Source organism: Rhizobium sp. NLR22b, assembly GCF_019685295.1.
Lineage (GTDB): Bacteria > Pseudomonadota > Alphaproteobacteria > Rhizobiales > Rhizobiaceae > Rhizobium.
Genome location: NZ_JABDWM010000026.1, coordinates 1 through 55091, shown reverse-complemented (window position 1 = coordinate 55091; position 55091 = coordinate 1). Strand labels below are relative to the sequence as shown.

Genomic DNA, 55091 nt, shown 5'->3' with positions numbered 1-55091 from the left:
GGGCTCTCCTTTGCGTCAACTGCGACGGAGAGAGCCTAAGCTATGCCGATCCGGCTACTGCTTTGTCACGAAAAACGTTGGCATAAACCTGCTCGTTCGGCATAGTTCGACGGTCGGCATAAACCGCATTATGCCGCGCGCGGCATAAGGCGGTCATGATCAGCGTGGCCATGAAGGCGGCACGATCAGCACCACGATCCGATCCGGCGAAGAGCCATGACTTTCTTCCGAGAGCAAAGCCTCTGAGCGCGCGTTCGGCGGCATTATTCGTCAGGCAAATCCGGCCGTCTTCGAGGAAGGCCGTGAAGCCGTTCCAGCGCTTCAACATGTAGTCGATCGGCTCAGAGACAGGAGAACTGCGCGACAGCCTTGCCCGCTCGGTTTGGAGCCAGTCGTGCAGTTCGTCGACGAGCGGCTGGCTGTCTTTGCGGCGGCGCTCCAGGCGCTGCTCGGGGCTAAGACCGTTGATCTCCCGTTCGATATCGAACAGGGCATCGATCCGTTTGACGGCCTCCAATGCCATCGGTGAGATCGGTGCGGCTTTGCTGCCCCGTTTGGCGTTCGTGGCAATGTCGGCCAGCACGAAGAACTTGCGGCGCGAATGTGCCCAGCAGAGTGCTTGGCGCAGAGGCGCGGGATCGCGATCTGCTTTGAACAGCGGGTTATAGCCGCCATAGGCATCCGCCTGCAGAATGCCGGTGAAGGTCTTCAGATGTCGCTCTGGATGCTCCTGCCGCCGATCCCGAGAGGAATAGTAGAGGGCGGCAGGCGGTGACTGTCCGCCGAACGGCCGATCGTCCCGAACGTAGGTCCAGATGCGGCCGGTATCGGTCTTTCCCTTCGCCAGGATCGGCACGGTCGTGTCGTCGCCATGCAGCCGCTCGGCCGCCAGGACATGGGCCTCGATCAACGAATGGATTGGCTTCAGGGCTGCGGCACACGCGCCGACCTGATCGGCAAGCGTCGACAGGCTGAGATCGATCCCCTCTCGGGCATAGCGCTCGCTCTGGCGATTGAGCGGCTGATGCTGGGCGTACTTCTCGAACAGGATCATCGCCAGAAGGTTCGGGCCGGCAAAGCCGCGGGGTGTCACATGGAAGGGTGCTGGCGGTTGCGTGATCTTCTCGCACTCGCGGCAGGTGAACTTCTCCCGCACAGTCTGGATAACCTTCCACTGACGCGGGATGACCTCCAGGGTCTCGGTGATATCCTCGCCGAGCTTCGACAGCTTGGCCGATCCACAGCATGGGCAACTGGATGGGGCGGCAATAACGACGCGCTCGCGCGGCAGGTGTTCAAGAAAGGGCTTGCGTGACGGACGCTTGCGCTCGAAGGCCCTGACGGTCGAGCTTTTGGCAACCATCTCTGCCGCGAGTTCGTCTTCGCCGGCATCAGCTTCGAGTTCTTCGAGTTGCAGTTCCATCTGTTCGAGAAGCCGCGTCTTGCGCTCAGAGCCGCTGCCGTAAAGCTCTCGGCGGACCTTCTCGATCTCCAGCTTCAGCCGCGCGATCAGCGCCTCGGAATGTGACACGAGCGCTTTTGCGCTGGCAGCTTCCGCCTTGGCTGTCGCCGCTTCCACCTCGGCAGCAACACGCAGCGCTCGCTCTTCCGCCAGCAGTGCGAGCGCACTGGCAAGGTCATCTGGAAGCTGGTCGACAGGGCTGTTCATGGCGAGATGGAATCATATTCGCCCCCGCTATTCCAGTGTTTTTGCTCATCCAACCGAGGTTGGTCGCCAGGTCTTTTGCGGCATCCGCCAGTCGATACCTTCCAGCAAATAACCGAGCTGCCCAGGCGTGATCACGACCGTCCCATCGGCCGCCGACGGCCATATGAAGCGTCCACGTTCCAACTTCTTCGTGAACAGGCAGGCTCCCTGGCCATCATGCCAGATGACCTTGATCAGGCCGCCGCCACGCCCGCGGAACACGAACAGGTGCCCACACATCGGATCGCGCTTCAGTGTCTCTTGCACCATCAGCGACAGACCGGGAAAGCCCTTGCGCATGTCCGTATGGCCAGTCGCCAACCAGACCTTCACACCAGCAGGAACCGGGATCATCGCCGACCCAGCACACAATCGAGAATGCGGCCAAGTGCCTCCGTGTCGATGTCGCTGTCCACACGGACACGACGACCGCGGCCCAGATCAATCGTCACATCGCTGCGCTTCCGGCGGGGATGCGATGAGGCCGGCGCTTCTGAGGCAGCGGGCTGGGCCGCCGGCGCGGTCTCCGAAACGATCACGGGCACCAAGGTGCTCGACACCTGCGTCGACGGCTCCTCGATCCGGCAGAGTTCCTTGCGCCACCGAAAGAGCTGGCTCACGTGGATGCCGGCCGCACGGGCAATCTCGGAAAGAACCGCACCAGGCTCAAGGCAGGCTGCAACCAGCCGCTCTTTGTCCTCGCGAGACCAGCGCCGACGGCGCTCGACAGACGTGATCACTTCAATCGGATGCTTGGTCATAGGACTACTCCTAGTGTTTGCACTAGGACTTCCGATGTTCGCATCAACCTCGCAAGACGGCCCTCACCGTGGGCTTACAGATATTCTAGAACTATAGCAGGATTAAGCCGTCTCAATTTCTGAGCATTGCAGCAGTGAGATTTTCTCCGGCGCGGCCCCAGGTGGCCGGCGTGGGATCCTCAAATCGTGTCGCCAGCGAGGCCGGTTTCGTGAAAGCCTTTTGAGTTTGCTCAGCGACTTGAGCGTAGGTCCTCGTCCGGCCCTTATTCATCTCTGGCCCAGCCCTTGCTGTCGGCAGTCTTCGCGAGGAGGAATGCATAACAGCTGCTGATCTCGTCGAGCTTTCTCACTAACTCGCCGTCCGATCCACCGAGCAAGGTTTGATAGCCCTCGCCTCTTGTTGACCTCTGCCAATCATTCCGCGCGGTCGCATTGCCGAGGGGAGAAACCTTTGGTTTAGGGCTGCCAAACGATACGGCTGCGCGCCTCAATCCGTCTAGGAAGCTTGCGTCATCGAGTCCGCTATAAGGTTTTCCTTCGGAATTCGTCGCATTGAGGAAGATCTGCTCGTCACCGACTACGCTATATCCGCCGCCCAAGCCATTTTTCGTTGCGTCCGCTGCTTCGAAGAATCTCTGCGCCACGGTGGCGCTAAGGCTGCCCTGCGGAAACCGCACGATAACAAGGACTGTCTTACCTGTCGTGTCGTCGAGGCGAGAGGTAAGAACGCGACATTGGCGCAAGACGTAGCCTAGCGGGCCGGCAAACCTATCCGTCACGGCGTCATCGAGATCACCCTCGGTCTGAAGCGATGCATTGTTTTGAGGAGATACCCGCCCGGCGTAACCTTTGTCCTCAAGGTCGCAGCGTCGATCCCGTTGGCTGTTATGATCTTTGGCACAATGTCTTTTGAGACTTCGGCTGAAAACGTCGCTCGATCAACATAGCTGGCCTGGCCAAGCCGCGGCAAATGGAAACCTACGGAGGGCGTTGCCCGATAGGGCACAAGCACCTTTCGCTCTGCAACGCTGTATTCTGGGATGCTGAAGGGATGGCGGCAGCCTCTTTGATTTGGCAACATAATTATAATGCTGGTAGGTGATGCCGACGTCGGCTTTTGGATTGCCCGCAGCAGCCGCAGATATGCGCGGCACTCGACAAAATTCTTCAGGCTCGTTGACTAGGATCATTCGTCGAGATGACAGTTTGAAATGTCACAAACTTTTCGCAGGCCCCGAAAAACCTGTTAATCCACGTTCGTTCACCTCTTGTACAATCCTTGAGACGGCACCCTGTTCTAGATCAAGGTGGTTCATCAACGCGGACTCCACCAGGGTCGTTGCCGTGCCTAGTTCAGACATTGCGTCAATTACCTTCTCGAGGCTTTCAACAAACGCGGGCCGAAGTTCCGACGCAGTTAGTTCCATTCGTAAAGGGTGAGTGCAAAAACAGAACCGGTGGACGATTTTGCAAGCCTCGCAATTCGATGCTTCTTGCGCGATTTTAGTGAATATCGCTTCTGCCCTTAAGGCAAGTTCGTCAGAGGACAATTTATCCGCCACGGTCCAGCTCTCTGGGACCTGCGGCCGCATTCGATTCAGTGCCGAGATCAGGGTTTCACGTCCGACAACATAAACATCTAACAGAGCTCTTTCCGACATCGGCCTGGTGAAAAAGCCTCTTTGAGGGATGTATTGAATCTTCCCTTCAGCTGCGAGCCGCTGAAGCGCTTCGCGAACCGGTGTTCGACCAAGATCGAGCTTAGACGCTAGATCCTGTTCCCTGAGATGTTGCTCCGGCACACGACCGTTACTGTGGAGAATTCTTCGAATAGCATCGTAGGCAATATCGGCCTTTGCAGGTTCTGGTTCAGTAGAAAAATTCGAGCCACCCCCACGACCTTGGGGCGCGTTCTTGCAACACCGCATTTGATAGTTTTCCTCTGTCGATATCCTTCAAGGACCCTACAGGAGCTTTGCTTTGAGATCGGACGGTCGCTTGGAATTGAAGGTCGAATTAGTCGACCCTTCCAATACCGGCACCGCGTTTCACGCCCGAACCAGATTCGGGATCAACCACCTGTATTATAGCCGCGGCCGTAATTGGCAGCTATCGCATTCTGCCGCTAAGTTCAATGCCATAGGCACAAGGCTGCGTCGGGATGGCGCGCTGGTCCAATGTCTAACGCCCGTCGTATTACGCGCAAGCGGCCGCCTTTAAGCGAACCGGGTCTCCAAGGCCTGGAAGTGCCATCAATGTACTGACAGTTTTCAAAATCAACATGTGCATGATAGCTCTTCGGTGGACGTGATCGGTTACTCCTATCAATCAGCTGATTATAGGCTTCGGCGGATTTGATGTAGACGCGGTTCGCGAGAGCCTCGACTTGTCCATCAGTAGCGATGGCTTCGCCGTTGTCAGAATCGCCTCCAGCGCAATCAAAGACACGTTCAGATTTTGAAAGAGACCATGTGATCTGATGCATTTGTTCCGGTTCGTGTTTGGTGGCGAGATGTGCTTTGGTTAGGTCCAGGCCTATGCTTGCCTCGTGTTCGGCAGGTGGTTGTTGCAATGTCGACAATATTTCAAGGCTCAGCTCCATGCCGGTCACTACAGGACGGTTAACCCGATAATATCTTCCGCTATCTGCGACTTCGCGAAGCGCATCCAGATGCTCGTTCCGTGCGGCCGGCTGCCAGCGTATACCACGCCGTTGAGCAAGCACGCGTTCGCCATCGAGCAAGACGAGCCCCATTTCCGGGCTATCACACCTGGGTTCGTTTGGATGCATTTTGTCACGTCGGTTCATCTAAGCCTCCCGTCGCTGACCGGGGTAGTCCCATGCCGCGTGTTGAGCACGTCTAGACGGCACTCCGCCATAGATCAATATTTAACAATAATATATTTTCTGATATATTTAGCCAATCGCCATGGCTTACATTTATACTCTGTTGGTCGAGTACACAACTCGGTACGATATCGTATTACGCAAGAGAGTTCAAGATTTGCTTGAGTCCGCAAATGTTCGAGCTGACAATCTCCCGTTGGCGATGGCCAAACCTCGAAGTGGTAATGTACGGCTATGACTCCCTCAAGCAGCACGAAAAGTTCCCCTTCTATCTGACAACCCCGACATGTTGGTCGGATTGAGTATTTCGTCACCACCGGGCTGATCGCCAATGAGTTGAATTTATTGGAAGAATCTCAGTCTCGACGGAGACACTTCCTTCGCTCTTGTATTGAAAGTCGAACACCAGATTGCTGACAGGATAACGCGTGGGACGAACACCGGTTACGCCGAAGTCAGTTTACTCGGACCACCATTATATTCGGCCGGCAGAGAAAGCGTTCTCGGAAGGTCGGAAACGATGACATCCTGGCTCCCCTTGCGGTAGATCCGACTAGCTTTCGCTGGACGAGCGATGGTCTGACTTGACAACTCTTGAGAAGAGCTCGGATTTTGACTCGTCAAGGATACGAAGGACCGCGGCCGCCCTAGGAGTTTTAGACAAGATTTGAGACATGCGTCGCACTGAAGTCGCTACACAGCGGCCTTAAGGAGGATGCCTGCAGCAGCTCACCGAGTACAGGAGGCGCTTAATGGGAAGCCCTTCAAGCTCCTACAGCTTATAGGGCCATCCAGGCTTCAGACTTAGCCGAGCTGGACGCTTCCGCCTAATTGGCTGGCGCGAAGGCTAGCGCCTGAAGTCATTCGTCGCACCCTTGCTGTAGAGACAGCTTGCCGACTGCGATTGGTGGAAACCCAGGCACGCGATCATCGTGGCACGGTGATCGATGAGCGAATCTAACCGCATTTATTCTTCCACCAATCGCAACACTGGGGGCGCGTCATATGCGCGGAACGTCTTAAGGTCGACTTGAACCATCGGGCCACGCGGCGTGTGTATCGTGAGGGTACTGATATCGACATCAATGCCGGATTTGTGTACGTCGCGGATGGCGTCATTCATTTTTTGAAGCGCTGCGCCTAGTCTTTCCTTAGCATGCTTCTGCCTTGTGAGGTAAGATGTCATGGTGCCCTGCTTGTTTGCTGCTTGAGTTCCGCTTATGCGGTCAATTTGATTCGCGCTATGAATCGATAGTGTTTCGAGCACGATCGAACGGGCTCCTCTTTAGTTTAGACACCGTGGCTGGTCGCTAAGTAACTGCTGTAGCAGGTCGGACCTTTGCAAATTTCGCATTCTTCCCTCCATGGCGAGACGAAAATATGCTTCCCGATCGTTGCGCGAGCTCCATTTCGCTTCAGCACCAGCGCAACCCATTTGGCCATAGAGAGTTGTTCGCTCTCGCCGTGGCGTGCAGTTTGCTGCGCCACATAGAACGCCAAGCTGAAGTTTTTATTTCGCCCATTGGGCGCGATTTCAGGATGGCAATCTACAACAGGGAGAAATATTGGCATCGTGTCGTTATCATTAGTCCATTAAATATATAGACTACGTCGCAAAAGGATGTCGCCGACATGAAAATTCTGGGTCTTGCGGGAAATGTAAAACGACCATCGCGAACTGCCTCCCTTGTGGAAGCACTTGTGTCGGCAGCCACATCGAAGCTGGGTCTCGATGGGCAAACCATAGAACTGGTTGACGCTGCCCCCATTCTCTTCAAGGCGCTTCGATCGGACCAGTTGGATGCCGAGGGGCGGGCGATTATCGACGCCGTCGAGGCGGCTGATGTCCTTGTTGTCGGGTCGCCGGTCTACCGGGCATCGTATACCGGCGCTCTCAAGCATCTCTTCGACCTTGTTGACTACCGCGCACTGACCGGAAAGCGGGTCATTCTGGCTGCCACAGGTGGCACACCGCTGCACGGTTTGATGACCGAACATCAGTTGCGCCCGCTATTCGGCTTCTTCAACGCCCTGACACTGCCGACGTCGATCTACGCTACCGAAACCGATTTCACGGATTATGAGATCGCCAGTCCTGTGGTTCAAGAGCGTATCGAGCGCGCCGTTTCAGAACTCGCTCAGGTGCTGCCGCTCTCTGATCACACCGCTGCCGCGCGCGCTCATGCAAACCGCCCGGCGCTCGCCTCCGCGTCAGCCTAGCCATTTCAAGAGGGAGAGTATCATGTCCTATGCCAGCAGAGAGCCGGTCAAATTCGCCTACTGGGTTCCCAATGTTTCGGGTGGCCTCGTCATTTCCAATATTGAGCAGCGGACGAGCTGGACGATCGAATATAACAGAAAGCTGGCGCAGATCGCCGAGGCTAGTGGCTTCGATTATGCGCTGAGCCAAATTCGTTTCACCGCCGGTTATGGCGCCGAATTCCAGCATGAATCCGTCTCCTTTAGCCATGCGCTGCTGGAATCGACGACAACGCTGAAGGTGATTGCCGCCATTCTGCCGGGACCATGGAATCCTACACTGGCGGCCAAGCAGATCGCCACCATCAATCACCTCACCAATGGTCGTGTCGCCGTCAATATCGTCAGTGGCTGGTTCCGAGGCGAGTTCCACGCAATTGGCGAGCACTGGCTTGACCATGACGAGCGCTACCGCCGCTCGGAGGAATTCATCCGCGCACTGCGCGGTATTTGGACCGAAGACAATTTCACGTTCCACGGCGATTTCTATCGCTTCAACAATTATTCGCTTAAGCCCAAGCCGATCGATCCACAGCCGGAAATCTTCCAGGGCGGCTCCTCTCGCGCTGCACGCGACATGGCATCGCGTGTTTCCGACTGGTACTTCACCAATGGCAACACGCCGGAGGAAATCGGCAAGCAGGTGGCTGACATCCAGGGCAAGGCGAAGGCTAACGGTCATTCCGTCCTCGTTGGTGTCAACGCTTTCGCCATCGTCCGCGAGACCGAGGTAGAGGCAAGGGCCGTGCTCGCCGAGATTATTGAGAAGGCCAATCCAGAGGCGGTCAATGCCTTCGGGCACGAAGTCAAGAACGCCGGGAAATCATCACCTGAAGGCGAGGGCAACTGGGCGAAATCCTCTTTCGAGGACCTGATCCAGTACAACGACGGCTTCCGCTCCAACCTGATAGGGACACCACGCCAGGTCGCCGAGCGGGTCATCGACCTGAAGCGCGCCGGCGCGGACCTCATCCTTCTCGGTTTCCTGCATTTCCAGGAAGAGGTCGAGTATTTCGGCAAGCACGTCATCCCGTTGATCCGCGAGTTGGAAGAAGCCGAAACGGCGACGGCCGTCGCCGCCGAGTAATCGCAACACGTTGTCGGCCGGCCCGCAAAGCCGGCCGCATCAACGATGACAGGCCAAGAACCCGGTGGTTCGTGGTGGGATAGCGTGCGCCTATGAACTCGTGGGCTCGTGGCGCGCCGTCGAAAGCAGGGGCGTGCACACTATGACATTTGCCTTCGGAGGCTTGGGAGCGGCGCCGTTTCCGCCGGACGTTCAGGAGCACTTGGCCGGCTTGGACAGAGGAACAGGCGCGGCCTGGGCGTCGCCCATTGAAGCCGGCGCAACGGACGGCATCATTCTGGAGCTGGCCCGCATCGATCTATCCTTCGGTGGCGTCGTCGCCCTGAAGGATATCGATCTGTCCGTTTGGCGTGGCGAAATCCTCGCCGTTATAGGGCCCAACGGTGCTGGCAAGAGCTCGATCATCAATGTGATCAGCGGCGTATACCGACCCGATCGCGGTTTTGTGTGGCTCTCCGGGCGCCGCCATGCCCAGGTCCCGACGCAGAAACTTGCCCGTCTCGGCATTGCTCGCACGTTCCAAAACCTGGCATTGTTCAAGGGTTTGAGCGTTCTCGACAATGTCGTGGTTGGACGAGCGCAAAAGACGCGGTCTAGCTTCGTCGAACAGATCGTCGGCCTCGGTCGAGCCCGCACGGAACAGAGGGATGCCCGCAGTCGGGCTTTCGAGGTGCTCGAGTTCCTCCACCTTTCGCATATTGGCGATCGTCTGGTCGGTACACTGCCTTATGGTCTGCAAAAACGGGTGGAATTGGCGCGCGCTCTGGTGGCCGAGCCCGACATCCTGCTGCTCGATGAGCCGATGGCCGGAATGACGGCGACGGAAAAGAACGAGATGGCCGATTTCGTGCGCGCCGCACGTGACAGGTTCGGTACCACCGTCGTGCTGATCGAGCACGATATCGGCGTTGTCATGGGGTTGTCCGACCGCGTTGTCGTGCTCGACTACGGCCGCAAGATCGCCGATGGAACACCCAACGAAATCCAGCGCGACCAGCGCGTGATTGATGCCTATCTCGGTGTCGCTCCCGAAAATGAAGAGGGGGCGGGCATCTGATGGCTGACTTCGACTGGCTGTTCTTCATGGAGATTCTCGTCGGCGGCCTTTTGTCCGGCGTCATGTATTCGCTGGTCGCGATCGGTTTCGTCCTGATCTACAAGACATCCGGCGTCCTCAATTTTGCGCAAGGGGCGATGCTCCTGTTCGCGGCGCTGACCTTCGTCAGCCTGACGGAACGCGGCATTTCCTTCCCGCTCGCATTCGCGATCACCTTCGCGATCATGGTCGTTATCGGGATAGCTGTCGAGCGTACCGTGTTGAGGCCGCTGACCAACAAACCGCCGATCACGCTCTTCATGGCGACGCTCGGCCTCTCCTATATTGTCGAGGGCGCTGCCCAACTGATCTGGGGCACGCAGGTGCACGGCCTTGATCTCGGTATCGAGGATGTGCCGTTCGATGTCGGTGGTGTCTACATCAGTCAATTCGACATCTTCGCAGCCGTCGTTGCCGCCTCCATGGTGCTGCTGCTCTCTGTCTTCTTCCGTTACACCCGCATCGGGCTCGGTTTTCGCGCCGTGGCCGACGATCAGTTCGCGGCGCTCGCCGTCGGGTTGAGACTGCCTTGGATCTGGGCGACGGTCTGGGCCACCGCAGGTCTGGTGGCGCTGGTCGCCGGTCTTTTGTGGGGAGCCCGCGTCGGGGTGCAATTCTCACTGTCGCTGATTGTCCTGAAGGCCTTGCCGGTTCTCGTCCTCGGTGGGTTCGACTCGATCCTCGGCGCGATCCTCGGCGGGTTGCTGATTGGCGCGTCCGAGAAGCTGGCTGAGGTCTATATCGGCGGATATTTCGGCGGCGGCATTGAGGGTTGGTTTGCCTATGTGATCGCGCTCGCCTTCCTCCTCGTTCGCCCTTCCGGCCTGTTCGGCCAGAAGCTCTTGGAAAAGGTCTGACCGATGTCCACGATCACTTGCGATCTGCCGGCCTACCGGTTCCCCGCCCGCTGGGCGACGCCGTTGGCTTGGCTTGCCATTGCCTATGTCATTGTGCCGCTTCTCGGGTCAGACTACCTGTTCGAGGCTATCCTGCTGCCGTTCATGGCCCTCAGCCTCGCCGGCTTGGGGCTCAATATCCTGACGGGCTATGCCGGGCAGGTGTCGTTGGGGAGTGCTGCCTTCATGGCTGTCGGCGCGTTCGCGGCGTTCAATTTCAATCTTCGCGTCGACGGTCTGCCTTTGATCGTCAGTATGGTACTTGCTGGTTTCGCTGCGGCCGGCGTCGGCTTGGTGTTCGGCGTTCCCAGCCTGCGCCTCAAGGGCTTTTACCTCGCGGTATCGACGCTTGCAGCGCAGTTTTTCGTGCAGTGGGCACTGACCAAATTTAGCTGGTTTTCGAATGAGTCCGCATCCGGCGTTATCGATGCGCCTCAGCTTTCGGCTTTCGGTCTTGTTTTCGATGGGCCCGTCGGACGATACTATTTCGCGCTGACGGTGGTCGCCGTTCTCACTTTGCTGGCCCATCGGTTGGTGAATTCGCAGACCGGCCGCAATTTCATTGCCGTGCGCGACAACGAGACAGCGGCGCGGATCATCGGCGTGCCGGTGCTGAAAACCAAGCTTCTGGCCTTCGCAATCTCCTCCTTCATCATCGGCATCGCCGGAGTCCTGTGGGCGTTCGCCTATTTGCGCACGGTCGAGCCCGCCGGTTTCAATCTTGACCGGTCGTTCCAGGTCTTGTTCATCGTCATCATCGGGGGGCTTGCATCGATCCGCGGTGCTTTTTTCGGAGCGGCGCTGATCGTTGTGTTTCCCCTAGTCCTGTCCCGGCTTGGCTCCTTCCTGCTCGGAAACATCTTCAATTCAGGCGTGTTGGATATGAGTCAGCGCATCGTGCTCGGCGCGCTCATCATCCTCTTTCTGGTCCTCGAACCGGATGGGCTTGTCGCCCTTTGGGATCGGGTCCGAAAACGAATCCGTGCCGCCATCGTGCAGTCCTGATCGAAACGGAGCCATCAAGGCTCTCGAAATGCCACCAGCCCTCATCAGATCAACCCGGACCGGCGCCTTGCCCCGGTCGATACCCGGAGTATGTCCAAAAATGACGATCCTTGCCAAATTCAAGATTGCGGCTCTTGCCGCCGGCCTCGCCTTCACGGTGGCCCTGCCGATGGCCCATGCGGACGAACAATATTTCCCGCTTCAGAGCTATCGCGTCGGCCCCTATGCTGCCGGCGGCACCGGCTTCTTCGGTGGCTTCATCGATTATCTGAACCTGATCAACACGCGCGACGGCGGCGTGGGTGGCGTCAAGCTAACATGGTCGGAAGCTGAGACGCAGTACGAGGTCGAGCGTGGCGTCGAGGCCTATGAGCGCCTGAAGAGCAACCCGAACGTCGCTGCCTGGAACCCGCTTTCCGTGGGCATTGCCTATGCGATGATCGATCGCATCACCGCCGACAAGGTCCCGTTGATCACCATCAACCATGGCCGCACGGATTCGACCGACGGCCGCGTTTTCCCTTATGTCTTCCCGCTGCTGCTCAACCCGTACAGCGAAACTTCCGGCATCGTGAACTACATCGCCGGCAAGGAAGGCGGTATCGAAAACCTCAAGGGTAAGAAGCTCGTCGTTCTCTATCATGGCTCGCCTTATGGCAAGGAAACGATCCCGATCTACGAACTGTTGGCGAAGAAATACGCCTTTGAACTACAGCAGATCGAGGTTCCGCATCCGGGGAACGAGCAGCAGTCGCAATGGCTCACGATCCGCCGCGCCAAGCCAGACTTCGTCATCCTACGCGGTTGGGGCGTGATGAACCCGGTCGCGCTGAAAACCGCAGCCAAGGTTGGCTTCCCGGCAGATCATATTATCGGAAACGTCTGGTCCAATTCAGAAGAAGACGTCATCCCCGCTGGTGATGCCGCCAAGGGCTATACGGCAATCACCACGCAGGCATCTGGCACAAAATACCCGGTCGTTCAGGAGATCGTCAAAGCGCTCTACGACTCCGGCAAGGGCAACCTCGAAGACAAGAAGCGTATCGGGTCAGTTTATCATAACCTCGGTATCGTCAACGGCATCCTCAATGTCGAGGCAATCCGTATCGCGCAGGAGAAGTTCGGCAAGCGGACGCTCACGGGCGACGAGGTCCGCTGGGGTTTTGAACACCTACAACTCAACCCGGCGCGTGTCGAGGCGCTCGGCGCCAAGAGCCTGTTCCACTCGATCAACGTTACCTGGGATAATCATGAGGGCAACGGCTACGTGACTTTCCAACAGTGGGACGGGAAGAAGTGGAACGTTGTCTCTGACTGGATTGCACCGGACTGGGCACTGTTGCGGGCGATCATCGAGAAGTCCTCGGAAGCCTACGCGACCGAGAAGGGCATCAAGCTTCGTACCGCGGCAGACGCCGAAACGGCGACCAACTAATCCCTTCAAGCCGCGCCTGATAACGGGCGAGGCTTGAAGAACCGGGCGCGAGGATGGTGCCTCCCTCTCCAACCTCGCGCCTTCTCTCAATCCGACCTTTTAAGGCAAGAGGACACTGTCATGGCTCTGGAAACCACTCTGCTTGCGGTCGATGATCTGAAGGCAACGTACAATCACGCCATCACCGCACTCGACGGCGTCGGTTTCCATCTGGCGCGTGGTGAAATTCTGGCGCTCCTTGGCGCCAACGGCGCGGGAAAGACGACGACGCTCAAGGCGTTGTCCAATCTGCTTCCAGCCGAACGTGGGCAAGTCGTTTCCGGCAGCATCCGCTTCGACGGGCTCGATGTCCTGCGCACAAGCCCTGCTGCACTGGTGCGTGCCGGTCTCGTGCAGGTGCTTGAGGGCCGCCATTGCTTCCGCAGCCTGACGGTCGAGGAAAACCTCGTCTCCGGCGGGCTTGGCCGCAGCGGCACGCGCGCTGAGATCGCCGAGGATATCGAGAAGATCTACGCGCATTTCCCCAGGTTGAAGGAAAAGCGTCGTGCACTTTCCGGCCTGACCTCGGGTGGCGAGCAGCAGATGACGGCGATCGGCCGGGCGCTCATGTCGCGGCCGCGCCTCCTGGTTCTCGACGAACCATCCATGGGACTGGCGCCGCTCATCGTCCAGGACATTTTCCAGAAGCTCCGCCACCTCAATCGCGAAGAAGGTCTTTCTATCCTTGTGGCGGAGCAGAATTCCGCCGTCGCTCTGAAATATGCGGATCGCGCCATCATTCTCGAAAACGGCGCCACGGTGCTGACCGGTGACGCACAGGATCTGCGCGGGCGCGACGACATCAAGTCTTTCTACCTCGGCCAGAGAGCCGTGGCTCCCTCCATCCCCGCCGTTGTCGGCTAACACGATCCAAGAGGAGAAACACCGTGACCCATCCTACCATAAATACCGAAAATGCCGCAAAGGCCGTGCCACCTGTTCCACGCCCGTCGCAGCCCGCCCACATTATCAAGACTGACGCCGAAGCGATTGCCGTCGCCAAGACACTCGCGGCAGAGTTCGTCAAGGAATCGGCAGCACGCGATCGCGACCGCATCTGGCCGGTCAAGGAACTGGACGCGTTTTCGCAAAGCGGGCTTTGGTCTATCAACGTGCCGAAGGCCTTCGGCGGTCCCGAGGTCTCTTATGCGACGCTTGCGAAGGTCATCGAGATCATCTCGGCGGCCGATTCATCCATCGGACAAATCGCGCAAAACCACCTGGGTGTGGTCGCCGCCATCCGCACGGTGTCAGACGAAGACCAACAGAAGCTGCTCTTCGCGGAAGTGTTGAAAGGAACGCGCTTCGGCAATGCCTTCTCCGAATTTGGATCCAAGCGTGCGGTCGACTTCGAAACAAAATTCGTTGATGCCGGAGATCATGTCGTGGTCAACGGCCAGAAATTCTACTCGTCAGGAGCGCTGCTCGCGCATCTGGTGCCAATCGTGGCACTGGATAACGAGGGCAGGGCCTGGTACGCAATTGCCGAGCGCGGTGCCCCGGGTCTGACTGTCATCGACGACTGGTCCTCCTTTGGCCAGCGTACCACGCTGTCGGGCACGGTACTGCTTAACAACGTCAAAGTGTCGAAGACGCATCTCGTGCCTGGCTACAAAGGGTATGAAGTGCCGACTGCGGACGGAGCGATCTTCCAGATTATCCAAGTGGCTGTCGATACCGGCATCGCGCAGGCCGCGATTGACGAGACCGTCAGTTTTGTGCGCACCAAGAGCCGCGCCTGGGTGGATTCCGGCGTCGACAACGCTTGGGACGATCCGTACACAATCCAGGCGATCGGGGACTTGACGCTAAGGCTTCATGCGGCGCAGGCGCTGCTTGAAAAGGCAGGTTATGCCATTGACCGAGCGATCCTCGACCCGAACGCGGGAACCGTTGCGGAAGCCCAGATCGTTACCGCCGAAGCCAAGATCCTCTCCACTGAGATCGCGATCGCGGCCGCCAACAAGTTGTTCGAACTGGCAGGAACGCGCTCGACCCTTGCAGAGCACGGGCTTGATCGCCACTGGCGCAACGCCCGCACCCATACTCTGCACGACCCCGTCCGCTGGAAGTACGCCATTTTGGGTAAGTATTTCCTGAACGGCGAGAAGCCACCGCTCCACGCCTGGAGCTGAGTTTTTCGATCTGCAAAGCACCCTGAGATCAGGTGCTCTGCAGATTTGTCTCCAGCGTATACGAGGGAGGAAGTTGTGGCCTTCGTCAACGACTGTCGCGGACATTGTTGTCACTGCTCGGCCGCCGATCGTCATAGCCCCCAGTCGTTTTCATATTCTGCCGGCCAACTACGAAGGCGTGCCGTGCGGCCGAGATAAACGTTTTCGCATCCGTCATTCAAATCGTTCATATCAAAACAATGGATTTCACTAATTCGCTCTTGGAAAAGATAAGGGGCACAGGCGGCGCCCGTTGCCTAATAAGGAGTATATGCGATGAATATCAAAGGCAGTGACAACGGCGATTTTATTTGGGGATCCGATAAAAACGACACTATCGATGGCGGCAAGAAGAATGACTGGATTGATGCCGGCAAAGGCGATGATCGGCTCAACGCCGGTGACGGCCATGACAGGATCATGGCCGGTCCCGGCCATGACATTGCCTGGGGCGGGGATGGCTCAGACGCAATCCATGCTGGTGATGATGACGACCTCCTGTATAGCGACGCCTCCTCCGCCTTCAATCCCTTCGAAGAGCGCCGCGTAATACCTCATAGCGGCGAGAGCGACGACTGGCTCCACGGCGATAAGGGAAGGGATACCCTGGTGGCCGGTGACGGCGCAGATGTTTTGACTGGCGGCGAAGACGGTGACGCCTTCGTGTTTCGGTTCCACGATCCTATGGTTGGAACAACGCACTGGTATACGACTGTGACGGATTTCGACCCGAAGCAAGACCGTTTTGTCATGGACGCCGGTGACTTCGGCAAAGGGGATCTGTTTGGCGCAAATTTCATCAACCACTCGAAGGGTTTCCCAGGCGAATTTGTGGATACTTTCTACAACGGCGCGGCCGAAGGCGCGCACGGCGAGCACGTCGTGGTAATCACTGATCGAGGCTTTGCGTCTGCCGCTGCCGCCGCGACTGCTATTGATCACGAAGCCCGCGGTGACATCATTGCCTACCATGATGAAAAAACTCTCGGTCAGGATGGCAAAACTCACGGTGCGACACTAGCCTATGTCGATTCTGCGAACCACGCGCATGCCTTCGCTCATGTCGACAATCTGCACGACATGTCGGATCTTACCTCGCTTACGGCGGAAAATTTCGGCTTCATTTAATTCGAAGATCCGAGGAGCGTTCCACCCTTGGGGCGCTTCTCTTTTCCAACTTGGCGCAGGGAACTGAAAATAGAAACGACGTGATTTTATTGATCGACTGCACCAGTAAAGGTACGCCATTGAAACAAGTTCTCGTCGCCGATCACGACGCCGCCATGCGCCACCTGCATCCTGGGGCGGTTGCGCAAGCTGACTTTCTTCTCGCTGGCTGAGGCCAATGCCGCTATTGGCACTTGATCGCATCAACGATCACCTCATGCGTCGATTGGGTGTTACCCGGCGGCAAGTATTTGAACGTGTCGAACGTGCTGCGCTCGCTAGCCTCCCGGGTTGAAACTACGGATTCGCCGAATGGCGTCTGGTCCGTGTCTCGACCGATTATCACGTCGAGTTCAAAAGCTTCTTTTATTCCGTCCCACATGCCCTCATTCGCCAGCAGGTCGATCTTAGAGCAACGGCGCGCACCATCGAGATCTTTTACCGCGGCAAGCGCATCGCCGTCCATCAGCGCCGCTATGGCGGCTGTCGTCATGGAGCCGACCCAGATCACATGCCCAGTTCCCACCGGCGATACGCTGAGTGGACACCAGATCGCTTTCGGCGCTGGGCCGCATCCATCGGTCAAAGCATGCCGCGAGGATTTCTCCGTTGCATACCACCGCGTTCCCCGGCTGTTCGCCACGCTCGCGCTTGCAAGGGGTGACGGGCGATACGGCAGAATCCCCAAATCTATCGCCAAGACCGACCTGCTGATCCTCGATGACTGGGGACCGGAAAAACTCAACGATGATCAGCGCCGCGATCTTCTCGAGATCATCGAAGACCGCTACGAGCATCGCTCGACGATCGTCACAAGCCAGGTGCCCCTGGATCGCTGGTGGGAAATTATTTCAAACCCAACGCCGCCGATGCGATACTGGATCGCCTCGTTCACAACGCCGAGGCATCGATCTCATTGGCGAAAGTATGCGCAAACAGCGTTCACCGATGGCGCTTGAAACACAGCAAAGCTTGACCTGACACAAAACCCGATCCAAACATCAAACAGACCCAGGATCAGCCCGAAAAATGGCCGGCTTCAAATCGGAATCGGTGGCCGGTTTCATCGGAATACGCACCCAATGCAACATCTGAAGATCGACCTGATCGGCTTGCTTAATGCCAACGAAGCGCATCGTCGGTCGTCTTGCAGCTTCTGCGATCGCCGCAGCATCGATGATGTCATTCTTGTTCGATTTTACATAGACTTCACTGCGCCGGGATGATGCGGACGGAATGCCCCATCGTCTGCAACTTGGCGCAAGCCATTGGGAACCCGGACGGGATTCCATTCCGACAAGCGTTCTGTTCGCTCGTTCGAAGAACTGCAGTAGCGTCTCGCGCCGGAACTATCCAGGCCGACCACGTGGAAGAGGTTCTTTCCGATATCGATGCCGAAGACGGCGCATTGGCGCAGTTGGTTGCGATCCATAATTTCAGCCCTCCTTTGCCCACCTCCGTTATGCTCTCGGGAGACAGGACGGACCATCCCATTAGCTCTAAGCCCTGCTCGTAAGCGGGAGGTGGTGAAGGGCATGTGCCGCGATTGGTCGACTCCCGGCCGGCGCCAATACAACTCAGGCGCTGGCGCGCTAATGACGTGATCAGGTTAAACCATCCGGCATCCAGCGCTCGGCTATTGCGAATGTGCGGATTGGATGTTTGCATTTGCGGCTGCAACCGTCGAGGCCTCCCTGGGTGACGCGACTTTGGGAGCCGCAAAACCACCGCGGATTGCTACATTCAACCGCACGTGATCCTTGGCCAGTTGTTGGATCGCCGCAGCGAGGCTCGCCTGAGCGCTGGACATCTGCCTTTGCGCTTCGAGAACATCGAGGAGAGAAGAGGCGCCATCCGTGTACGAGGCCATCGAAAGCTTCAGTGCTTCTTCGATCGTTTCTACTTGCCTGCGACGTGAGTTCTCTGTGTGAACGTCGCGTCGGACGGCTGTCAAAGCGTCCTCGACTTCCTGCACAGCTGTCAGGACGGTTAATTTCCAGCTTATGTAGGCTGCTGCGGCGTCGGATTTAGAAGTCTCCACGTTTGCCTGCAAACGGCCGCCGTCCAGAATTGGGAGGTCAAGGCTCGGCCCGAAGGACCATTTCAAGATACCCCCGTGACGGCCGCGCTGCTTGATATAGGAAGGGGTGATCGAGCCGGAGAGCGTTATCGCGGGGTAAAGCTGTGCTTCCGTCACGCCGATCTGTGCAGTCGCGGCGGCTAGATCCCGTTCAGCCTGGCGAATATCGAATCGATTGCAAAAAAGATCGGCGGGAATGCCGGCATTGATCTTTCCGCGATAGACCGGCTGCCCTTCACTTTTCTGCAGTTGCTTGATCACTGTTTCCGACGGCAAAGCGAGGAGGGCCGCAATGTGATGCGCCGACACGCGAAAATTCAGTAGTTGCACGCTGGAGACATTCTGTGTGCTCGTGACATCTCCCCCTTTGCCGATCTCGCCGCTTGTCGTGTGTGATGCCTTGGGAAGGCCCCCGGCGCCAGCGATGGTGACGTCCGCGGCGGCGGCATTAATCTTTTCGAGCGCCTGCTGAACACTGAGGTTCTCATCCAGGCCGGAGGCAACGTACTGGTCGAGCGTACGATCTGAAAACGAATCCCACCACGCCGACACCGCAACATCGCCGGCGCTCTGTTTTGCACCCTCGGAAAACTTCTCCGGTAAAGGCGTTTCCGGCGGTGCATGGTCGGGCCCGAGCATGCAAGATGACAAAAGTAGCGGCAACACCGCAGCGGCCAGACGGAACGAATGCAATCAATCAGCCTCTATTCCAGCGAAATTCAAGTCAAACCCGTTTCTCCTGCCCGAGGGATGATGCCAGCGCGCAATTACCGACGCAGCAGATCGAGAATTCCGGCGTGACACTACAAAATCCCGTGCAGCCAAAACAACAAGTCAACACCCGCTGGCGCGAGCTGGCGTCAAATCCCTTTAGGCCTGTCGTTCGGATCAAACTGAATGATAGTGATCCAATTAGCAGTGAGTGCCGGTCGGTTCTCGTTCTCGATCTCGACCGTCACCTCGTAAGTGGTCACCAGCATGCTTGCGCCGCGAAATTGACATTCAGAGAGAACGAAGCGACCGCGCACACGGCTGCCGGTCTTAACCGGTGACATGAAACGTACCCGGTCTAAGCCGTAGTTAAGACCCATGGTCTGCTCACGGATCCTTGGCATGCCGCTAAAGTTCATCGCCGACAGAAGCGAGAGTGTCAAGAAGCCATGAGCGATAGTGCCACCAAACGGGCTTTCGACTGCCGCGCGTTCCGGGTGCACGTGGATGAATTGATGATCGCGTGTCGCGTCGGCAAAGAGATCGATTGTAGTTTGATCAACGGTGATCCATTCGGATTTGCCGAGCTCCTGGCCAATTCGCGACGGCACGTCGGCGAGCGAAAGTTCGTGCATACAACCTCACTTATTTGATGTCTGATCTAGTCGTGGATTTTGCCGGAGGCGAGTTGCGATCTAGCCAATCGTTACAATCATTCGACTGTGACTGATTTAGCGAGATTCCGCGGCTGGTCCACATCTGCCCCCATAACGACCGCCGTATGATACGCAAGAAGCTGCAGCGGCAGAGAAAAGATCATCGGCGCGATAATCTCCTCAACATCGGGTAATACGATAGTGTGCATGGTGGGAAGCTTTGACATCGAAGCTCCCGTTTCGTCGGTGATCAGAATGATGCGGCCGCCGCGGGCGGCCACTTCCTGCATGTTGGAGACAGTCTTATCGAAGAATCGGTCATGTGGCGCGATAACGATGACTGGCATATTTTCATCGATCAGTGCGATCGGACCGTGTTTTAATTCTCCTGCTGCATAACCTTCTGCATGGATATAGGAGACCTCCTTGAGCTTCAGCGCACCTTCCATAGCCAATGGGAAACTCGTGCCGCGACCGAGATAGAGCACGTCGCGGTAATTCGACAATTCCCGTGACAAGAGCTCGATCTTCGGCTTGATGTCGTTCAGCACCTGTCGCATAACGCCCGGCAACGTCGCCAAACTTTGGACGAGCACTTGTTCCTCGTCGTCCGTGATTGCGCCCCGCGCCTTGCCCGCGCCGATGGCTAGCGCAGCGAGAACAGCAAGCTGGCATGTGAATGCCTTGGTAGAAGCAACGCCGATCTCTGGCCCGGCGAGGATCGGAAAGATGGCATCTGCCTCGCGGGCAATTGTTGATTCTGGGGTATTGACGACAGCACCAATTCTCAGACCTTGTGCTTTGCAATAACGCAGCGATGCAAGCGTGTCAGCCGTCTCACCAGATTGAGAGATGAAGAGCGCTGCCGATCGCGGCGACAACGGGATTTCGCGGTAACGGAATTCAGAGGCGACATCAATTTCCACCATTAACCGTGCGTAGCGCTCGAACCAATATTTGCCAATCAGTCCGGCAAGATATGCCGTGCCGCAGGCGGAGATCGCGAGGCTCTCAACTCTGGCGAAATCGATGTCGGTTGAAGTGACTGTGACATGACTATCGTTGACATTGATGTAGTGCCCAAGAGCACCGGCGATGACCTCGGATTGCTCGTAGATTTCCTTCTCCATAAAGTGCCGGTGATTGCCCTTGCAGACCAGGTCGGCGGTAGCAACCGATCTGTGCCGCGGGCGCGTAACGACTTTGCCTTCGATATCGAAAACTTGGACACTCGCTTTGCCTATAACAGCCCAGTCGCCATCTTGCAGATAAGTGATGTCATTGGTGAACGGAGCAAGAGCGATCGCGTCGGAGCCTAGAAACATCTCACCGTCGCCATGGCCTATCACTAATGGTGGCCCATTGCGCGCCACCATAATGCTTGCGGGATCCTCCTCAAACAGAATGGCAAGCGCGAAGGCGCCCTTGACGCACTTCAGCATGGCTTGCATTGCCTCGAGACATCCCATGCCATCCCGACGGAACTTTGTCAGGAGATGCGCAATCACCTCGGTGTCCGTGTCGGTCTGGAACTTGGCCCCTACCTTCGCCAATCCGTCCTTTAGCTCGGAGAAATTTTCAATGATGCCGTTATGAACAACGGCTACGCCATCGGCAAAGTGCGGGTGTGCGTTGCATTCTGTCGGTGCGCCATGGGTCGCCCATCGTGTGTGGGCGATGCCAACAGTGCCGCTCAGGGGTTCTTTTTTCAATCTCGTTTTAAGGTTCCCGAGCTTGCCTTTTGCGCGGCGTCGGCGCAATTCTCCCTCGAATATCGTAGCAATGCCTGATGAATCATATCCGCGGTATTCCAGCCGCTCCAAGGCTGCTACCAGCCGCTCCGACACGGGCTTATGTCCCACTATGCCAACAATCCCACACATGCTCGTCACCCGTGTCCAAGAGCCCCCGACCGGTAGTCAGGAAGGCGGACGCCGCTCGGCGCGTGTCCTCCAGCGCGTGCTAATAAATCTAAACAGATTAGTAAAATTGATTGTTGCGATAGCTATCATCCACAATATGAATGCGGCGCACTCAGTAGGATCGATTGACGCTGTACGCAGCCAATGATGCCTTCTCCACAGTGTCGACTGATAAGCTACGCCCGGGTGTTGGGCGCCTACCTCTGAAGATGTTCCTGGCAACAGCGATTGGTACTTGCCGGCGACATAACGCCAGCGGATGTCTATTCGAAACGAGCAATTGTCATTCATCGAGCGCACGGACTGCATGCACGCGGCCGTTCGTACCTCATAAATCGGAAGAGAACCAGCATCTCCTTGAAAACACCAGTCGATCTAGATTCTACAGGTTGGTTTCGGGCACCGATGGGAAGGAGGCTTTGGCATGGGACGAACGAAGGCTATCTTCGGGCGGTCTCCCAGGAAAAGGTCACATGGCCGCGTGTGTCGGCAGTAGATGGTGCCTCGAGTTTTCGACTGGACAGCCGGATCCTGACGCTGGAACCCGGCGGTTCGGTGCGATGTGCAGCCGGTCGTATCAAACGCGATCAGTAATCACATAGCACGACTGCCCGACCGCATTTGCAAAGAGAACTGCGTCAGAGTGCCGATGGTCGCACGGGCCATGGCGACCCAAAATCTTCGTTCGCACAAGCAACGAGACTACCTCTTACCACCAGATTTTCGCCCGACGCCTACTTTTATGATGGCGGCAGGCGTCCACCGACTCTGACCCGAGCAGGATTTCCCATGGCCGTGCATCCTGCAGGGACATCTCGCGTGACCACGCTACCAGCGCCAATGACAGCGTGATCGCCGATCGTCACGCCCGGGAGAATGATCGCTCCACCGCCAATCCAGGCGTTTCTGCCGATGCTGACAGGTCGTCCCAACTGCAGTCCGGCCTGGCGCTGCTCGGGATCATGTGGATGGTCCGCGGTATAAATCTGCACAGCAGGCCCAATTGCGGTTCCGTCACCGATAGTCACCGTTGCCACGTCAAGAATGACGCAGTTGAAATTGATGTAAACCCAAGCTCCGATCCGAATGTTGAACCCGTAGTCGCAGTGAAACGGAGGGCGAATAGCCGCTCCAAGCCCCACCGTTCCCAATCGTTCCGACAGAAGCGCATGCCACCGCTCGGCGGGGTCGCCCAGCGTGTCATTGTACCGTTTCAGCCAAGCCCCGGTGAGGAGCAGCTCGGCTTGGATCTCAGGATCCGCTGCGTTATACATCTCGCCTGCGAGCATCTTTTCTTTTTGGCTGCGTGTCATCGTCTCTTCTCAGATCTTGTTCGAGGAGTGGTCGGTCATTGCGCTCAAATTCACCTGGTTGCCGGCAGAGCGCACAGAGGAGTTAACAGCAATCTTTCGCCTTTTCGCGGCTGATTCGAAAGTCATCTGCTCAAGCGCGGCAAATCCTGCAGATAGGCAGACCGGGAGCGACCTTCGCATTCACCGGCTGGGGGAGGGCACAATAAGATGTGTCTATTTAGCTTGGCAGATTCCGAACACAGCGGCAAGCGCATAGGCAGACCAGGGCTGACTAAGAGACCTTCATTAGGACTTTTACTCAAATCACTGCCCAGCTTCCCGAAGGGTTTATTTTATCCCAGCTCTATGGGCCGTCCGCCGTGCTCGATGCCGGCGGGAATGCAAATCGTCAGCGTCTTGGCGGGGCGCGGCATGACGAAGGGTGGTTCACCGACGGAGGCCGCTATCGCGGCCGCCGTCAATAGAATCCTTGGAACCGGAAAGATTACCGCTGGCCAGTGCCTATGAACTGCTCATTAGCTGTAGTTTCTTTCACCCACCGATTGCTTCTTAGCGTGCAGAATTGGGTCGCCAGGGTGACAAGCGCGCGACAGCGGGCGGAGGTGGATATTCCACTTTCCGCCTCACCTTCGCGCAAGACCGGACGAGAACTGTTGGATGTGGAAAATTCACCCCTTACTGGCAGGCGGTCAGGCCCCCCGGATTTCGAATGGCAGTAAAACCGACGCCATCGATCGTGTTGTCGTCGCGGGCAATGAAGCAGTAATTGTCATCGGCGGGGGGAGCGGCGACGATGCAGGAGTTGGCCCCACCCGGTATGACAAAGGTGTCGGCTCCGACGATCGCAAAGACGGAGGCCGTTCCGTTCGGATGGGGCACCGGCTGCTTGGTGAAGAGGATCGCGTCGTTCGGCGGTGCGACCGCAATGGGCTGATAGTTCCGGCAATCGGACGAAAAAACGAGTTGTGCGGCGGCAGGCAGCGCTGTTGCGAGGATAGAGACGATGGAAATGGCAAGCCCGGCAGCAATTCTATTGCGACGCGCTGTTTGGCCAGCGAATTTCGACGTGATACGTAACATTGCTATATTCCTTTCGTTTCAAGGGTTGGCTTGTTCAAGCGTCAGTGATGATCCGGATCTCTGGGTCTATGGTCCTCCTGTCGCCGAAAAGGTTCCGTCGGCTTTGTAAGTCACGGTGTAGGTCGCGTAACCGGTCGTGAAATCGCAGCATGCCGAGTTGCTCTCGTCATAAGTCACGGTGCTTCCGACCGGCTGGTAGCCCATCTTCACGAAAAAGATTTGCTTAGGTATGCAGTTCATGACGGCGTTAGGGACAGGAGCGACGAAGCTCGAGAGTATGATCGCTTGATTGTCGTTCAGTGCAACGACGCCACAATAGAGTTCGGGACGCGGCAACGGCGTGTAGGAAGGCACGTTTATGCCAAACCCTCCGATCGCAACTCCGGCTTGATTGGCTGGCGCGGAAAGTCCAAGCGGATCGAGCGTCAAGGTCGTGCAATTGTCCGGCGAACCGTCGACCGTGGTGAGCGTAACCGGTCGGAACGCCGAGCTGCTGCCGACCACGGATAGCGTGGCGGCATTGAGCGAGAGAAGCGCGATAAGCTGCGAGGGCGACGCCGCCTGTTTGGTGCTGAGGGCACCTGCATAGACCTGACTGTCCAAACCGAAATTGATCTGCGCTCCCGAACTTGCGTAATTGCCGATGCTTTGGCAGCCGAGACTGCCGCTGAGGATGGGACCATGGCTCGGCAGCAACGGAAATGCCGCCTGCTTCTGGAAAACATAGAAATATTGCGTCGTCTGCGAGAAGTTCCGAACGATGATCTGGTAGGACGAACTGGTCATGGCGCGTGACAATCCCCTCTGAGATCAAGCCTGTCCGTCGCCCGGCGGGCGGCGGCAACGCGCGGATGGTGCGCATGCAGGTGAAGAGGGGACGGTTCTTCACCTGCATGGCTGCCAAGGTTTACTGGAGCTGCGTCGTCCAGGTGCCGTCAGATTTCAGGCTGACGTTGCAGACGGAATAGCCGCCGGTGAAGTCGGAAAGCGCCGCGTTCACGCTCGACTGCGTGAAGTTCATCACGACACCTGGCGTGTAGGCGCCGGTCTGGACATAATATTTCAGGATCGGCTGGCAATCGGTATTGCTGGCCGGGTTTGCCTGCACGAAGTTGGAGAGCACGATGCCGCCATTGACGGCAACCGCTGAGCCGACATTGAAGTAGGGCGGCGAGTTGAAAACCGGCGTGGTGATGCGGAATGCGCCAGGCTGTACACCTTCCCCGTAGATTGGCGAGGATAGTCCGAGCGGATTGACCGTTGCAGTCGTCCAGTCGTTCGGTTTACCGCTGCCACCCGAACTCGGAGCAAGATCAATGGCGCGGCTGGCTGACGAGTAGCCAGATGATGCGCCAATTTGCGGCGGTGTATTTGCCTGCTGGGTGCCGGCATAGTATTGCAGGTTGACCTGGAAGGTCAGGATCGCGCCGGTGTTGTCGTAGTTGCCGAGCGATTGCGAGAAAAGGCTGTTCGAATAGACTTGCCCGCCGCCGGTATAAATTGCCGGTTGCTGGAAGAAGTAGAAGTTTTGCGTCTGGGATTCGTAGTTTTTCACGTTGATGGTCAACATTGTTGACATGTCGGCAACCCTTCTGCGTTGATTGTGAAAACAAGGGTCTTCGCGTCGGCGAGGGCAGGGTGGGCTAGCCTTCCTGCCGGTCCCGTCAATGAAACCCTAATTAGAAAGATCGTTGATGCTGCTCATTTAAGCAACCTAGAGCTGTTGAGCGCAAGTTAAAAAACCGTTCAGAATTGTGCTTAGCGTAAGGCGTGTTCCGGAGGGATGGATTCGAGCAGCCCAATAAGATTGGACTGAGCCGCCGCAGATCGGCCGCGTAGCGCCATTACCCACAGCAATTCCGTGGCGGAGATCGCGCTGTTCCTATGCCCGTCCATGGTCCCTCGCCCCAAGAGCAGCCAATCGAGGGAAACATCCAGCAGGCGCGCGAGAGCGCAGGCGCTTTCCAGGGACGTATGGCCGCCATTTTGCCAGCGCGAGACGGCCGCGACTGATACATTCAGTTCGGCTGCAAGAGCGTGTACTTTCCGGAACTTGCCCCGAGATATCGCTTCTCGAATGCGTTTGCCGCGGGCTGGATCGTAGGTCACGAACGATTCTTCCTTGGTTGCGTTGAAGTGGCAGCCACAGCGAGCTTGAGATCGATCAAGCTTCGGAAATGCCTGTGAAAATGAAAGGTAAGTCGAAGCGCCGGTCAATCTGGTGAAATATCCAGATTGCTCGAGGTCGGCCCCTGTTGTGAAACATCGACGATCAGGAGGAACGGATATGTTGCGGATATTCACCAAAGACATGCTCGAGACCGATCGACGTGCATTCGATGCAATGTTTCGGGCTCGCGCCGTCGTTTTTCGCGATCGGCTGGGATGGCAGGTCGATGTCCGGGATCAATGGGAGAGGGACCGATATGATGAGGTCGAAGATCCCGTATATCTCGTCACTCAACGACCTTCGGGCACACTGACAGGTTCGCTACGCCTGCTGCCGACCACTGGCGCGACGATGCTCAAAAGCGAGTTTCGGCATTTCTTCGATCAGCCTATCGACGTCGACAGCCCGACGACCTGGGAATGTACTCGCTTTTGCGTTCACCCATCTGCCGGACACATCGCGCAATCGCGCGCAGTCGCCACCGAACTGCTCTCAGGGCTTTGCGATCTTGCCCTCGGCGCCGGTATCGAAAACATCGTCGGCGTCTATGATGGGGCGATGGTCGGGGTGTATCGCAGGCTCGGCTGGAGGCCGACGCCGCTTGCCCGATCACTGCCCGAGATCGGCAAACTGTATGTCGGCCTGTGGGACGTGACTGCAGATAACTGTCGGACACTTCGCACCAACCTAGCCCGACTTCTCAATGGAACCTCTTCCTGTCCTGGCAGAGCCCTTGTCGATGGTGGCATGCGGTAAGGCCAGTCGCCGTCCCGCCGCCCACAGTGTCGTCAGTTCCTTAACCTGTTCTTCACATCGCGCCATGGTTGCCATAAAATGTTCTTTTCTCGCTAACCGCGAAATGTTACGATTACCCCAGTCAGGAAAACACACAACCGCGAGTCCATCTCATGCTGAGCAGTTCTCGTTTTTTCTACAGTTTGGACCGGATCTCCGCATCGCCGACGTTGGAAGATCTGGAAACGACGCTGGACGAAGTCCGCCGCATCTATGCGATATCGCACATGGTTCTGCATGTGACCCGCTCCTCGGGCGCAGCGGCCAACAATCCATTGCTGATGCTGACCTACCCGCCCGAGTGGGTGAAGCAATATCTTGCCCGGGATTACTTCAGCATCGATCCCGTCGTGCGGCTCGGACAGCGCGGCTTTCTGCCCGTGGAATGGTCCGCGTCAAAATGGGATTCAGGGCGGGCTCACGGCTTCTTTAAGGAGGCGATGGCCTTCGGTATCGGGCAGCAAGGCGTGACACTGCCGGTGCGTGGGCCTCACGGGGAGCGATCGCTGTTTACGATCACCTCCAATCAGCCCGCCTCCTACTGGCGTCGGTTCCGCATGGACAGCATGCGCGACCTCCAGTTTCTCGCCCACCATCTCCACGACAGGGCCATGATTCTGTCGGGCCTGAGAAAAACTGCGGATTTTCCGCAATTGTCGCGCCGCGAACTGCAATGTCTCGATATGACGGCCAGCGGCCTAATGGCAAAGCAGATCTGCGCCCGCTTGTCCATTTCGGTAAGTGCTGTGCAGCTCTATCTTGCGTCGGCACGCCGAAAGCTGACCGTCGCCACGACCAGTGAAGCTGTCGCCAAAGCCACGGCGCTCGAATTGATATCAGCGTGGTGATCGCTTTCTCCGATGACCACGAAGGCCGCAAAGTCACCGAAGGTTCATCAATGCCAACAAGCAGCGGTGCCGAGCCCACTTCGTCAGACGTGTGTGCTCGCTGATGCCGGAAAGAGCAGGCGACGGGCTGCATCCCTCTCATCCCACAGCCTTTGCCCCGAGACGGCGGAGTAGCATGGTGTGCGCGGAGGAAAACTTCAGATGCGAGAGTATCCGAGGAATTAGAGCGAGACTATTTGACAGGATTGCGGTGCCTGCTTCAAGCATGTGCCGCTGGCCATACAAGGGTTAGTCGTGACGATCTTCACTTCATTGCACCTGCTTGAACGCAAGGACAGCATTCATGCCGCCCATGGCGAAGGCGTTGCTCATGGCCACGCCCACCCTGCGCTCCCGGGGCACATTTGGCGTGACGTCCAGATCACAATCGGGGTCTGGTTCGCGATAGTTGGCCGTGGGCGGCACGACACCTTCTTGGATCGCCATCACGCAGGCTATCATCTCGAGCGCACTTGCTGCCCCGAGGCAGTGCGCGTGAGTGGATTTGGTGGAAGAGATGGACATCGATCGAGCATGGTCACCAAAGACGCGCTTAATCGCCGTCGTTTCGATCTGATCGTTGGCCTTGGTGCCGGTGCCATGGGCGTTGAGGTAGTCTACATCCTCGGCATTTAAACCCGCATCAACAAGGCAGGCGCGCATCGCCGCCTCCGGCCCATGCACAGCTGGTGCAGCTATGTGGTAGGCATCGGCGGAAAGGCCGATGCCGGCGACCTCGGCAAGCATCGTTGCACCGCGGGCGGCGGCATGCTCATAGCTTTCCAGCACGGCCATGCCCGCACCTTCGCCCAAAACTAGTCCTTTCCTGTCGCCCGAGAATGGCCGGCAAGTATCTGGAGCGAGTACGCGCATTGCTTCCCATGCCTTAAGCACGATCCACACGAGTGGCGCGTCGCTGCCTCCAGCTAGCATAACGTCCGCCCTACCGAGCTTGATCTGATCTACCGCTGAAGCGATCGCATGGTTGGCCGAGGCGCAGGCAGAGGTGGCACCGAAGACTGGCCCCCGCAGCCCGAGGTTCATGCTTACCTGACAGGCAGCCGCGCTAGGCATTGCCTTTACCCCAGTGAATAGCTCAGTGCGAGTCGCGCCGCCCAATAGGAGGGTGCGGTAGGCCTTCTCGGTAGCGTCCCAGCCGCCAAAGCCAACGCCCACTGTCGCGCCGAAACGGTGGGCATTTCCTTCATTGCACGAAAGGCCGGCCTGTAGCATGGCTTGTTTAGCTGCAAGCACGGCTAGCAGGCTGAAGCGGTCCATGGAGATGAGCTGTTTGCGATCAATGTCGTGTTGAGGCAGCACCTTGATCTCGGTCCCGATCATCCCCTTCAGCTCATGAATCTCTGAGTTTGAGATCGGGCCGATGGCGGAGCGGCCTTCGCGCATCTCCGTCCAGATAGAGGAAGCATCGGTGCCCAGTCCGCACAGTCCGCCTAATCCGGTTATAACGACGCGCCTGTCCATTCAGACCTCCTTGGTGAGCAAGCCACGGACGGCTTCCACCACGTCGCCGATATTGTTGAGGTTCGACCAGGCATCGGCCGTATTCATCTCGATCTTAATGCCGTAGAGCTGCTCCAGATCCCAAAGGACATCGGCCAAACCCAGCGAGTCGATGCCAAGTGAAGTCAACTCAGTGTCAGTCGTTATTTCGCCGAGGGCTACGGTCGTTCTTTCGCCGTTTTCAGCTTTGACGAGCTTATTGATCGCACTGATAATTTCCAGTGTGAGTTGATCAGCCATTTGTATTCCTCTCCATCATGCCTAATTTCGACAAGCCGACGGCCTTGCGAGAAGGCTCGATCTAATTGCTGCCAACATCGGAAGATGTTCCGGCTCGTCTGCGAAGTGACGACAGAAACCAATAAACCGGAATCTCGCCGCGCGGCTGCCCTGCTATGGATCATATGGCATCATTGGTAAAATTGATTGTGTGGATCAAAAGCATCCACACTATGGATTGTGGCTCGACATATTGCCGCGGCTAACTTCTCGCACCGGCGCCGTTGCAAATCCTCAAGAACAAGATTTGTTGCGGGATCGAAAGTAGAGCTTCGGCTACTATCCCGGGTCGGCGCGTTGCTCAATTTCGCGCAGAAGGCATGTGCGGAAGGTCGTGGAAGTCGCCGCAGCTGGATGCTGGTTTCCGCGATGGGCCGAACATAAGTTACAGGAATAAAAGTTTTGAATCACTTTTGCATGAGGTCAGGGAAAGCATTACGAATCGCACCTTCTCAGATAGAAACGATCGCTCTCGGCAATAGCTTCGATTGCTAGCTGAGCTGAGGCGGCGGGGGCCGCCTGTAACGTAAGGCCTCCTTTGGGAACACAGCCAATGCGTATGGATCTAATTACTGGGGCTGTGAAATGAGCCGGCGGTGCCGCTTACGACGTACAACTTTCCATCTCAGATTCCATGCGCGAAGCCTCTTGGATCATAATCTCGCGCATCCAGATGTTTCCAGGATCAGTGTTGTGAAGAGCCGGCCATTGGACAGCCTCAGTGAACGAAAGAAGCGGCAAAGGATGCTCAATGATTCTTAGTGGGATAGTTCGTTCGTAATGTTTGACCAGCCGCAGGGGGATGGTTGCTATTCGATTAGTGCCAGACAGCAATGGCGGGATCAAGTTAAACCCCGGGACGACGAGCTCAATACGCCTCTTGAGGCCGTGCTGCATCAATAGCCATTGCTCTACGGAAGGCTTGAGACCACGTCCGAACTTAGCCGCAACATGTCCCATGGACATATATTGCTCCAAGGAGAGCTGCCCTTGTAACTGCTCGTTCGTAGGGCAGCCGACGCACACCAATTTCTCTTCGAAAAGCCTTGCCTTCGGATGGGCGCCGGACATGAATAAATCCGGGAGGATCAGAAAATCGACATCACCACGGCGGAGAAGCTCCTCCGGATCGTCGTCAAGTGGCAGCAACTCGAAGCTGACCCCTGGCGCCTCCCGAGCTAAGCGCAGTATTATCTTGTCGAAGAAGACCAGTGCCATGAAGTCTGAGAGGATAATTCTGAATCGGCGGTCGGACTCCGCTGGGTTTATCGGATCCCAAGCGATAACGGAGAGCTGAATATGCAAGAGTGCTTCGCGAACAGCGGGGGCAAGTGCCTCTGCACGCGGGGTCGGAACTAGCTCCCGTCTCTGCATGATAAAAAGGTCGTCGCGGAAATAGTCGCGCAACCTAGAGATGGCAGCGCTCATGGCGGGTTGGCTGAGGTTGATGCTGCGCGCCGCTGCTGTGAGCTTGCGCTCGGTCATTAGAGCGTCGAGTGCTACAAGAAGGTTTAGATCTAGGCCTTTAAAACGCATGGGTTGAATATCCATTCCATAGATGATTGCCATCCAAACAATCAATTTTACCAATCTTTCGGATCACTTATAGAAAACCCGGAACTTGATCAATATCAGGACCAGGAACTAAAAAACGAAGCGCCGGGCAGGGGCCCGATTTGAGACTCTTACATCTCTTAACCGCTCGATTGCCTAACCGGCAATCCAACAAGTATGCGCAACAATATCGCGCAGCTCTGATCGTGGTTGGGCGAAGAAACAACTTGGAGCTTTTGCATGTCTTCTGAAGTGCGATGGAAAATCTGCTGGGAAAATGAGCTGGAAGCTTCCGACCACGCGGAACTCGCCGATTTTTTTTGCAAGACCTATGGGCCGACGGGAGCGTTCAATGCCAAGCCGTTCGAGACTGGCCGAAGCTGGGGTGGTGCGAGGCCAGAACGCCGCGCAATCGCATATGACTCGCACGGCGTCGCTAGCCACATGGGCTTGTTACGCCGCTTCATAAAAGTCGGTACGACTGATTTGCTTGTGGCCGAGCTAGGCCTGTACGGAGTGCGACCGGATCTAGAAGGATTAGGCATCGCTCACTCGGTCCGCGCTATGTTTCCGATTCTGCGCGAGTTGAGCGTTCCATTTGCTTTCGGAACAGTTCGCCACGCCATGCGGAATCACATGGAAAGATACTGCCGAGATGGTACCGCCAATATGATGACCGGGCTTCGTGTGCGCTCCACGCTTCCAGACGCGCATTCCGACCTGCCAGCCACGCGCACTGAAGATGTCCTCGTATTGGTAGTTCCCGTCGACCGTCCGATGACGGAGTGGCCTGCAGGCTCGTTGATTGAACGAAATGGGTCGGAACTATGAAGCGGCCTGCCTATATGAGCGAAGTACCGGTCAATCACACAAGCGGCCAGGAAGATCGCTGCGTTTATTTGACGTTCGATGATGGTCCTAATCCATACTGCACGCCGCAAATCCTTGATATTCTAGCTGAGCACCGTGTCCCGGCGACATTTTTTGCTATCGGTTCATACGTGAAGGATCACCCAGACCTCATTCGGCGTCTTGTGGCGGAAGGTCATGATGTCGCCAATCATACCATGACGCACCCCGACCTCGCCACCTGCGATCCCAAGGATGTCAAACGTGAAATAGACGAGGCGCATCAAGCTATTGTCTCGGCCTGTCCCCAAGCCTTGGTCCGGCACTTACGAGCGCCTTACGGGGTTTGGACTGAAGACGTCCTTTCAGCATCGGTGAGGGCTGGACTTGGAGCCGTTCACTGGTCGGCCGACCCTAGAGACTGGTCTTGCCCGGGCGTCGACGTGATCGTTGATGAGGTGCTTGCTGCTGCTCGGCCTGGGGCAATCGTGCTTTTGCACGACGGGTGTCCTCCCGATGAGGTTGAGCAATGCTCGCTTGCCGGACTCCGTGACCAGACGCTCATAGCACTCTCTCGAATTATTCCGGCACTGCATAGCCGCGGATTCGAGTTTCGTTCACTTCCCTGAAACACTGGACAAACGAGAAACCATGACCCTGCTCGCAACAACCAGCATCGCCGCCATCTCGCTTTATGCAATGCTCTCCACCGTTTACAAGAGCGCGCAGGTCTTTCATGCTAGGCGGACAACGATCTCAACAACACCTGCGAAAGACATTGAAACCAACCCCGTGCCAAGCGTTGATGTCATCGTGCCGTGCTTCAACGAGGACCCAATCGTTCTTTCGGAATGCCTCGCGTCGCTTGCGGAGCAAGATTATGCCGGAAAATTGCGCATCTATGTAGTCGACGACGGTTCCAAAAATCGCGATGCGGTTGTGGCTCAGCGCGCCGTCTATGCAGAAGATGAGAGATTCAACTTCACAATTCTCCCTAAAAATGTTGGAAAGCGCAAAGCGCAAATCGCCGCTATAACCCAGTCCTCTGGGGATCTCATTTTGAATGTGGACTCAGACACCACGATCGCCCCCGACGTCGTATCTAAGCTTGCCCACAAAATGCGGGATCCAGCAGTCGGTGCGGCGATGGGCCAAATGAAAGCCAGTAACCAGGCGGACACCTGGCTAACTCGCTTGATTGACATGGAGTACTGGCTTGCCTGCAACGAGGAGCGCGCGGCACAAGCTCGCTTCGGTGCAGTTATGTGTTGCTGCGGCCCATGTGCGATGTACCGTCGGTCTGCTATGCTTTCGCTGCTCGATCAGTACGAGACGCAGCTTTATCGCGGCAAGCCGAGTGACTTCGGCGAAGATCGCCATTTGACGATTCTCATGCTGAGCGCAGGCTTTCGAACTGAGTATGTTCCGAGTGCCATCGCGGCGACAGTCGTTCCAGACACGATGGGTGTTTATCTACGCCAACAACTACGGTGGGCACGCAGCACCTTTCGGGATACTTTGCTTGCGCTTCCTGTACTGCCTGGTCTCGATCGGTATCTCACGCTGGACGCAATAGGGCAAAATGTCGGCCTGCTACTTCTTGCGCTGTCGGTATTGACAGGAATTGGCCAGTTTGCGCTGACCGCCACACTGCCCTGGTGGACGATCCTGGTCATTGGATCCATGACTCTTGTACGCTGTAGCGTGGCTGCCTATCGCGCCCGCGAACTTAGGTTTTTGGGTTTTGCTCTCCACACGCTCGTGAACATCTTTCTCTTAATTCCCTTGAAGGCATATGCCCTTTGTACCCTATCCAATAGCGACTGGCTGTCGCGCGGATCAGTCGCGATTGCGCCCACTGTTGGGCAGCAGGGCGCTACCAAAATGCCAGGGCGGGCGACATCTGAAATTGCCTATAGTGGCGAGTGATGAACACGTCACTGCAGCTCAAAATCTGGGACAAGAAATGAACGGGCAATTAACGAATTTGACGACGGCGATCGCTGATCCGCACCAGGATCATATCATCCTATCGGAGCGGCAGGGCCAATCAAAAAGTAAGTCAATGGATTCGCCTTCTGGGTCCTTGTCTTCAGTTGCAATCGACCTGGCCGGTGTTTCGAAATCATATGGTGGTAAAGTCGTCGTCAATGACTTGTCGTTTACTATCGCCGCCGGAGAATGTTTTGGTCTTTTAGGGCCGAACGGCGCAGGTAAAAGTACGATCACCCGTATGATCCTAGGGATGACGTCGCCAAGTGCAGGCACAATCACTGTACTCGGAGCACGGGAACCGCGCCAGGTTCGCTTGGCACGAGCGAAAATCGGGATCGTGTCTCAGTTCGATAATCTCGACCTGGAATTCACGGTCCGCGAAAACCTTTTAGTATACGGCCGCTACTTCCGCATGAGCACCCGAGAAATTGAAACGGTCATCCCATCGCTGCTTGAATTTGCGAGACTTGAAAGCAAGGCGAATACCCGTGTGGCAGACCTATCGGGAGGGATGAAGCGGCGCCTCACTTTGGCGCGTGCGCTCATTAATGACCCGCAGCTACTCATTTTGGACGAGCCGACCACTGGTCTCGACCCACACGCACGACACTTGATCTGGGAGCGGCTTCGATCGCTGTTGGCACGAGGCAAGACAATTCTTCTGACCACCCATATCATGGAAGAGGCGGAGCGCTTGTGCGACCGGCTGTGCGTGCTTGAAGCTGGGCGAAAGATCGCCGAAGGCCGACCGCATGCCCTGATCGAGGAGCAGATTGGCTGTCCCGTGATCGAAATTTATGGTGGCGATCCGCAGGAGCTTAGTCTTTTGATCAGGCCAAACGCTAGGCGACTGGAAATCAGCGGAGAGACCCTGTTCTGCTACACGCCTGATCCAGAGCAGGTGCGCGCGCAACTGCGTGGATATTCGGGCCTGCGCTTGCTGGAGCGTCCACCAAATCTAGAGGATGTCTTCTTGCGGTTAACCGGACGCGAGATGGAGAAGTAGACGATGAGCGTAGCAACATTACCCGCTGGCGGTTTGAACTGGCTCGCAGTTTGGCGCAGAAACTATCTGGCTTGGAAAAAAGCGGCGCTGGCATCCATTCTCGGAAATCTAGCCGATCCCATAATATACCTATTCGGGCTCGGCGCTGGATTGGGAGTGATGGTAGGGCACGTTGACGGCGTATCGTACACCGCATTTTTGGCGGCTGGAATGATCGCGACAAGCGCGATGACTGCTGCAACTTTCGAGACTATCTATGCGGCCTTTGGCCGAATGCAGGGCCAGCGCACCTGGGAAGCAATGTTGTACACACAGCTCAGGCTAGGGGATATCGTCGTTGGGGAAATGGCGTGGGCGGCAACTAAGGCGTCGCTCGCAGGCACCGGCATTGGTATCGTCGCCGCCATGTTGGGATACACTCACTGGCTGTCTCTTCTCTATGCTCTTCCGGTCATTGCCCTTACTGGCTTTGCCTTTGCGAGCCTCGGTATGGTGGTCACGGCCCTCGCGCCCAGCTACGATTATTTCATATTTTATCAAACGCTTGTCATCACACCGATGTTGTTCTTATCAGGCGCAGTCTTTCCCATCGACCAATTGCCTGTAGCATTCCAGCAGCTTGCGGCGTTCTTGCCCTTGGCACATGCGGTAGATGTTATCCGCCCGACGATGCTGGGCCAATCAATCACCAATGTCTGCCTGCACATCGGCGTTCTCTGCATCTACATAGTCGTACCATTCTTCTTGTCTACCGCATTGCTTCGGCGGCGACTGATGCGGTGAAGAATGCTGCTTAGCAAGTAAAAGGGCACATCGCGTCTCCGCGGCCATCATCGCTAACCATATTGGGGCAGCGACGACCCCCGGCACCAGCGGCGTGATGCCGCCTCACCAATTTGCTACGGCTGCCACCGTCAGCACCTCACTACGATTGCGCGGCCTAATGCCAAGGTCAAACGACCATTTTTCCGGCCTCGGCCAGCATGGTCTGCGTGAGCCCAGCGATGCCGCCGATGACGACCGTGCTGTCGAGCCCCGTCAGCTGATCAATCAGGGTCGGCGATAGCCGTTGGTCTGTACGCGATCTTGCGGTTTCTAGGGACGACACAATCCTCGATGGCATGACCCACAGAAACTAGGCCGGAACCGCCACGTTTTCGGCTAGAGAAAGCAACAGACAGCCTGGCAATTCCCCTAAACCAGCCTTAATCTGATCGTCACAAAACTGTTGGAGGGAACTCCAAAAAAACTTTGGAGCAAGGTCGGCCGGGGCTCCTTCGGGCCGACTCCTTGATTCAATTGGTGTCGTGGAGGCGGCATGGGATAACTGGTGTTAGTTGCGGAGTCCACGGGGAAAGGTCAGGCGGCGCGCCAAGTGGTTGCCGAAGTCAACCAACCCGATCCATAATGTCGGACTGAATGGTCATAGCAGTGTATATTGAAGCGTCCAATGGCAGATCTCCAAACGCGAGTTGACACAGAAGATAGTTGGCGCCTGCCTCTTCCAACTGATCAAGAAGAGACCGTCGCACAGAGGCTGCCGTTCCTACTACGCACAATTCACTCTCAATTGCGGCATCCAAGGTCAGCGGCAGGTTTGACGGAACTGGGATCGCATTGATATCGTATAGAAATTTGAAGCTCTTAACCCATCGTTCGTAAGCAGGTGCCGCGAGTGAATAGGCATGCGCGGCAGAACGTCCGACCACCACCATTCGGAGCAATCCGAGAAATGAGGCTTGGTCGTCCGTGCCATCGTAGTCCTCTCGATGGGAATGGAAGGCATCAGTAATTTTGCGAACAACAGACGCGGGTCCTAGGCACGCGATATTCGCGCCATTTGCGGCGGCCCAAGCTGCAGACTCGGGCCGGTTGGTGGCGATCCAAATGGGAGGATGCGGACGCTGATAAGGCTTCAGCGTCAATGGTACGTTGTTTAGCTCAAAGTGATCGCCTTGGTAGGATAGCGTACCGCCCTTCATTGCCTTGACAAGGATTTCACTGGCTTCGACGTAACGCTCCGGCACCGCGTCCGCATCAATTCCAAAGTAACCCAATTCGATTGGGAGTGATCCGCGGCCTATGCCCAACTCGAGCCTACCACCGCTCAACTGGTCAAGCATACAGATCTCTTCAAACGCGCGTAGCGGATGACACAGGCTTAGCAGCATGACCATGGGGCCGACGCGAAGATGACGAGTGCGCTGTGCCACGCTCGATAAGAACAAATTCGGCGATGGGCCTCTGCCATGCGGAGTACAATGGTGCTCTGCGAGATGATACGCATAAAAACCGAGCCGATCGCAGGTCTCTGCTAGCGTAAGGCGATTTGCATATTGTTGTGCGAGGTCGCGACCATCCTCGTCCAAATGATCAAAGATGCCGAAGCTTAGCTTTGCAGGAAAGGCGTTTCTCATTCCGTATCTCCAACGTTCATGCACATCCTTCAGGCACCGATCCAAATTTAAGACTTGGATTGCTGAGCGGACATGATCTCATGCTCAGGGCGAACTTACCTCTGAGCTTTGCGTCTGCGAGGGCAGATCATTGAGATCTCGAAATTGCCCGCAGCCATCTGTGATTTTGCTGTTGCCGAAAGTCCACCGTCAGGCGTCGGCCCGCTCTACATCACCAAGACCTAGAGAATGCCGACCCGGTGGCGTCGTCGACGCTTTGCAGGTCGTGCCGACGCGCGCCTTTTGTGAAGATGGTTCCTGATTTGACTTTGATGGCCGGTCCAAACCGGGCGGATAGTATCGAGCAGCGGCCTCCCGTTGCCCGCCATATCATGTTTATGCAACGCATAGAGCAGAGGCAGCGTTGCTTTAAGGCCGGCCTTCGAGATCCTCAGCTCCCATAATATCGCTGACCGCCGCAAGAAATGCATCCATCTGCGCTTTTGTACCGATGCTAACGCGGATGGAATATTCCAGTCCTCTATCGGGGAAGACAGCAATGAGTATCTTTTTCCGCTCCAGGGAGGCTTGCCACCAGACGCTATCTCTTCCTGCTGGCACACGGGCCAGCAGGAAGTTTGCATGCGAGGGAGTTACGGTGAAACCAAATTGCGAGAGCGCTGCGCTCACTCGCTGTCTCTCATACTTAATTTGCTTGTGGTTCTCGTCGTAGGCGGACCGATTCGAAAGGATGCTGACGCCAACAGCATGGCCAATCACGTTCATGTTGAAGACGTTCTGTATGTTTCGCAGTCTGCCGATGACCTCAGGATGACCGAATCCGAGCCCAACTCGAATGCCCGCAGCAGCATAGCTCTTCGAAAATGTTCTTAAGAGCAGGAGGTTCGCATGACGCTTAACCAGACGTAGAGCATCGTCAGGTGCAAAGTCGACATAGGCTTCATCCAAAACAATCAACCGATCCGATTGTGCCACAAGGAGTTCGATGTCAGCAATCGGAATAAATGTTCCGGTTGGGTTGTTCGGATTAGCCAACAGAATGAACTTGGCATCTTTTGCTGGTCCGAGGAGTAATTGCTTTGACAGCAATGAGTGAATTTCCCCCCACCCAATTTCCAGAAAATCAGCTCCTTGCAAAAAGGCCAGTTTGCGGTTGAATGAAAACCCCGGCGACACCATCGCGACAGTGTCACCCGGAGCAAGGAATGCCCTGTAGATAAGCCCGAGAAGTTCAGATGATCCGTTCCCGGCGATCACCTGATCTCTGGAGAGGTCATAGGTAAGGGCGGCTGCTTCCCTCAGACTGATGTTGTCATTTTCCGGATACAGATACTGCCGTTCGAGGGCAGCAATAGCGCTCTGCATGACAACTGCCGGCAACGCAAATGGATTTTCATTCGTGTTTAGCTTGATGCAACCAGCATCCGGCGCCTTACTGGAAGGCAGAGCGTTCAGCTGTCTGGGCACTTCCGCAAGAGCCGAAAGCACGCTCTGCAATTTTGCATCCGACATGTTTTTCTCCGTTTCATTCGCTGGGGCGATCACATTGTGCCGGTACAAATACTCCTGTTCGTCCATTCCATATCGGCTCGCGACTTTTTTATTGGATTTTCATACGGTTGGTAAAATCATTTCTATGCATGGCATCCATCCACGCTATCAATTGACTGGCAGGCTGTGCGGGAAGGGACAGGAGAGCAGGGACGTTGCCGACTGTCCGCGAGCACATGTTTCGAAAATGGCAGCGCGATAGGAAGTCGATCGAAATGGCCTTCTCGAAACTTACCCGGCCAGCGTTACGATACAATTGGCGTGGCTCATCTAATCGATGACATCGATTTCGACATAATCCTTGGCGACAACTAATTCCGCGTCATACGGGTTCTTTCTAAGTGCCGATTCCGATGAAGCCGCCCCATTGTTCCGAGATGATTGCGCCCCCGGATTCCGGGATGATCTCGCCCCCTGTCTCAGGGGTCTGCAGGCAATAATTGTTGTCAGTTCGTTCGAGTGATGTGTCAAGCTTTGCGCGGCAGATTTCGGCGTAGGCTTTCTCCACTGAGTTCGATGCGGTGGGCATTGTGGACGAGGCGATCCAGGATGGCGTCGGCATAGGTGGGATCACCGATGACACCGTGCCAGGCTGATACGGGGAGTTGGCTGGTGATGATCGTCGATCGACGGCCGTAGCGGTCCTCGAGGATTTCAAGCAGATCGTGACGGGCCTGTTCGTTGAGCGGCTCAAGGCCCCAATCGTCCAGGATCAGCAGCTGAACATGACCCAAGGTGCGTTGCAGGCGAGCGTATCTGCCGTCGCCGCGCGCGAGCGCGAGCTGGGCAAAGAGTCGTGGGACACGCTGATAGAGAACGGAACGGTCGTCACGGCAGGCCTTGTGGCCAAGGGCACAAGCCAACCAGCTCTTTCCGACACCTGAGGGACCGCAGATAGCGAGATTGTCGTGGGCACCGATCCAGTCGCCACCGAGCAGCTTCATGAAGAGCGCACGGTCGAGGCCGCGTTCAGCGCGATAATCGACATCTTCCGGGGTGGCTTGATGACGAAGCTTGGCGAATCTGAGGCGCGCCGCGAGCTTGCGGTCGTAACGGGAACTCCATTCCCGTTCGAGCAGCAGTCCGAGCCATTCAGCATGAGAGAGGTGTTCGGCCTCGCCGTTGGCGACGAGTTCGCCGAAGGCCTTGGCCATGCCGGCCAGGCCCATGGCGTTCAGTCTATCAAGTGTTGGATGAGCAAGCATTCTTCGTTCTCCTTAGTGGTAATAGCGAGGTCCGCGGATGTTCTCGTGGTGGATCGGTTCGTGCGAGGCGGCTCCATTCGAGCTCGCCGTGCGGTCGAGGCGATTGTCGAGGATGGAGCGCACCGAGCCATAGGTCCGGGCCCCGATCTCCAGCGCTCGGGCGCAAGCGGCATTGACTCTGTCGCGGCCGAAGCTCTTGTTAAGGCGGATAATCCCGAGGCAGGCGCGAAAGCCCTGCTCTGGATGGGGCCGGTCGGCAAGGATGCGCTCGCACAACAGGTCGACATCCGGCCCCATGGCTGAGGCTTCGCGTCGAATGCGTTCGATCGTCCAGTCGGCGAACCGACGATGCGCCGAGGGCATATGATCGGGGATGGTCGTGTGCTTGCCGTTGCCGCTCGAGCGGCGGTGCGCGGCAATCCGCTCGCCCTTATGGAATATCTCGATCGTATTGGCGGTGATGCGTGCCTCTACCTGCTCGCGGGCAAAGCGATAGGGAACGGAGTAATAATGCCGTTCGATCTCGACGTGGTAATCCAGTCCAGCGCGCCGGATACGCCATTCGGCGAAGACATAGCGCTCGACAGGCAATGGCCGTAAAGCCAGACGATCGAGTTCCTCGAATAATTGACGCCGCGTGCAATTGACCCGACGCAAGACCCTGATGTCGTTGAGGTCATGGAGCAACTCCATGATCGCTGCATTGACCTCGGCGAGACTGTAGAAGACGCGATGGCGCAGCCGGCCCAACAGCCAGCGCTCGACGATACGAACCGCAGCTTCCACTTTCGCCTTGTCGCGCGGCCGCCGCGGTCGTGTCGGAAGGACCGCGCTCCCATAGTGCGCCGCCATGGCGCAATAGGTCCTGTTGACCTGGGGATCGAAGTGGCACGCCTTGATGATCGCCACCTTGGCATTGTCGGGCACAAGAAGCGCCGGCGAACCGCCGAAGAACTCCAGCGCCTGAACATGGCATTCGATCCAGTCGGGTAGTGTCTCTGTCCAGCGCGCCTGCGCGAACGAAAGGCTGGACGCTCCCAGGACCGCCACGAACAAGTGCGCCTGCCGCGTCTTGCCCGACAGCCGATCAACGACGACCGTCACCGTGTCGCCGGCATAATCGACGAACAGCTTGTCGCCGCTCGCATGCTCCTGCCGCATCGTCACCGGCAGTTTCAGTGCCCAGCCACGGTAAAGGTCACAATACCGGCTGTAGCGATAGCCATCCGGATAACGGCCGATATATTCGTCCCAGAGGATTTGCAGCGTCACGTGCTTGCGCTTGAGCTCGCGATGGACCTCGGCCCAGTTCGGCTCCGGGGCCCGGCGATGACCCGTCTTTGTCCCGGCCGCCTTGTAGAGCGCCGCCTCCAGGACGGCATCGCTCACCTCGTCATCCAACGGCCATGAAAGCCCCGCAGCCGTCGCACGCCGCAGGGTCTCGCGCACCGTCGACGGAGCTGCCCCGACCCGAACCGCAATCGATTTGTGGCCCAGTCCTTGCTCGGCCCGATATCTCAGTATCTCGCGGACACGCCGCATCTCCAGTCTCTCCGCAGGCATCCCGTTCCTTCCCCATCACTATCGACGGAAGGAACTTCACACCGGCAGAACACCCACGCCATATCCCTTCCGAAGGGGCGGCATCATCTCGGAACAAGGGGGCGACTAATTCTCGGAATCGGGGGGCGAGATCATTTCGGAATCAGGGGGCGGATTGCCTCGGAATTTGCATTCTAAGGATACGACAACGGCTGTCAGGTGCGCCTCGCGCGGCAAGAACGCCGAGGGCTGAGGCGATAAATTTTGAATCGCCGGCTTCCATTGCCTCGTCTGAATCGAGCAGATTGGCAATGTCGAAATCCATGATCTTTTCAGTCGTCGTGTTACCAGTCTAGCCGATAAGCGATGACCCTGAACAGAATCTCAGTAGGTTATCGACACTTCAGAACGGCTTTCATTGAGATTGTTCAGGGATTTTCGATATCGTTGCTATAGCTGACGATAAATCGGACCACGACGCTTCCCAGACATAAGCGATCACCGGCGTTTATGATCATAGGATCAACAACCGTTGCGCGGGAGGAATAACGATCACGCCTGAGGCCAAAGCCCCCTTGCACAATGTTTCGGCATTAAATCGAGGCATTGGCAGCCAGACATGAAAACCATCGTAAGCGGGCGTTCGTAAATCATTACCAACAACTGAGCGAGCCATCTTCGGACGGTGTCTCGCCTCACTTTCAATTGCCTCTCGAATACCGTTACGGTCCCGTCAGAAAGCCACTCGGCTAAAATGGCGCAGGATAGAGGCGATACAGTCAACGACGAAGCACGCTGGGTCCAAGGCACGCTGGACAAAGAATGCGGGTTTGCGTTGCAAGGCCCGGCATCTCGCAAGATCGTGTGAACGCTGGGCAACGCGGCGCGTCTCTTGATCAACGACGCTATGACGGCGAGGAATATGTGGCTGCCGTCAAAGCTTGCGTCGACGCATTGAGCGGTAAGACTGCCCCGGAACAACTCCGGTAAGCGCTTCTGCATGTGGCCGATGAGGCGGGTATCGCAGCTCTCTCTCGTCCGGCAGGGAGTTAGAGCGCGATGACCGGATCTGCCCTCGAGCCCCAGGATAGTCCGAATCTCAAAGGCTACCCGCTTTCGACGTCACGTCTGCGCGGAGCGCCCGCCCCAGCTGGCCGGACACGGACGCGCCACTCCTTGCCATCAGGTTGCTTCGAGCACCATGTTGAGCGAGCTCTGGGCCGCGCGCCTGATATGGGTGAAGCCGCCGGACCGGATCACCTCGGTCAGCCGCCGTTCGCCTGCCTGCGCGCCTAGCGCCAGCCCTGTCTCCTGCGCAAGCGAGGTGGGAACGCAGATCATCGTCGACGCCGAGTAGTAGAGGCGCCCGACCGGATTGATGTTCTCCTCCAACGTATCTCCCGCGATCGGCTCGACGACCATCCACGTGCCGCCGTCCTTCAGCGCCTTTCTGATATGAGACGCCGCGGCTTTCGGGTCGCCCATGTCGTGCAGGCAGTCGAAGCAGGTGATCAAGTCGAAATCCCGGCCGTCGAAATCTTCCGCTCGGCCCACCTCGAACTGCACGTTCGTCAACCCGTGCGCCTCAGCGTGCGCTTTCGCAGCCGCGATCGAGCCCATATGGAAGTCGTAGCCCACAAACCAGGAATTGGGAAAGGCCTGCGCCATCAGCACCGTCGATACCCCGTGCCCGCAACCGACGTCGGCCACCGTTGCACCCGATTTTAACTTGGCGATCACGCCATCGAGCGCCGGCAGCCACTCCTGGACCAGCGCATTGACGTAACCAGGGCGGAACAGCCGCGCTACAGCGCAGAACATGCAGCCAGCCTGGTCGCCCCAGGCAACGCCTTCACCGGTCTTGAAGGCAGACTGCACCTTCGGCTGATTTCCGACCATCGCGGCAGCGGTATCGAACGCGCCAATCAGGTTGAACGGGCTGTCGGGTTCAGCAAACACATAGGCCTGCTCCGGCGTGAGCGAGAACTGGCCATTCTCGTAATGCACATAGCCCGAAGCCGCCTGCGCTGCCAGCCACTCGCGCACATAGCGAGGCGCGCATCTAGCGGCCACGGCAACCTCCTCGGCCGTCGCGGGTCCGATCTCCTTCAGCGTCTTGTAGAGGCCGAGGTCATCGCCGATCCGCACCAGCGGCACGCTGAATGCACCGCCAAGGTCGCCAAAGATGCGGTCCACGAGCTTCTCAAGCGTTGTGTCGTTGAGTTGGGTCATGTCGGACTCCTCCTTATTTACGGGCGGCCTCTTGCCGATGGCCGCCTTCAAGGGATCGGGAACTCGATGCCCTCTATTTGGGGTGTATGCCCGCTTGCACTTGGAATCGACGCTCATCTATCGACCCGCGCACACGCTAACTGGATAGCCTCCTCGCGTCGACAGTAACGGGCAGGCGCCTGTTCTGCGATAGGTCGGGGAGGGCTATCCGCCATCCATTTTTCAGCAAAATGAAGCCGCCCCATAGGTTTTTGTGCTCAACCGAGATGATCGGTTCCTCAAGGTCTTTCTTGTGAATATAGACCGATAAGCCGACGTCAGTTCTGCTGATTGTCACTCTCATGCATGTCCCTTCTCGCTACGGCGGCTTTGAAGATCGAAAGTCGAGCGTTATCAAAGCCTATTATTTTGGTACGACATATGACCAGGCCGACACCTCCGTTATGGCTCTGTCTTGGACGGCATCCGTTCCGGGGCCCACGTCGGCTACTCAGGTTGCGCGCATCGCTCACTGGATGGGATATTGGTGGTACGTGAATTTTTAACCTCATATTCGCCTAGGAGACCACTGGCCACTCGTCCCATTCTTTGCGCTTTAGTCTGGTGACGATCAGGCAGGGACGCAGGTCTTCGGCATCGGACACACCGAAGCGCATTGTTGCGTGTCGAACTCACCCCTGCACTCGGTACATTTTTTTGAATCCACAACATATCCCTCACCTTTGAAACTGATCGCATCTGAGGGACATTCAAATTCGCAAGCGCCGCACTGGGTGCATTGGGATATAATGATCTTGAAGGCCATGTTTTAGCTCCTGATTCAATTAGAGGGGCCTAAAGCCGTCGGCATCGCCGGTTTGCCGCCAAACTCGGCGGCGTATAGCGCGCCAATCGCAGTCTCGATGTAATCATAGGAAAATGCGTCACTGGCTCGCACGCCAGTTTCTGCCAGCCGCTTCTTTGGGCAATCGCCGATTTTGGAAGAAAGCAGAATGTCGATGCCGTCGAGTGCAACGATAGTGTGATCGAGAGTGGCCTTCTCGCCTAAACCACCGAGGCAATACTGCTCGACCTTGCGGTGTCCCACCAAGTTGATCCCCTTTCGTGAGACTGCATACACTTGGAATTCTCTTGCCTGACCGAAATGTTCGTTGATCCGGCCGCCACCTTTAGTCGCCACGGCAACAGCAAGGGTTCCCGAAGAACTCAGTGACTTGACTGCTTTGTTCGCGTCCAATTTTGCTGCCAGTTGATCCCCTCGCTCGTGCTGGACCAGCTTGCGATAGGCCTCGCGCTTGCTGGTGTCGAATTCAACTTTGGTGGAGATCTGGTCGAGGGCAAACTCTCGCTCGCGATCATCGCCCAACAAACCGATGGCGTCGGCCCGGCATTGTTGGCAGTGACGCATAAGCTTAATGTTACCATCGAGACAATCTTGAAGTGCCTTCAGTTCGAACGGCTCCGGGCAACGCTGACCCGTAAGACCGTAATAAGTACCATGCGAAGGCTTGGAAATCAGGGGCACCACATTGTGCATGAATGCGCCGCGGTCTCTGATCCATCGGTTAACTTCGACGAGGTGCGTGTCATTGACGCCTGGAATCATAACCGAATTGATTTTGGTGAGGATGCCGCGCTTGGTCAGCAATTCCAAACCCAACATTTGGCGCTCGTGAAGGATCCTGGCAGCTTCTATGCCAGTGTATCGACGATGCCCGTGGAGTATCCACGGATAGATCTTCGCCCCTATCTCCGGATCCACCATGTTGATAGTGATCGTCACGTGATCGATATTCATGTCAGCTAGCTCATCGACATGATCCGGAAGCGCCAATCCATTGGTGGAGATGCATAGTTTAATGTCAGGTATTTCTCTCGCAACTCCTTCAAACGTCGCGACTGTTTTCCTCCAGTCGTAACAAGCGTCGCCCGGTCCGGCAACGCCGATTACGGAAAGCTCCGGCACTTTGCTGGCGACGGCAAGCACCTTGCGTAGTGCCTGGTCGGGAGTTAGCTTTACTGATGCGACCCCGGGACGGCTTTCGTTGGTGCAATCATATTTGCGATTGCAGTAGTTGCACTGGATGTTGCACGCAGGTGCGACCGCGACATGCATGCGAGCGAAATAGTGATGGGCTTGCTCTGAAAAGCAGGGATGATCTTTGATTCTCTCCCAGATCCGCGCATCTATGTCATCCGTCACCGAAAGGTCATAGGACGAAGATGCGCGGCCGCCGTGCATAGCGGGAGCCATCGGCGCCCGGTCGAAGGGGGCACTGGTGGTCGTCCCGACCTTTATCTCCGGTTCCGACATTGCACTGTTCCACTGGTGAGGAATGGTTACAGCTCCAAAAGCAAGAGAGATTCCGGTCGACGCGACATTGTTGTTTCAGCGCTTATGTCGCCTTTACCGCCCTCTTTTCCCGCTTGCTGCCGGAGATGTTTTGTAGAAATCAAGACAGGATCGCGCCCGAAGTCGTTAGGCCGACTCAACCAAAGCTTACGACATTCTTCATATCGTTCTCCGCTTAGTCTTTCTTCACATCGATACGATGCCGGCGTAGCGCATAGCCGACCTGCCGCGGCGTCTTACCCAGGATACGAGCCGCTTTGGCCTGTACCCAGCCAGCCTTCACCATTGCATTGATCAGCCGATCACGCTCAGTGAGACCCGCTGCCTCGATTGTGGCTGCGGCACCGCTGGGAGTACCTACGTTGGCCCCCAGTCCGCCTAACATTGTATCTCGCGGGTTGAGACTATGCACCGGGCCGTTGCCAGTGCCGTCGCGGGCGTCTTTCCAGAGGAGCGCCGAAGAACACTGGTCTTGCTGACAGGCAAAATCCGATGAAGTGATGGTATTTGAACTGGCGAGAGTGGCGGTCCTTTGAACGCAGTTGTCCAGCTCGCGAACATTGCCGGGGAAGGCGCATTTCGACAAAATGTCTATGGCCGACGGGGCGAAGTCGCAATTTCGATCATTTGCCTTGTTGAATTGCTCGAGGAACACTTGCGCTAGAAGCGAAATGTCACCGTCGCGCTGCCGAAGTGGCGGCAAAATGATCGGCACCACATTGATCCGGTAATAGAGGTCGGCTCTGAACTCCCCTCGAAGGACGGCCACTTCAAGGTCCTTGTTGGTGGCGCAGATAACTCGAACGTCTACTTTCAATGTCTTCGTTCCGCCGAGACGTTCGAATTCGCCTTCCTGCAAGACGCGCAATAACTTCGCCTGGAATTGTGGGGATACATCGCCAATTTCATCAAGCAACAGCGTTCCGCCATTGGCCAGTTCGAAACGCCCAGCTCGTTGAAGGAGAGCGCCAGTGAAAGCGCCCTTCTCATGGCCAAACAATTCGGATTCCAGAACGGTTTCCGACAGCGCGGCGCAATTCAACTTAATAAATGCCTTGCTTTTCCGTATCGACAACGCGTGTATTGCTCTTGCAAAGCATTCCTTGCCAGTGCCGCTCTCTCCTCTCAAGAGCACCGCGGAGTTCGTCGCGGCCACGATCTTGGTGGTAGCTAATACCCTCTTGAGCGCGGGGCTCTCCCCAACGATCCAGTCGATTTTGTCGAGGTGGGTGGGTTGAGGCTTCGGCTTGATTTTCGGAATCTGTCCTGCTTGTTGTTCCTCGGCGACTGAGCCGCCATCGCTGCACGATTCGCGATAGCGCTGGCAGGTTAAGCCGATCAGGACGGCAATCATTGCCAGAAGGGTTTCGTCCTGATCTCCGCTTTTCTGCGCGAAATCAATCCACAATGCGCCAATTGCTTTCCGGTTTACTTTAACGGGGAGAACGGCAGAATTTTTCCCAAAGTGCTTCTCACCGCTAGCGATGACACGATTTATTGCGTCCGCCTGTTCAAGCGTCAGAGAACGTGAGCGAACATCGTGCCCAATGGGAGCCCGTACGTTTATCCAGGGCTCTCCTCCGGAGCCGTGAATCACGATTCCGCCATCGCGCAATAGCAGATGCTCGACGAGGGCGTTCATGGCAGCCTTCAGCACGTTGTCGAGAGGAAAAGAAGAGATAAGCTCTTTGGATATGTCGTAGAGTATATGGAGCCGCGCCTCTGGTTTAATCATGCCTGCAAACAGGGGAGGGTGCACTGCTTTTTACCCTAGTGCGCGAAATATGTCGCCGCATATTCCTAAGTTAACGATAGGTGTTATCGACGGCGTAAAAATTAGCCTTTCGAAAGTTTGAGTGGATGCACATTTAATCGCCGCCGCTAATGCAGCTGCATCGATCGCTGCTATCCCGCCGGAGGTAGGAACTCTTCATCCGAATTTGAAGAGGACCCCGAACCCGCCCCGGGGATAATTCCACTTTATGTCGCCACTCGCTTCGCATAACACTCTGCATGTGCCGCATTCCAAGCAGCCATCCGAAACAATTGCCACCTGACCAACATCGTTCACCTCGTAGCATTTGGCCGGACAGATTTGCGTCAAGGCGAGCAGGCTTGGGCTTGGCGACCGATGCGGCCGCACCGTAATGTGTGGGCGTCCAGTATCGACGAGATATCGGTTTTGGTACAGCTTATCCTCAATGCGCTCAATGGTGGTCGCCTTCATCGAATTTTCCTTTTAACGCCAAGATACGGCGGAGCGGACCGCGTCGCTAATCAACCCCCAACGGGATCGTGCGTTGATAAAGGAGGCAGCTGTGGCCTTCTCCCTGTTGATTTTAGGTGCACCGTCGACGCGCACAAAATTTTGCGCCGCCTGAGATATAAGCGTTGGATACGTCATGAGAAAATTGTGACTGTCGGTGTGGAGGAGGCTTGGAAGATCTTTGTGTTTCATCAAGTCTTTCATGACGAACGACTTATCCAGCATACCCTTATAGAGAGAGAGATTGTGCTTCGTCATGAGACCGCCGCGGCTCTTTATCTGGAAGATCGCTTCACCCGCCATGAGGCCTGATGTCATCGCAAGGTTTGATCCCTCCCTATGCACGGCATTGTTTAATTGCGCCGCGTCGCCCACGACGACCCACCCGTTGCCAAAGAGCTGTGGGATTGCCTTGAAGCCTCCCTCAGGGATAAGATGTGCGGCGTATTCTTTGATCTCGGATCCCGCCAGTAATGGTCGGATGGATGGATGTTGCTTGAAGGCGTCAAGAAGGCGGTACGGATTTTCCATGCTTTCCGCTAAACCGGAGACGAGACAGCCGATCCCCACAGAGATCGACTCCTTGTTGGTATAAAGGAAGCCCAGTCCGGCCATTCCGCGTGAAATCGTGCCGCCGGCTTCGATCACACAGCCTTCGCCACCGGTGAGGCCGAAGCGCTCTGCGATGACCTCTTCCGGCATAAAATGCATTTCCTTGACAGCGAGTGCCACATTTTCTGGCTTCGGCATATCGCGCAAGCCGGCTCGTGTTCCAAGCAGTCCGTTCACGCCCTCAGCGAGGACGACTACGTCCGCGAGGATCACACCGCCCTCTCGGTCCGTGTAAACGCCTATTACACTACCGCTCCGATCTCGAGCAAGTTTCGTCGCTGTCGTTTCACAAAGGACTGTGCCGCCCGCCTCGCGCACCTTGGATGAGAACCATTTGTCAAACTGGGCACGGATGATCGTATACCGGTTTGGCTTCAGTTCATTAAAGTCATCAGAGCGATAGTGCACGCCCGTGTGCGACGAGTCATCCATTAGCCAGAATCGTTGCTCGACCAGATGCCGTTCCAGGGGAGCGTCATCTCGGAAGTTTGGGATAATCGCCTCCAACATGTTCGCATATAATATAGCCCCCTGAACATTCTTAGAGCCCGAATGTTCTCCGCGCTCCAGTTGCAGCACTTTTAGACCGCGACGAGCCATCGAATACGCTGCGGCGTTGCCGGACATACCGGCACCAATGACGATCGCGTCGAACTTACTCTTGGTCATCTAGCCTTCCTCGATCCATACCCTTGATAGAGTTGTGCGGTGGCATTCGCCTGGCGAAAGCTTCTGTCAACGCCGGCAAGAACTCCAGCGCGCAAGCGACAACGCCGATGTGGGCGAAGTCAAAGATCGGAGCCTTCTGGTCGAGGTTGATAGCGACAATCAGATCGGCTCCTTCGACGCCAACGCGATGCTGGACCGCGCCAGATATTCCCGCCGCGATGTAGAGCTTAGGTCTAATGGTATGGCCGGACTGACCAATTTGTCGATCAGCAGGCATCCAGCCTTTTTGGACCAGTGGGCGCGAGCACCCGACTCCCCCGCCGATCGTCGTTGCAAGGTTTCTCAAGTGCTGCAGGTTTCCCGCAGCGCCGAGGCCGAGTCCGCCCCCAACCACGATGTCGGAGTTGGCCAGATTGGATTGCTCAGAACCGTCGTTGCAGAGGAATGCGAGGACTTTGGTGACGATCGCTTCCTCGACCATTGTGAGTTCGTGCTGGATAACGCGCCCAATTGGCTTATCCGCACGTTGCGGCGTCGCCATGACCCTGGACCGCACCGTTGCCATTTGTGGCCGGCTGTTCAGCGTGTAGATCGTGCACAACAAGGACCCGCCGAAAGTTGGCCGCGTCGCTGCGAGTGAACCATCTCCATCAACATCCAGCTCGGTGCAATCAGCCGTAAGCCCCGTTTGTAAGGTCGTTGCTACAGCACCGGCGAGGTCGCGGCCGAGCGTGGTCGCGCCGAGAAGCAGAATTTCTGGTTTGTGAGTAGTGACCAGATCCGTCAAAGCCTTGGTGAAGGGTTCGTTTCGATAGTTTGCGAGGAGGGGCGACTCTACCAGATAGGCGACATCAGCTCCGTAAGCGAAGGCCTCTTCGATCGCCGGCTTGGTCCCCACGCCTTCAGACGAACCGAGGATTACCCCGGCCAGTTGGACGCCCAGCTTATCGGCTAGTCTGCGGCCTTCGCCGAGGAGTTCAATCGATACGGGATGAACCTTGCCGCGCTCAAGTTCCATGAAGACCCAGACGTGCCGGTGATCTTCGAAACACTTAAGCAGCTTTTTCCCTGAGCTGGCGCGGCCGACCGCGTTTGCCGGCGTTTCATTTTTTCTAGCGACCAAAATCTACTCCTCGCTGCTCACCGATTGCCATGGGACGTGAGCTTGCGTTCCAAAACAGGCTCGCGGGCAAAAATTGCAGCGACCGTGTCCGCCGCGACCTCGGCCAACGTTTTGTCGTTAATGTCCATTTGCATAGCTTTTTCGGCGCGCGGACCAGGAGCGAATACTCGCTTCACGACCGTCGGCGATCCCCTTAGGCCGCATTTGGTCAACTCCCCAATGCCGGCGTCAGCGGCCCCCCATTTAAGAACCGGGCTTCGCGCGGCACGGAAGGCGTCATCGAGAGAGCCCCGGCGGATTGCATTGACACCTTCCAGCACGGTGATGAGACACGGCAACGTGCTCTTCAGCATCTGCGTGCCGCTCTCCGCGTGTCGTTCAACCATGAGCTCGCGCGAAGTGGGATCAATGGAGACAATCTTCGTTACGTAAGTCAGTTGCTGGAGGTTCAGCCTCTTTGCAATTCCGGGCCCGACCTGGGCCGTGTCGCCGTCAATTGTCTGCTTTCCGGTAAAGACGATATCTGGCGCCCCATAGCTCTCGCCAATCTTCGCTACTGCTTGAGAAAGAGCATACGAGGTCGCCAGCGTGTCAGATCCAGCAAAGTGGCGGTCGGTGAGAAGCACTGCGCGATCTGCGCCGTGGGTGAGGGCTTTGCGTAGCGCTTGCTCAGCCATGGGCGGCCCCATCGTGAGAACAGTCACCTCGCCCCCATAGCGGTTACGAACTTGTAGTGCCTCTTCGAGAGCAAACAGGTCGTAAGGGTTAATGATGGTCGGTACGCCTTGGCGCATGATCGTATTTGTCACCGGGTGTACGCGTATCTGCGCAGAGTCCGGAACCTGTTTGATACAGACCACGATGTGCATAGTCGTTTAAGCTCCCAATCTAATTTGGGCTCTAGGGACCCGGCTTTCTGTGAGCACTGCTCGTGCCAATCAGGTTGCGGCGGTAACCCTTCGGGATTGCACGTGTTTCGTTGTCGCTATGCGGAGGATGTTGTAGGGTTGCCGACATGTCGTGTCGCAATCCGCCCAATTACCACGCGATGGAGAGGGCGGCCCATTAGCGTCAACTCGGTTAAGTCATGATGGCTGCGCTACGAGCCGGGAGATGATAAGGATCTCCGAGATGGACCGCGGGTACAAAGTTCCGGCGCGGTGGCCCGCACATGGGTGAGGCCGTCACCGAGCAGCTCCATATTGATGTGAGGCGAAGGTCCTGCAGAATGTGGGGCTCAAGTATGCATGCCGCCATTACGACCGGACCGGCCTCAATACGCCTGTTGTCATTGCCCCGATGACCGCGCCGCTTGCCGGGCAGGATCGCCACTTTATCCCGCCCGCCTCCATGAAGCGCATTCTTCCGATCAATGTCCCGAAATGACAACGGCGCAAGGAGATGTTGTCCAGGTTCAGGTTGATGCCCTCCTCAACGGCCGAAAGCGCCGTATTCCAGCCCTTGATCTGTGTCGCCGCCGAGTTCGTCATGGAACGAGCTCCGCTGCGTAAGTCTCGCCTGCAGCAATACGCTCCTTTTCGGCATTTTTTTGCTTCCGCGCTGGCACGCCAGCTGCCGTCAATGACTTTTGGCAAAACGTCCTCGATCGCACCCAGATGCCGATAAAGGCGATGCTGCCGTCGCGATCGACAACGAACGCCTGTGGAACGCCGAAAGATAGCTGGCATCGATCCAATGCTCATTCATTTCGCCTGAGTGATCGATGGCGTCCACCTCAGCTCTGGCCTCGTCGGCCGTTGCAGCTTACTCACGCGATGCGACCGCGATAACCTCAACTCCCATGTCGCGATATCCCTCCTGCAGCTGCGCCAGGTAGGTCAGCGATGGCCGGCAATAACCGCAGCCCGTCGCAAGAAGTCGAGGATGTATATCTTGCCGAGCTTGAAGTTTGGAAGCCGATCGCCGCGTAGCCAGTCCAGCGCTTCGATCGACGGGGCTGGAGAGCCGCTATTTAAACTGGAAGTCATTTTCATTCTCCACCAGTAGCTATCCGGAGCTTCGTAGGCCAGGATTGAGCGTGTCAAGTATCAGGCCGAGTTGCTTCGATTTCGAAACGCGGCGCATGTTCCGTCTGTTGGACCCACGCTTGTGATCTCTTCGTCTAAAATGGCTTCTGCGGGTGCGGGCCGCCATTGCGATAGTGTCCTTCGTTTGGGAGGGTGGCGATGTTCCCGTCGTGACAGGAAGACGCCGAGCCTTGATGCAGATCGAGGTCATTAAAGAGTTCCCATTAGTCATGAACACCGACTATGCTTCTCCGTGTTAGACGCTGCGGGGTTGTGCAAGCGACGCCTGTAAGTCAGGTGCCGGGGACTTAGCCTCCGGCGGGCTGCGCCGGCGATGTCTTGGGGCGAGGTTCTAAACTTTAGTTTCCCTATTGCTTCGTCAGCTGTTTGCGATTATCCGGCGTCGCTGTCATTCGCCGGTCGGCCGTCTATCCTCTGTTTGATTGGTTCAAGTGTCAGCAGCCGCAGCAATCGTCTTCATCGTCTTCCTCGATGATGTATTTTCTTTCCGTTTTCTCATTCCTCTTGAGAGAGCTGGCTGCTGCTTCAGCGTCGGCGAAGACCACCTCAACATCCTCGCGTGAGACGAGTGGGGCGACACCTCTCATAATGCTCCGTTGGGCGAGACGGCGCACAATTTCCTTGACATATGCGGCGCTGGCACCCTTTGAACGAAGGACGGCTTCGGCCAAGGCTCCATCCTGGAAGTTCAGCGCGTGACCGTATTGCTTGAACAGGCGCTGGCGGCAATCGTCATCAGGGAGAGGAATCTCAATCGCCGCATCTACACGGCCCGATCGGGTGGCGAGTGCCTCCTCGAGCGATCTCGGTCTATTCGAGGTCAGGAGAATGACGATGTCGGAATCTTCGCCAAGACCATCCAACTCGTTCAACAGACGGTTCAGGTGGGTTTCTGCCTTTTGGCCCGAAATATTATCGCGTGAACGGGCAACCAGATCCACATCCTCAAACACCATGATGCATGGCTGTAGGACACGAGCCAGCGCAAAGTGTTCCTCCATATCCAGCATCTGCTCCGCCGTGACCAGAACCACACTGTGCCCGGGCAGGTTGGCAGCGATATAGTGGACGACATGGGTCTTGCCGGTGCCAGGCTCTCCGTGGAGCAGGATCCCTTTCTGTCCTGACTGGCCGAGGCGCTTCAACTCGCCCCGGTATTTAACAAAATCGAAGATGTGCGTATCGAGCTGGGTCATAGTCGCCTTGGAAAGCACGACGTCGTTCCGGCTTACCGCAGGAAGCTTGTGCACCCTCATTGTTTCGTGAGTGCCCCCGAAGTCATTGAACTCGAAAGAGACAGCCTTGTTGCGATAATATCGGGAGCTCTTGCCGTGCGCCTCGATTGTGTGCAGAAAGCCCTCGGCGAAGACATGACCCACCTCATTGGGCAGATGAGCAATTTCGACCTGGACCTTTGGACCATACCGGGTAAGGAACTTCGACAGCATGACTGCTGCAGGCATGTCGTCGTCGATCGTTATCAGCCAGAGACCGTTGCTAATCGAAGCATAGGGCTCATCTTCGCCAATGTCGATGTCCTGATATTGCACGGGCGTCAGCTGCACGACGCGTTTTCCCTCAAAGGTGGTCAGGTCTGACAGCTTCATCGGGAAAATCTCGAACTCTTGATGGAAGCCCAAGAGCTCAGGGGACTGAACCGCGCCGGGTTTGCCGGAGGCTCCAACTTCTGAGAAAGTGGAGCCGATATGAGCAAGACAACGAACAAGTTTTCACCGGAAGTCCGCGCCCGAGCCGTGCGGATGGTTTTGGATCACGAAGG

Annotated in this window: 51 protein-coding genes and 6 pseudogenes; 21 read left to right on the top strand and 36 right to left on the bottom strand. The window is 56.7% G+C overall.

The window, feature by feature from the left end; translation table 11 throughout:
• Nucleotides 1-148: 148 nt before the first annotated feature.
• The 6 genes and pseudogenes from tnpC to HJC00_RS29280 all read right to left on the bottom strand — a co-directional run.
• Nucleotides 149-1669 (bottom strand): annotated as a pseudogene (tnpC, locus tag HJC00_RS29305) (IS66 family transposase); the annotation flags it as partial.
• 45 nt (nt 1670-1714) lie between these two features.
• Nucleotides 1715-2062 (bottom strand): IS66 family insertion sequence element accessory protein TnpB, encoded by a 348-nt coding sequence (tnpB, locus tag HJC00_RS29300; RefSeq protein ID WP_095436757.1) that lies wholly within the window; start codon nt 2060-2062, stop codon nt 1715-1717.
• Nucleotides 2059-2469, bottom strand: coding sequence for an IS66-like element accessory protein TnpA (tnpA, locus tag HJC00_RS29295; RefSeq protein WP_097596466.1), 411 nt, complete (start codon nt 2467-2469; stop codon nt 2059-2061). Before tnpA ends, tnpB begins: the two co-directional genes overlap by 4 nt.
• A gap of 263 nt (nt 2470-2732) precedes the next feature.
• The gene (locus tag HJC00_RS29290; RefSeq protein WP_259672339.1) at nt 2733-3248 is read right to left on the bottom strand and encodes a hypothetical protein; all 516 of its coding nucleotides are present in this window, start codon (nt 3246-3248) and stop codon (nt 2733-2735) included.
• A 435-nt stretch (nt 3249-3683) separates the two neighbouring features.
• A complete protein-coding gene (locus HJC00_RS29285) occupies nt 3684-4397 on the bottom strand; it encodes a GntR family transcriptional regulator (protein ID WP_221165036.1) in 714 nt (237 codons plus the stop codon).
• Nucleotides 4398-4600: 203 nt separating this feature from the next.
• Complete coding sequence (locus HJC00_RS29280; protein ID WP_168301797.1) at nt 4601-5278, bottom strand: hypothetical protein; 678 nt, start codon at nt 5276-5278, stop codon at nt 4601-4603.
• Nucleotides 5279-5895: 617 nt separating this feature from the next.
• Between HJC00_RS29280 and HJC00_RS33085 the strand changes: the two are divergent.
• Nucleotides 5896-5988 (top strand): annotated as a pseudogene (locus tag HJC00_RS33085) (transcriptional regulator); the annotation flags it as partial.
• A 296-nt stretch (nt 5989-6284) separates the two neighbouring features.
• On the opposite strand, the gene HJC00_RS29275 reads toward HJC00_RS33085, so the two are convergent.
• Both HJC00_RS29275 and HJC00_RS29270 read right to left on the bottom strand, forming a co-directional pair.
• The gene (locus HJC00_RS29275) at nt 6285-6584 is read right to left on the bottom strand and encodes a hypothetical protein (RefSeq protein WP_244604854.1); all 300 of its coding nucleotides are present in this window, start codon (nt 6582-6584) and stop codon (nt 6285-6287) included.
• A 23-nt stretch (nt 6585-6607) separates the two neighbouring features.
• Complete coding sequence (locus HJC00_RS29270) at nt 6608-6889, bottom strand: hypothetical protein (RefSeq protein WP_168301796.1); 282 nt, start codon at nt 6887-6889, stop codon at nt 6608-6610.
• A gap of 60 nt (nt 6890-6949) precedes the next feature.
• On the opposite strand from HJC00_RS29270, the gene msuE reads away from it, so the two are divergent.
• The 11 genes and pseudogenes from msuE to HJC00_RS29215 form a co-directional block, all read left to right on the top strand.
• The gene (msuE, locus tag HJC00_RS29265) at nt 6950-7537 is read left to right on the top strand and encodes an FMN reductase (protein ID WP_168301795.1); all 588 of its coding nucleotides are present in this window, start codon (nt 6950-6952) and stop codon (nt 7535-7537) included.
• A 22-nt stretch (nt 7538-7559) separates the two neighbouring features.
• Nucleotides 7560-8663 (top strand): dimethylsulfone monooxygenase SfnG, encoded by a 1104-nt coding sequence (gene sfnG / locus HJC00_RS29260; protein WP_168301794.1) that lies wholly within the window; start codon nt 7560-7562, stop codon nt 8661-8663.
• A 163-nt stretch (nt 8664-8826) separates the two neighbouring features.
• The gene (locus HJC00_RS29255; protein WP_376741976.1) at nt 8827-9720 is read left to right on the top strand and encodes an ABC transporter ATP-binding protein; all 894 of its coding nucleotides are present in this window, start codon (nt 8827-8829) and stop codon (nt 9718-9720) included.
• A complete protein-coding gene (locus HJC00_RS29250; RefSeq protein WP_221165035.1) occupies nt 9720-10616 on the top strand; it encodes a branched-chain amino acid ABC transporter permease in 897 nt (298 codons plus the stop codon). The genes HJC00_RS29255 and HJC00_RS29250 overlap by 1 nt, the downstream gene beginning before the upstream one ends.
• A gap of 3 nt (nt 10617-10619) precedes the next feature.
• Complete coding sequence (locus HJC00_RS29245; RefSeq protein ID WP_168301791.1) at nt 10620-11660, top strand: branched-chain amino acid ABC transporter permease; 1041 nt, start codon at nt 10620-10622, stop codon at nt 11658-11660.
• Between the two features lie 100 nt (nt 11661-11760).
• Nucleotides 11761-13095, top strand: a complete 1335-nt coding sequence (locus tag HJC00_RS29240) for an ABC transporter substrate-binding protein (protein WP_210633206.1) — start codon at nt 11761-11763, stop codon at nt 13093-13095.
• Between the two features lie 120 nt (nt 13096-13215).
• Complete coding sequence (locus HJC00_RS29235) at nt 13216-13998, top strand: ABC transporter ATP-binding protein (protein ID WP_221165034.1); 783 nt, start codon at nt 13216-13218, stop codon at nt 13996-13998.
• Nucleotides 13999-14021: 23 nt separating this feature from the next.
• Complete coding sequence (locus tag HJC00_RS29230) at nt 14022-15269, top strand: SfnB family sulfur acquisition oxidoreductase (protein WP_221114575.1); 1248 nt, start codon at nt 14022-14024, stop codon at nt 15267-15269.
• Nucleotides 15270-15584: 315 nt separating this feature from the next.
• Complete coding sequence (locus tag HJC00_RS29225; protein ID WP_221114576.1) at nt 15585-16436, top strand: calcium-binding protein; 852 nt, start codon at nt 15585-15587, stop codon at nt 16434-16436.
• Nucleotides 16437-16794: 358 nt separating this feature from the next.
• Complete coding sequence (locus HJC00_RS33225) at nt 16795-17139, top strand: Mu transposase domain-containing protein (RefSeq protein WP_405048803.1); 345 nt, start codon at nt 16795-16797, stop codon at nt 17137-17139.
• Nucleotides 17060-17456 (top strand): annotated as a pseudogene (locus HJC00_RS29215) (ATP-binding protein); the annotation flags it as partial. The gene HJC00_RS33225 and the pseudogene HJC00_RS29215, both read left to right, overlap by 80 nt.
• 92 nt (nt 17457-17548) lie before the next feature.
• On the opposite strand, the pseudogene HJC00_RS33220 reads toward HJC00_RS29215, so the two are convergent.
• The 9 genes and pseudogenes from HJC00_RS33220 to HJC00_RS29170 form a co-directional block, all read right to left on the bottom strand.
• Nucleotides 17549-17910, bottom strand: a pseudogene (locus HJC00_RS33220) (transposase); the annotation flags it as partial.
• A gap of 201 nt (nt 17911-18111) precedes the next feature.
• Nucleotides 18112-19248, bottom strand: a complete 1137-nt coding sequence (locus tag HJC00_RS29205) for a TolC family protein (protein WP_221165033.1) — start codon at nt 19246-19248, stop codon at nt 18112-18114.
• A gap of 167 nt (nt 19249-19415) precedes the next feature.
• The gene (locus HJC00_RS29200; RefSeq protein ID WP_168301788.1) at nt 19416-19901 is read right to left on the bottom strand and encodes a MaoC family dehydratase; all 486 of its coding nucleotides are present in this window, start codon (nt 19899-19901) and stop codon (nt 19416-19418) included.
• A gap of 77 nt (nt 19902-19978) precedes the next feature.
• On the bottom strand, nt 19979-21805 hold the full coding sequence (glmS, locus tag HJC00_RS29195; protein WP_168301787.1) for a glutamine--fructose-6-phosphate transaminase (isomerizing): 1827 nt from the start codon (nt 21803-21805) through the stop codon (nt 19979-19981).
• 779 nt (nt 21806-22584) lie between these two features.
• Nucleotides 22585-23157, bottom strand: coding sequence for a nodulation O-acetyltransferase NodL (gene nodL, locus HJC00_RS29190; RefSeq protein ID WP_168301786.1), 573 nt, complete (start codon nt 23155-23157; stop codon nt 22585-22587).
• Between the two features lie 675 nt (nt 23158-23832).
• Entirely contained in the window at nt 23833-24237 is a 405-nt protein-coding gene (locus HJC00_RS29185) for a hypothetical protein (protein WP_210633204.1), read from the bottom strand.
• Nucleotides 24238-24303: 66 nt separating this feature from the next.
• The gene (locus HJC00_RS29180; RefSeq protein WP_259665401.1) at nt 24304-25035 is read right to left on the bottom strand and encodes a hypothetical protein; all 732 of its coding nucleotides are present in this window, start codon (nt 25033-25035) and stop codon (nt 24304-24306) included.
• 109 nt (nt 25036-25144) lie between these two features.
• Nucleotides 25145-25816 (bottom strand): hypothetical protein, encoded by a 672-nt coding sequence (locus HJC00_RS29175; RefSeq protein WP_221165032.1) that lies wholly within the window; start codon nt 25814-25816, stop codon nt 25145-25147.
• A 179-nt stretch (nt 25817-25995) separates the two neighbouring features.
• The gene (locus tag HJC00_RS29170) at nt 25996-26346 is read right to left on the bottom strand and encodes a helix-turn-helix domain-containing protein (RefSeq protein WP_131702677.1); all 351 of its coding nucleotides are present in this window, start codon (nt 26344-26346) and stop codon (nt 25996-25998) included.
• A gap of 178 nt (nt 26347-26524) precedes the next feature.
• On the opposite strand from HJC00_RS29170, the gene HJC00_RS29165 reads away from it, so the two are divergent.
• Nucleotides 26525-27163, top strand: coding sequence for an acyl-homoserine-lactone synthase (locus HJC00_RS29165; protein ID WP_221124402.1), 639 nt, complete (start codon nt 26525-26527; stop codon nt 27161-27163).
• Between the two features lie 152 nt (nt 27164-27315).
• On the top strand, nt 27316-28050 hold the full coding sequence (locus HJC00_RS29160; RefSeq protein ID WP_221165031.1) for a LuxR family transcriptional regulator: 735 nt from the start codon (nt 27316-27318) through the stop codon (nt 28048-28050).
• A 309-nt stretch (nt 28051-28359) separates the two neighbouring features.
• On the opposite strand, the gene HJC00_RS29155 is transcribed toward HJC00_RS29160, so the two are convergent.
• From HJC00_RS29155 to HJC00_RS29145, 3 genes are all read right to left on the bottom strand, one after another.
• Nucleotides 28360-29571, bottom strand: a complete 1212-nt coding sequence (locus HJC00_RS29155) for a beta-ketoacyl synthase (protein ID WP_221165030.1) — start codon at nt 29569-29571, stop codon at nt 28360-28362.
• Nucleotides 29572-29850 (bottom strand): acyl carrier protein, encoded by a 279-nt coding sequence (locus HJC00_RS29150; RefSeq protein ID WP_168260025.1) that lies wholly within the window; start codon nt 29848-29850, stop codon nt 29572-29574. It lies immediately after the preceding gene.
• A gap of 642 nt (nt 29851-30492) precedes the next feature.
• Complete coding sequence (locus HJC00_RS29145; RefSeq protein WP_207601006.1) at nt 30493-31425, bottom strand: LysR family transcriptional regulator; 933 nt, start codon at nt 31423-31425, stop codon at nt 30493-30495.
• Nucleotides 31426-31683: 258 nt separating this feature from the next.
• Here HJC00_RS29145 and HJC00_RS29140 point away from each other — a divergent pair, with 258 nt between their 5' ends.
• From HJC00_RS29140 to HJC00_RS29120, 5 genes are read left to right on the top strand one after another with little or no spacing between them, the layout of a single operon-like run.
• Entirely contained in the window at nt 31684-32274 is a 591-nt protein-coding gene (locus tag HJC00_RS29140) for a NodA family N-acyltransferase (RefSeq protein WP_168302438.1), read from the top strand.
• Entirely contained in the window at nt 32271-32921 is a 651-nt protein-coding gene (gene nodB, locus HJC00_RS29135; RefSeq protein ID WP_210633203.1) for a chitooligosaccharide deacetylase NodB, read from the top strand. The genes HJC00_RS29140 and nodB overlap by 4 nt, the downstream gene beginning before the upstream one ends.
• Before the next feature lie 22 nt (nt 32922-32943).
• Nucleotides 32944-34221 carry a chitooligosaccharide synthase NodC gene (gene nodC, locus HJC00_RS29130; RefSeq protein ID WP_221165029.1) on the top strand — a complete coding sequence of 426 codons (1278 nt, stop codon included), beginning with the start codon at nt 32944-32946 and terminating at the stop codon, nt 34219-34221.
• Nucleotides 34222-34258: 37 nt separating this feature from the next.
• On the top strand, nt 34259-35293 hold the full coding sequence (gene nodI, locus HJC00_RS29125; RefSeq protein WP_221165039.1) for a nodulation factor ABC transporter ATP-binding protein NodI: 1035 nt from the start codon (nt 34259-34261) through the stop codon (nt 35291-35293).
• A 3-nt stretch (nt 35294-35296) separates the two neighbouring features.
• Nucleotides 35297-36076, top strand: a complete 780-nt coding sequence (locus tag HJC00_RS29120) for an ABC transporter permease (RefSeq protein WP_138396797.1) — start codon at nt 35297-35299, stop codon at nt 36074-36076.
• Nucleotides 36077-36681: 605 nt separating this feature from the next.
• Here the strand turns inward: HJC00_RS29120 and HJC00_RS29115 are convergent.
• The 5 genes from HJC00_RS29115 to HJC00_RS29095 all read right to left on the bottom strand — a co-directional run bounded on the left by HJC00_RS29115 (nt 36682) and on the right by HJC00_RS29095 (nt 42333).
• A complete protein-coding gene (locus HJC00_RS29115; RefSeq protein ID WP_105009920.1) occupies nt 36682-37710 on the bottom strand; it encodes an LLM class flavin-dependent oxidoreductase in 1029 nt (342 codons plus the stop codon).
• 408 nt (nt 37711-38118) lie between these two features.
• Nucleotides 38119-39222: a histidinol-phosphate transaminase gene (locus HJC00_RS29110; protein WP_138396826.1), complete on the bottom strand. Its 1104-nt coding sequence runs from the start codon at nt 39220-39222 to the stop codon at nt 38119-38121.
• A gap of 506 nt (nt 39223-39728) precedes the next feature.
• Entirely contained in the window at nt 39729-40466 is a 738-nt protein-coding gene (gene istB / locus HJC00_RS29105) for an IS21-like element helper ATPase IstB (protein WP_126924644.1), read from the bottom strand.
• A 12-nt stretch (nt 40467-40478) separates the two neighbouring features.
• Nucleotides 40479-42008 carry an IS21 family transposase gene (gene istA / locus HJC00_RS29100; RefSeq protein ID WP_221165038.1) on the bottom strand — a complete coding sequence of 510 codons (1530 nt, stop codon included), beginning with the start codon at nt 42006-42008 and terminating at the stop codon, nt 40479-40481.
• 163 nt (nt 42009-42171) lie between these two features.
• On the bottom strand, nt 42172-42333 hold the full coding sequence (locus tag HJC00_RS29095) for a hypothetical protein (protein WP_221165040.1): 162 nt from the start codon (nt 42331-42333) through the stop codon (nt 42172-42174).
• Between the two features lie 486 nt (nt 42334-42819).
• Between HJC00_RS29095 and HJC00_RS32880 the strand changes: the two are divergent.
• Nucleotides 42820-43071, top strand: a pseudogene (locus HJC00_RS32880) (DUF982 domain-containing protein).
• A 119-nt stretch (nt 43072-43190) separates the two neighbouring features.
• Here the strand turns inward: HJC00_RS32880 and HJC00_RS29090 are convergent.
• The 9 genes from HJC00_RS29090 to HJC00_RS29050 form a co-directional block, all read right to left on the bottom strand.
• Nucleotides 43191-44240 carry a class I SAM-dependent methyltransferase gene (locus HJC00_RS29090; RefSeq protein WP_221165028.1) on the bottom strand — a complete coding sequence of 350 codons (1050 nt, stop codon included), beginning with the start codon at nt 44238-44240 and terminating at the stop codon, nt 43191-43193.
• Nucleotides 44241-44376: 136 nt separating this feature from the next.
• Entirely contained in the window at nt 44377-44583 is a 207-nt protein-coding gene (gene nifT / locus HJC00_RS29085; protein WP_017958633.1) for a putative nitrogen fixation protein NifT, read from the bottom strand.
• Nucleotides 44584-44850: 267 nt separating this feature from the next.
• Nucleotides 44851-45045 carry a 4Fe-4S dicluster domain-containing protein gene (locus HJC00_RS29080; RefSeq protein WP_018484288.1) on the bottom strand — a complete coding sequence of 65 codons (195 nt, stop codon included), beginning with the start codon at nt 45043-45045 and terminating at the stop codon, nt 44851-44853.
• A gap of 15 nt (nt 45046-45060) precedes the next feature.
• Entirely contained in the window at nt 45061-46554 is a 1494-nt protein-coding gene (gene nifB, locus HJC00_RS29075; RefSeq protein WP_221165027.1) for a nitrogenase cofactor biosynthesis protein NifB, read from the bottom strand.
• A 214-nt stretch (nt 46555-46768) separates the two neighbouring features.
• The gene (gene nifA, locus HJC00_RS29070) at nt 46769-48328 is read right to left on the bottom strand and encodes a nif-specific transcriptional activator NifA (RefSeq protein WP_221165037.1); all 1560 of its coding nucleotides are present in this window, start codon (nt 48326-48328) and stop codon (nt 46769-46771) included.
• A 195-nt stretch (nt 48329-48523) separates the two neighbouring features.
• Nucleotides 48524-48820, bottom strand: coding sequence for a ferredoxin family protein (locus HJC00_RS29065; protein ID WP_027667869.1), 297 nt, complete (start codon nt 48818-48820; stop codon nt 48524-48526).
• A 12-nt stretch (nt 48821-48832) separates the two neighbouring features.
• Nucleotides 48833-50140, bottom strand: a complete 1308-nt coding sequence (locus tag HJC00_RS29060; protein WP_207246254.1) for an FAD-dependent oxidoreductase — start codon at nt 50138-50140, stop codon at nt 48833-48835.
• Nucleotides 50127-51263, bottom strand: a complete 1137-nt coding sequence (locus tag HJC00_RS29055) for an electron transfer flavoprotein subunit alpha/FixB family protein (RefSeq protein ID WP_207601000.1) — start codon at nt 51261-51263, stop codon at nt 50127-50129. The genes HJC00_RS29060 and HJC00_RS29055 overlap by 14 nt, the downstream gene beginning before the upstream one ends.
• Nucleotides 51264-51280: 17 nt before the next feature.
• Nucleotides 51281-52132: an electron transfer flavoprotein subunit beta/FixA family protein gene (locus tag HJC00_RS29050; RefSeq protein ID WP_018484294.1), complete on the bottom strand. Its 852-nt coding sequence runs from the start codon at nt 52130-52132 to the stop codon at nt 51281-51283.
• A gap of 302 nt (nt 52133-52434) precedes the next feature.
• Between HJC00_RS29050 and HJC00_RS33215 the strand changes: the two are divergent.
• Nucleotides 52435-52602 (top strand): annotated as a pseudogene (locus HJC00_RS33215) (IS66 family transposase); the annotation flags it as partial.
• A 499-nt stretch (nt 52603-53101) separates the two neighbouring features.
• Here the strand turns inward: HJC00_RS33215 and HJC00_RS32870 are convergent.
• Both HJC00_RS32870 and HJC00_RS29040 read right to left on the bottom strand, forming a co-directional pair.
• Nucleotides 53102-53251: a hypothetical protein gene (locus HJC00_RS32870; RefSeq protein ID WP_246569480.1), complete on the bottom strand. Its 150-nt coding sequence runs from the start codon at nt 53249-53251 to the stop codon at nt 53102-53104.
• A gap of 494 nt (nt 53252-53745) precedes the next feature.
• Nucleotides 53746-54918 carry an ATP-binding protein gene (locus HJC00_RS29040; protein ID WP_259672338.1) on the bottom strand — a complete coding sequence of 391 codons (1173 nt, stop codon included), beginning with the start codon at nt 54916-54918 and terminating at the stop codon, nt 53746-53748.
• Nucleotides 54919-55091 lie beyond the last annotated feature (173 nt).

Excerpts from the sequence above, each read along its gene's own strand:
- tnpB (WP_095436757.1), bottom strand. The coding sequence starts at position 2,062 with ATGATCCCGGTTCCTGCTGGTGTGAAGGTCTGGTTGGCGACTGGCCAT.
- tnpA (WP_097596466.1), bottom strand. The coding sequence starts at position 2,469 with ATGACCAAGCATCCGATTGAAGTGATCACGTCTGTCGAGCGCCGTCGG.
- HJC00_RS29285 (WP_221165036.1), bottom strand. The coding sequence starts at position 4,397 with ATGCGGTGTTGCAAGAACGCGCCCCAAGGTCGTGGGGGTGGCTCGAAT.
- HJC00_RS29280 (WP_168301797.1), bottom strand. The coding sequence starts at position 5,278 with ATGAACCGACGTGACAAAATGCATCCAAACGAACCCAGGTGTGATAGC.
- HJC00_RS29270 (WP_168301796.1), bottom strand. The coding sequence starts at position 6,889 with ATGCCAATATTTCTCCCTGTTGTAGATTGCCATCCTGAAATCGCGCCC.
- msuE (WP_168301795.1), top strand. The coding sequence starts at position 6,950 with ATGAAAATTCTGGGTCTTGCGGGAAATGTAAAACGACCATCGCGAACT.
- sfnG (WP_168301794.1), top strand. The coding sequence starts at position 7,560 with ATGTCCTATGCCAGCAGAGAGCCGGTCAAATTCGCCTACTGGGTTCCC.
- HJC00_RS29250 (WP_221165035.1), top strand. The coding sequence starts at position 9,720 with ATGGCTGACTTCGACTGGCTGTTCTTCATGGAGATTCTCGTCGGCGGC.
- HJC00_RS29245 (WP_168301791.1), top strand. The coding sequence starts at position 10,620 with ATGTCCACGATCACTTGCGATCTGCCGGCCTACCGGTTCCCCGCCCGC.
- HJC00_RS29240 (WP_210633206.1), top strand. The coding sequence starts at position 11,761 with ATGACGATCCTTGCCAAATTCAAGATTGCGGCTCTTGCCGCCGGCCTC.
- HJC00_RS29235 (WP_221165034.1), top strand. The coding sequence starts at position 13,216 with ATGGCTCTGGAAACCACTCTGCTTGCGGTCGATGATCTGAAGGCAACG.
- HJC00_RS29225 (WP_221114576.1), top strand. The coding sequence starts at position 15,585 with ATGAATATCAAAGGCAGTGACAACGGCGATTTTATTTGGGGATCCGAT.
- HJC00_RS29200 (WP_168301788.1), bottom strand. The coding sequence starts at position 19,901 with ATGCACGAACTTTCGCTCGCCGACGTGCCGTCGCGAATTGGCCAGGAG.
- glmS (WP_168301787.1), bottom strand. The coding sequence starts at position 21,805 with ATGTGTGGGATTGTTGGCATAGTGGGACATAAGCCCGTGTCGGAGCGG.
- nodL (WP_168301786.1), bottom strand. The coding sequence starts at position 23,157 with ATGACACGCAGCCAAAAAGAAAAGATGCTCGCAGGCGAGATGTATAAC.
- HJC00_RS29185 (WP_210633204.1), bottom strand. The coding sequence starts at position 24,237 with ATGTTACGTATCACGTCGAAATTCGCTGGCCAAACAGCGCGTCGCAAT.
- HJC00_RS29175 (WP_221165032.1), bottom strand. The coding sequence starts at position 25,816 with ATGTCAACAATGTTGACCATCAACGTGAAAAACTACGAATCCCAGACG.
- HJC00_RS29165 (WP_221124402.1), top strand. The coding sequence starts at position 26,525 with ATGTTGCGGATATTCACCAAAGACATGCTCGAGACCGATCGACGTGCA.
- HJC00_RS29160 (WP_221165031.1), top strand. The coding sequence starts at position 27,316 with ATGCTGAGCAGTTCTCGTTTTTTCTACAGTTTGGACCGGATCTCCGCA.
- HJC00_RS29155 (WP_221165030.1), bottom strand. The coding sequence starts at position 29,571 with ATGGACAGGCGCGTCGTTATAACCGGATTAGGCGGACTGTGCGGACTG.
- HJC00_RS29150 (WP_168260025.1), bottom strand. The coding sequence starts at position 29,850 with ATGGCTGATCAACTCACACTGGAAATTATCAGTGCGATCAATAAGCTC.
- HJC00_RS29145 (WP_207601006.1), bottom strand. The coding sequence starts at position 31,425 with ATGCGTTTTAAAGGCCTAGATCTAAACCTTCTTGTAGCACTCGACGCT.
- HJC00_RS29140 (WP_168302438.1), top strand. The coding sequence starts at position 31,684 with ATGTCTTCTGAAGTGCGATGGAAAATCTGCTGGGAAAATGAGCTGGAA.
- nodB (WP_210633203.1), top strand. The coding sequence starts at position 32,271 with ATGAAGCGGCCTGCCTATATGAGCGAAGTACCGGTCAATCACACAAGC.
- nodC (WP_221165029.1), top strand. The coding sequence starts at position 32,944 with ATGACCCTGCTCGCAACAACCAGCATCGCCGCCATCTCGCTTTATGCA.
- nodI (WP_221165039.1), top strand. The coding sequence starts at position 34,259 with ATGAACGGGCAATTAACGAATTTGACGACGGCGATCGCTGATCCGCAC.
- HJC00_RS29120 (WP_138396797.1), top strand. The coding sequence starts at position 35,297 with ATGAGCGTAGCAACATTACCCGCTGGCGGTTTGAACTGGCTCGCAGTT.
- HJC00_RS29115 (WP_105009920.1), bottom strand. The coding sequence starts at position 37,710 with ATGAGAAACGCCTTTCCTGCAAAGCTAAGCTTCGGCATCTTTGATCAT.
- HJC00_RS29110 (WP_138396826.1), bottom strand. The coding sequence starts at position 39,222 with ATGTCGGATGCAAAATTGCAGAGCGTGCTTTCGGCTCTTGCGGAAGTG.
- istB (WP_126924644.1), bottom strand. The coding sequence starts at position 40,466 with ATGCTTGCTCATCCAACACTTGATAGACTGAACGCCATGGGCCTGGCC.
- istA (WP_221165038.1), bottom strand. The coding sequence starts at position 42,008 with ATGCGGCGTGTCCGCGAGATACTGAGATATCGGGCCGAGCAAGGACTG.
- HJC00_RS29095 (WP_221165040.1), bottom strand. The coding sequence starts at position 42,333 with ATGGATTTCGACATTGCCAATCTGCTCGATTCAGACGAGGCAATGGAA.
- HJC00_RS29090 (WP_221165028.1), bottom strand. The coding sequence starts at position 44,240 with ATGACCCAACTCAACGACACAACGCTTGAGAAGCTCGTGGACCGCATC.
- nifT (WP_017958633.1), bottom strand. The coding sequence starts at position 44,583 with ATGAGAGTGACAATCAGCAGAACTGACGTCGGCTTATCGGTCTATATT.
- HJC00_RS29080 (WP_018484288.1), bottom strand. The coding sequence starts at position 45,045 with ATGGCCTTCAAGATCATTATATCCCAATGCACCCAGTGCGGCGCTTGC.
- nifB (WP_221165027.1), bottom strand. The coding sequence starts at position 46,554 with ATGTCGGAACCGGAGATAAAGGTCGGGACGACCACCAGTGCCCCCTTC.
- nifA (WP_221165037.1), bottom strand. The coding sequence starts at position 48,328 with ATGATTAAACCAGAGGCGCGGCTCCATATACTCTACGACATATCCAAA.
- HJC00_RS29065 (WP_027667869.1), bottom strand. The coding sequence starts at position 48,820 with ATGAAGGCGACCACCATTGAGCGCATTGAGGATAAGCTGTACCAAAAC.
- HJC00_RS29060 (WP_207246254.1), bottom strand. The coding sequence starts at position 50,140 with ATGACCAAGAGTAAGTTCGACGCGATCGTCATTGGTGCCGGTATGTCC.
- HJC00_RS29050 (WP_018484294.1), bottom strand. The coding sequence starts at position 52,132 with ATGCACATCGTGGTCTGTATCAAACAGGTTCCGGACTCTGCGCAGATA.
- HJC00_RS32870 (WP_246569480.1), bottom strand. The coding sequence starts at position 53,251 with ATGACTTCCAGTTTAAATAGCGGCTCTCCAGCCCCGTCGATCGAAGCG.
- HJC00_RS29040 (WP_259672338.1), bottom strand. The coding sequence starts at position 54,918 with ATGAAGCTGTCAGACCTGACCACCTTTGAGGGAAAACGCGTCGTGCAG.